The organism is Streptomyces sp. NPDC048434 (assembly GCF_043200375.1).
Taxonomy (GTDB): domain Bacteria; phylum Actinomycetota; class Actinomycetes; order Streptomycetales; family Streptomycetaceae; genus Streptomyces.
The window spans coordinates 1-56,970 of record NZ_JBICXQ010000030.1; the positions used below are offsets into that span (position 1 = coordinate 1).

The following is a 56,970-nucleotide window of genomic DNA, read 5'->3' on the forward strand; positions in this document are numbered from 1 at the left end:
TGCAGGGGGGACCCTGTGGGAGAGTAGGACGCCGCCGAACAATCTTTCAGCTCCGGTCCCTGAACCCTTGTGGTTCAGGGACCGGAGCTTTTTTGTTCTGATTTTCGGGTGGTGGGTGTAACTCGACGTTCATCTCACCTGACCAGGATCCGTTGCATGCGGACAGTGGGAGCGCTCAAGTCGGCCGGTGTCAGTGCTGGTGATGAGGTCGTGGTGCCGGCGTACGGCAACGCCGAGGTGGCCCGGGCCGTGCTGGAGTTGGGCGCGGTGCCGGTGTTCGCCGATGTGGACGGCGACAGTTACTGCCTGGACCCGGCCGCGGTGTCGGATGTGGTGACCAGCCAGACGGCCGCCGTCGTGGCGATCCACCGGTTCGGTCGGCAGGCGAACGCCGGCTGGATCCGTGAAGTGGGTCAGCGGCACGGTCTGTTGGTCCTCGTGGAGGATGAACCCGGGGCGGACCCGGAGGGCGCGGAGCTGCGGCGCGCGCATGCGTCGTACCTGGACGGCAGGCTCAGCGGCGTCTGGACGCCGACGCCGGCGGCGGGGCACACGTACGAGCAGTATGTGGTGCGGGTGCCGGGCAACGGGCGGCCGGACCGGGATGCGTTCGCGCGGGCGCTGCGGGCCAAGGGTGTGGCGTGCAAGGTGCCCGTACTGGCTCCGGTGTACCGGATGCCTGGGCTGCGGCGGGACGTCTTTCTGCCGCAGACCGAGCGGGCCGTGGACGAGACACTGGCGCTGCCCGTGCATGCGGGGATGTCGCGGCGGGAGCTCCACAAGATGGTCGGTGCGTGCAATGCGCTCGGCGGATTGCTGCAGCCGGCCTTTTGAGCGAGTAGCGGTGGACGGTTCGAAGCTGCCGCGGAGTTGGGGTAATATCTATTCCGCTGCCGCGCCCCAATAGCTCAGTCGGTAGAGCGTCTCCATGGTAAGGAGAAGGTCTACGGTTCGATTCCGTATTGGGGCTCCAGAGGACAAAGGCCCCCGCCAATTGGCGGGGGCCTTTGTCGTATGCGGACTCGGTGATGGTGTGTGTCATGTGCGGGGATCGATAGAGGCAAGGCCGTGGGCGCCGGAAATGTCGGTGTGTTCGACGTTCAGGGTGGCGAGTGGGCTCATGACCCAGTGAGCGTGGGTGCGGGGTCTGTAGTACATCGAGGCGTGCGTGGGTGGCTGTGTCGAAGAAGGTGACGGTTGGGCCGGTCCCGGTGACGGGGGCGGGCAGGTCGTCGGGTGAGCCCGCTGTAGGGGGCCATGGGCCGCGTCGTGGGCGGCTGTTGGGGACGACTCCCGTGCAGGGCGGTCAGGGGGCCGTGCACCGCACGGAAGGTGCTGGAGGTGGCGGGGGAGCGGCCGGCGCGTTGTGAGCCGGTTCAGGGCGGCCGCCTCCCCCCAGGGGTCAGCCCGTCGGGAGCTGGGGGACGCGCATGGCGAGGATGGCCATGTCGTCGGAGGCGGGTTCGGCGGCGAAGCGTTCCACGGCGCGCAGCACGCGGGCGGCTACGGCGCCGGCCGTCAGGCCCGTACAGGTCGTCAGCACGTCGGTGAGACCGTCGTCGCCGAGCATGCGGGTGCCCTCGCGGCGTTCGGTGACGCCGTCGGTGACGCACAGCAGGACGTCGCCTGGGTCGAGGGTGACGGTCTGTTCGTAGAGCTCCAGATCGTCCATCACGCCGAGGAGCGGCTGGGGTTCGGCGGCCGGCTCGACCGTGCCGTCCTGGCGCAGGCGGAGCGGAAGGGGATGGCCCGCGCAGACGACCTTGAGGATGGCGCTGCCGTCCTCCTGTGGCCAGAGCTCGCCGTAAAGGAGCGTCAGGAAGCGGCTGCGGGCGCCCTCGTCGAGGATGGCGGCGTTGAGCCGCTCCAGGACGGCGGGGCCGCCGAAGCCCTCACGGGCCAGCAGCCGCAGCGCGTGCCGTGCCAGGCCCGTGACGGCGGCGGCTTCCGGGCCCGTACCGCAGACGTCGCCGATGGCGAAGCCGTATGCGCCGTCGCGGATCGGGAAGAGGTCGTAGAAGTCGCCGCCGACCTCGTTGCCCTCGCCGGCCGCGCGGTAGATGACCTCGACCTCCACGCCGGGGATCTCGGGCAGCTCCGGGGGCAGCAGGCTGCGCTGGAGGGACTGGCTGATGGCCGTGCGCTCGGAGTAGAGGCGGGCGTTGTCCAGGGCGAGAGCGGCCCGGCGGGAGAGGTCCTCGGCGAGTTCGAGGATCTCCTGGCGGAAGTGTTCCTCGGTGGGCTTGCCGAGGGTGAGCATGCCGATGACGCGGTTACGGGCGACGAGGGGGAGCACGACGGTCTCGCCGCCGACGGCGGAGGCGGTGGCGAGGGTGGCGCCGGGGCCCGTGGAGGGCCGGGCGGAGTTGCCCAGGCCCAGGCTGCGCATGGAGGTGCGCAGGGCGGCGTCGTGCGCCGCGTCGCTGGGGGCGGTCCAGACGCGGGCTCCGGGGGTGGGCACCGGCTCGGGCGGGTCGACCTTCATCAGCAGCGTCTTGAGGCCGTCGATGCGGTCCTCATCCTCGTGCAGGACGTAGGACAGCTCGGGCTCGGAGGTCTGGTCGGCGACGGTGTAGACAGCGCACCACGTGGCGAGGGTGGGGACCGTCATCTGGGCCATCAGGGCCAGGGTCTGGTCGCGGTCGAGGGTGCCGGCCAGCAGGTCGGAGGCCTCGACAAGGAAGGAGAGGGAGCCGCGGCGCAGTTTCTCCAGCTCGGTGAGGCGGGCGCGTTCGACGGCGAGGGCGATGCGGTCGGCGGCGAACTGGAGCCGCAGGGCCTCCTCGTTCGTATAGCGGCCGGCGCCCTCCGCGGCGACGCCGAGCGAGCCGGTCAGCCGGCCCTCGACCTTGAGGGGGACGGTGACGACCGAGCGCATGCCCGTGCCGCTGAGGAGGGGTACGGCGCCGGGGACGGCGGTGAGGTCCTCGTGGACGGCGGGCATCCGGGCGGAGCCGTAGCGTCCGGATCCGGCCTCGACGGGGACGCGGGCGAACCGCTGACGGGCGGAGGGCAGGCCCGTGGAGGCGCGGACCTCCAGCTCGGTCTCGTCGTCGGTGGCCAGCAGGAGGTAGGCCGCGTCGCCGTCGAGCATGTCGCGGGCACGTTCGACGGTGCGCTGGAGCAGGCCGTCGAGGTCATCGGGGGCCGGTGAGCCGATGAAGACCTCGAACGGGTCGGAGGGGCGGCCCTCGGGCTGTGAGGCGGCGTCCGGGGCGGGGGTGCGCTGGGGGCTCTGCAGGATCGCGCGCTCGTGGTCGCGCACCAGGAGGCAGACCGTGGAGGCCTCGCCGTCGGCGTCGCGGACGCGCAGGTGGGAGGCGTACACGGGGACGACCCGGCCGTCGGAGCCCCGGATGCCGTAGGAGCCCTCCCAGCGGGAGAGCTGGAGTGCCTCGGCGATGCCGGTGCCGGTTCCGGGGGTGTGCGGCCAGGCGGCGAAGTCGGTGAGGGGCTTGCCGATGACCTGCTCGGGGTCGTAGGCGAAGAGGTCCTGGGCGTCGTCGTTCCAGAAGCTGATGCAGCCGCCGCGGTCGATCTGGATCACTGCGACGCGGACGCGGGTGTCGGTGACCGGGAGGGCGTCCACCGGCAGGGCGGGACCTGCGGAACGGGTGCCTGCCGGTCGCTCGGGGAGGTCGAGCTGGAACCATACGTGTTTTTGTGCGGCGGTGTACTCGACGCCCCAGCGGGAGGCCAGTGCGCCGCACAGCAGCAGTCCGCGGCCGCCCTCGCGGTCCGGGTGGATGACGACCTGGCCGGCGTTCTGGAGCGGAATCTCACGTTCGGGGTAGCGGTCGGCGACGGAAATCCGTACGCCGTCCTCGCTGCGCAGACACAGCACATCGGCGGCGGTGCCGGCGTGCACCACGGCGTTGGTGACCAGCTCGCTGGTCAGCACGACGGCGTCGTCGACGATGTCGACGCAGCCCCAGCCCTGGAGGGTGTCGCGGACGAATGCACGGGCAGTGGCGACCGAACGCCCGACCGGCTCGAATGTTGCGGCGGCCCGCGCGGTGATCACTGGTCTCCTCATGCGTGTGTCGGTGATCTGCTCCCCCATGGTCGCGGCGCCCCTCCGAATAAACCTGTTGTGCTCGCACCACCGCCCGTGCTCGATGGCTGGGGCGGGTGGACAGCCGTATGCCAGGTTACTTACCTTCGCCGGACCCGAGGATGCCGGTCACGTGTGTTTCCGCCCCAATCGTGCACCGGGACGGTGTGCGATGCTGCCGAACTGTTATGGCCTGGTTGGGCCATGGTGAAACACTGGGCAAGTATCAAGAGAAAGCCCGGGTAGAACGGTCGACCCTGCGGGAGGGACACGGTGGAGTCTGGCGCAGCGGCGCGGGGCGTAAGTACGCGCGCGAAAGGCGGACGATCCCGGAACAACGGGACGACCGAGGTGGATACGGCTGCGCTGAATCGGCTGTTGGTCGCACTGGTCGCCATGCGGGACGGGAACTTCCGCAAGCGGCTCACGGTTTCCGGCGATGGCGTCATGTCGGAGATCGCGGCGGTCTTCAACGAGGTTGCGGATCGCAATCTGCATCTCACGGGCGAGCTGGCGCGGGTGCGCCGGGTCGTCGGACGTGAGGGAAAGCTCACGGAACGGCTGGAGGTCGGTGCCGCCGAGGGCTCCTGGGCCGCGGCGATCGACGCCTCGAATGCCCTGGTGGACGACCTCGTGCGGCCCGTCTCCGAAGTGGGACGGGTGCTGTCGGCGGTGTCCGAGGGCGACCTCGAGCAGCGGATGGATCTGCGGTCGCGCAGTTCGGACAGTTCTTCGGAGCACCCCCTGCGGGGTGAATTCCTGAAGGTCGGCCGGACGGTCAACGGGCTGGTGGATCAGCTCTCCGCGTTCACCGACGAGGTCACGAGAGTGGCCAGCGAGGTCGGTACGGAGGGCAAGCTCGGCGGTCAGGCGCGGGTGCGCGGAATGTCGGGTTCGTGGAAGGACCTGACGGAATCCGTCAACACCATGGCGTCCCGGCTGACGGCGCAGGTGCGTGACATCGCTCTCGTCACCACCGCGGTCGCCAAGGGCGATCTGTCCCGGAAGGTGACGGTTCATGTCGCCGGCGAGATGCTGGAGCTCAAGAACACCGTCAACACGATGGTCGACCAGCTCTCCTCCTTCGCCTCCGAGGTGACGCGCGTCGCCCGCGAGGTCGGCACGGAGGGTGAGCTCGGCGGTCAGGCACAGGTCCCCGGCGTCGCCGGCGTGTGGAAGGACCTGACGGATTCGGTCAATCTCATGGCCGGCAACCTCACCGCGCAGGTGCGCGGGATCGCCCAGGTCACCACGGCTGTCGCGAACGGTGACCTGTCGCAGAAGGTCACGGTCAGTGCACGCGGCGAGGTCGCGCAGCTGGCCGACACGATCAACACCATGACCGAAACGCTGCGCACCTTCGCGGACGAAGTGACGCGCGTGGCGAACGAGGTCGGCGCAGAGGGCCAGCTCGGCGGGCAGGCCCAGGTGCCTGGCGCGGCCGGTACGTGGAAGGACCTCACCGACTCGGTGAACACCGCCTTCCGCAACCTCACCGCGCAGGTGCGGGACATCGCGCAGGTGACGACGGCGGTCGCCAACGGTGATCTGTCCCAGACGGTCACCGTCGATGTGGCCGGTGAAATGCTGGAGTTGAAGAACACCGTCAACACGATGGTGGGTCAGCTGTCGTCGTTCGGCGCCGAAGTGACGCGCGTCGCGCGGGAGATCGGCGTCGAGGGCGAGCTGGGCGGCCAGGCCGCGGTGCCTGGGGCGGCGGGTACGTGGAAGGACCTCACGGACTCCGTGAACACCGCCTTCCGCAACCTCACCGGGCAGGTGCGCAACATCGCCCAGGTGACGACCGCGGTGGCCAACGGCGATCTGTCGCAGAAGGTCACCGTCGATGTCTCCGGCGAGATGCTGCAGTTGAAGAACACCGTGAACACCATGGTGGACCAGCTGTCCTCGTTCGCCGACCAGGTCACACGGATGGCCAGGGACGTGGGTACGGAGGGCCGGCTGGGCGGCCAGGCCCGGGTGGACGGGGTCAGCGGCACCTGGAAGGAACTGACCGACTCCGTCAACTTCATGGCGGGGAACCTGACTTCCCAGGTGCGGCAGATCGCGCAGGTGACGACGGCGGTCGCCCGGGGTGACCTGTCCCAGAAGATCGACGTGGATGCGCGCGGCGAGATCCTGGAGCTCAAGAACACCATCAACACGATGGTCGACCAGCTCTCCGCCTTCGCCGAGCAGGTCACCCGGGTCGCCCGGGAGGTCGGCACGGACGGCAGGCTGGGCGGTCAGGCTCAGGTGCCGGGCGTCGCCGGTGTCTGGCGCGATCTGACCGATTCCGTGAATGGCATGGCCGGCAACCTGACGGCTCAGGTCCGCAACATCGCGCAGGTCGCCACGGCGGTCGCGCGCGGTGATCTGTCGCAGAAGATCGACGTGGACGCCCGGGGCGAGATCCTGGAGCTGAAGAACACCCTGAACACCATGGTCGACCAGCTCTCCTCGTTCGCGGAGCAGGTCACCCGGGTCGCCCGCGAGGTGGGCACCGAGGGCATCCTGGGCGGCCAGGCCGAGGTGCAGGGCGTCAGCGGTACGTGGAAGGACCTCACCCAGTCCGTCAACTTCATGGCGAACAACCTGACCTCGCAGGTGCGCAACATCGCCGAGGTGACGACGGCGGTGGCCCGTGGCGACCTGTCCAAGAAGATCACCGTCGATGCCAAGGGCGAGATCCTCGAACTGGTCACCACCGTCAACACGATGGTCGACCAGCTGTCTTCGTTCGCCGAGCAGGTGACGCGGGTGGCCCGTGAGGTGGGCACCGAGGGCCAGTTGGGCGGCCAGGCGCGGGTGCCGGGCGCGACCGGTATCTGGCTGGATCTCAGCGACAACGTGAACCTGATGGCCAACAACCTGACCATCCAGGTGCGCAACATCTCGCAGGTCTCGGCGGCGGTCGCCAACGGCGATCTGACGAAGAAGGTCACGGTCGAGGCGCGCGGCGAGGTCGCGCAGCTCGCCGACACGGTCAACACGATGGTCACGACGCTGTCGTCGTTCGCCGACGAGGTCACCCGGGTGGCCCGTGAGGTGGGCACCGACGGCATCCTGGGCGGCCAGGCCCGCGTCCCCGGCGTCGCCGGTACGTGGAAGGACCTCACCGAGTCCGTGAACTCGATGGCCAACAACCTGACCGGTCAGGTCCGCAACATCGCCATGGTCACCACCGCCATCGCCAAGGGTGATCTGACCAAGAAGATCGACATCGATGCGCGCGGTGAGATCCTCGCGCTGAAGACCACCATCAACACGATGGTCGACCAGCTGTCGTCCTTCGCGGAGCAGGTCACCAGAGTGGCCCGCGAGGTGGGCACGGAAGGCCAGCTGGGCGGTCAGGCGCAGGTGCGGGGCGTGGCCGGCACCTGGCGCGACCTGACCGAGTCGGTGAACGAGATGGCCGGAAACCTGACCCGTCAGGTGCGTGCCATCGCCGCGGTCGCCGCGGCGGTCACCCTCGGCGATCACAACGTCCGGATCGATGTGGACGCGGCCGGCGAGATCCTGGAGCTCCAGGACAACGTCAACACCATGATCTCCACGCTCCGCGAGACCACCCTCGCCAACGAGGAACAGGACTGGCTCAAGGGCAACCTGGCCCGGATCTCCGGTCTGATGCAGGGCAGGCGCGACCTCAAGGACGTCGCCACGCTCATCATGAGCGAGCTCTCGCCCGCGGTCTCCGCCCAGCACGGCGCGTTCTTCCTCGCGGCGCAGCCCGACAGCCGGGAGATCGGTGCGGACGGCGGCGAGGCGGGCGCCTACGAGCTGCGGCTGATGGGCTCGTACGGCTACGCCATGGGCGGGATGCCGACGACCTTCCGGCCGGGCGAGACGCTGATCGGCACGGCCGCGGAGGAGGGGCGCACGATCCTGGTGGAGAACGTCCCGTCCGGCTATCTCAAGATCGCCTCCGGACTGGGCGAGGCGCCGCCGGCGAATGTGATCGTGCTGCCGGTGCTGTTCGAGGACAAGGTGCTCGGCGTGATCGAGCTGGCGTCCTTCCAGCCGTTCACCCAGATCCAGAAGGACTTCCTCAGCCAGATCGCCGAGATGATCGCGACCAGCGTCAACACCATCTCGGTCAACACCAAGACCGAGGTGCTGCTCAAGCAGTCGCAGGAGCTGACCGAGCAGCTCAAGGAGCGGTCGGGCGAGCTGGAGAGCCGGCAGAAGGCGCTGGAGCTGTCCAACTCCGAGCTGGAGGAGAAGGCCGAGCAGCTGCGGGCGCAGAACCGCGACATCGAAGTGAAGAACACCGAGATCGAGGAGGCGCGGCAGGTCCTGGAGGAGCGCGCCGAACAGCTCGCCGTCTCGATGCGCTACAAGTCGGAGTTCCTGGCGAACATGTCGCACGAGTTGCGCACACCGCTCAACTCCCTGCTGATTCTGGCCAAGTTGCTGGCCGACAACGCGGAGGGGAATCTCTCCCCGAAGCAGGTCGAATTCGCCGAAACCATCCATGGTGCCGGTTCCGACCTGCTCCAGCTGATCAACGACATCCTGGACCTGTCCAAGGTCGAGGCCGGAAAGATGGACGTCAGCCCGACGCGGATCGCGCTGGTCCAGCTCGTCGACTATGTGGAGGCGACATTCCGGCCGCTGACCGCGGAGAAGGGACTCGACTTCTCCGTACGGGTCTCGCCGGAGCTGCCGGCGACGCTGCACACCGACGAGCAGCGGCTGCTGCAGGTGCTGCGCAACCTGCTGTCCAACGCGGTGAAGTTCACCGACAGCGGCGCCGTCGAGCTGGTGATCCGGCCGGCCGGTGCGGATGTCCCGGTGGCCATCAGGGAGCAGCTGCTGGAGCACGGTTCGCTGCGCGACCCGGATGCGGACATGATCGCCTTCTCGGTCACCGACACCGGTATCGGTATCGCGTCGAGCAAGATGCGGGTCATCTTCGAGGCGTTCAAGCAGGCGGACGGCACGACCAGCCGCAAATACGGCGGTACGGGTCTGGGCCTGTCCATCAGCCGGGAGATCGCCCGGCTGCTGGGCGGCGAGATCCACGCCGCGAGCGAGCCCAACCGCGGCTCCACGTTCACGCTCTACCTCCCGCACAACCCGGGCGGGCTGCCGCCGCAGGGCTATCCGCAGTTGGTGGCCGGCGGGCTCGCGATGGACGCGGAGGCACGCGAGACGGAGGTCGGGCGCCTGGAGGCCGAGGAGCAGCAGGGCCTCGAGCTGGACGCCGGGGGTAGCCTCAACCGCCGCCGCCGCCGGGCGGTTTCGGGCTCTCCGCGCCGTTTCGAGCTTCCGGGGCGGCCGCCGTCCGTGGCGACACCACAGATGCCTCAGGCGCCGCCGCAGCAGGCTCCGCAGCAGCCTGCCGACGAGCCCTGGATCGGCAACGGCCAGGATCTGGTGGATCCCGCTTTCGAGGGCGGTTTCCACGGCGAGAAGGTGCTGATCGTCGACGACGACATCCGCAATGTCTTCGCGCTCACCAGTGTCCTGGAACAGCACGGCCTGTCGGTGCTGTACGCGGAGAACGGGCGCGAGGGCATCGAGGTGCTGGAGCAGCACGACGACATCGTGCTGGTCCTGATGGACATCATGATGCCGGAGATGGACGGCTATGCGACCACGTCGGCGATCCGCAGGATGCCGCAGTTCGCCGGACTGCCCATCATCGCGCTGACCGCGAAGGCGATGAAGGGCGACCGGGAGAAGAGCATCGACTCCGGGGCCTCCGACTATGTGACCAAGCCGGTGGATACCGATCATCTGTTGTCGGTCATGGAGCAATGGATGCGCGCGGAGTGAGGAAGCGTCCAGTATGGAGGCGTAAGAGGATCACCGCGTGCTGACTCAGTGTCGCCGTGGACGTGTGGAAGCGCAGGATCCGGGGAACCTTCTGGTCCCTGTCTGCGTTTCTGCTACGTGCACAGTGACATCGCGGTGACAGGGTGTGGCGACAGGCGGGGTGCAGCTACCATGACCGGCACAAGGACGGGCGGCGTGACGGAGTCGTCCCCTGGGGCGGCGTCCGGTTCCATGCCGGGGCGAGGAGGACGGGCCATGGTGCAGAAGGCCAAGATCCTCCTGGTCGATGACCGGCCGGAGAATCTGCTGGCGCTGGAGGCGATCCTCTCTGCGCTCGATCAGACACTGGTGCGGGCATCGTCCGGGGAGGAAGCGCTCAAAGCACTGCTCACGGACGATTTCGCGGTGATTCTGCTCGATGTGCAGATGCCGGGGATGGACGGCTTCGAGACGGCCGCGCACATCAAGCGGCGCGAACGTACCCGTGACATCCCGATCATCTTCCTCACGGCCATCAACCACGGCCCGCATCACACCTTCCGCGGTTATGCGGCCGGCGCGGTGGACTACATCTCCAAGCCGTTCGACCCCTGGGTGCTGCGGGCCAAGGTCTCGGTGTTCGTCGAGCTGTACATGAAGAACTGCCAACTGCGGGAGCAGGCCTCCCTGCTGAGGCTGCAGCTGGAGGGCGGGCGGCCGAGCGCCGACGAGGCGCGGGAGTCCGCTGGGCTGCTCGCCGAGCTCTCCGCGCGGCTGGCCGCGGTCGAGGAACAGGCCGAGGCGCTGTCCAAGCAGCTGGACGAGACGGCAGATGCGGCCGCGGTCGCCACGGCGGCTCATCTGGAACGCAAACTGACCGGGCTGCGCCGGGCGCTGGATGCTCTGGAGCCGGGGTCGGGAAGCGCCGCGGGATGACTGACGTCCTTTCATGAGACGGGCGCGCGACACGTTCGGGTGAAGCGCCGTGCGCTCGTGTGATGCCCGCGTTCGCCTGTAATCTCGTCGCCATGGCCTCACGTACGTCCGGCAAGGGAACCCAGAGCACGGCGGGCCCCTCGAAGCAGCGCGCCGGACGGACCGCGGGCGCCGCCAAGAAGACCGCCGCGAAGAAGGCGACCGCGAAGCCGCCGGTCAAGAAGACCGCGGCCGCGAAGAAGGCACCGGCCAAAAAGGCTGCCGGCAAGAAGGCCGTCCCCAAACCGGCGCCGTCACCCACCGGCGGTGTCTACCGCCTCGCCCGCGCCTGCTGGCTGGGGCTCGCGCACGCCATCGGGGCGGTGTTCCGCGGCATGGGGCGCGGCGCGAAGAACCTCGATCCGGCGCACCGCAAGGACGGGCTGGGGCTGCTGCTGCTCGGCATGGCGCTGGTCATCGCGGCCGGTACGTGGTCCAACCTCAGCGGCCCGGTCGGCGATCTCGTCGAGCTGCTGGTGACCGGGGCGTTCGGCCGGCTCGATCTGGTCGTGCCGATACTGCTGGGCGGCATCGCCGTACGCCTCATCCGGCACCCCGAGCAGCCGGAGGCCAACGGCCGGATCGTCATCGGGCTGTCCGCACTGGTCGTCGGTGTCCTGGGGCAGGTCGCCATGGCCTGTGGATCGCCGGGCCGGGACGACGGACTGGCCGCCATACAGGACGCCGGCGGCTATCTCGGATGGGTCGCGTCCAAGCCGCTGATCTTCACCGTCGGACAGACCCTGGCCGTGGCGCTGCTGGCGCTGCTGACCCTCTTCGGGCTGCTGGTGGTCACCGCGACGCCGGTGAACGCCATCCCGCAGCGGCTGCGGGCGCTCGGCGTCCGGCTGGGCGTGGTGCAGCCCGCGGAGTCCGAGGAGTACGTCGACGAGGCCGAGGACTATGCGGAGGACTGGCGCGAGCAGCCCGCCCGCAAGCCGCGTCGCAGCGCCGCCGCGGCGTCGGCCGCGAACGACCCGGAGGCGATAGAGGAAGCGGCTCTGGCCAAACGGCGCCGCCCGCGCCGGGGTTCCGTACAGCCCGCCGTGGACCGGCCGATGGATGCGGTGGATGTCGCCGCCGCGGCCGCCGCGGCGCTGGACGGCGCGGTGCTGCACGGCGTCCAGCCCTCCCCGCTCGTCGCCGGACTCAGCAGCAGCATCTCCGGGGAGCGCCGGGGGCACGACGGCGAGGACACCGCGGGGGAGAGCGGCACGGTGCCGCCGGCCCGCGGTGCGGAGCCGAAGCCGCCCGTTGTTGAGGACACCCCGGCCGTACCGGACTTCACCAAGGCGCCGCCGGAGCGGTCCGGCGAGCTGCCGGCGCGCGCCGAGCAGCTCCAGCTGTCCGGTGACATCACCTACTCGCTGCCCTCGCTGGACCTGCTCTCGCGCGGCGGTCCCGGCAAGACCCGCAGCGCCGCCAACGACGCCATAGTGACCGCACTGACCACGGTCTTCCAGGAGTTCAAGGTCGATGCGGCGGTCACCGGGTTCACCCGCGGCCCGACGGTCACCCGCTACGAGGTCGAGCTCGGCCCGGCCGTCAAGGTCGAGAAGATCACCGCGCTGGCCAAGAACATCGCCTACGCCGTGGCCAGCCCCGACGTCCGGATCATCAGCCCGATCCCCGGCAAGTCCGCGGTCGGCATCGAGATCCCCAATACCGACCGCGAGATGGTCAACCTCGGCGACGTGCTGCGGCTGGCCGATGCCGCGGACGATGAGCATCCGATGCTGGTGGCGCTCGGCAAGGACGTCGAGGGCGGCTACGTCATGGCCAACATGACCAAGATGCCGCACGTCCTGGTGGCCGGCGCCACCGGTTCCGGCAAGTCCTCCTGCATCAACTGTCTGATCACCTCGGTCATGGTGCGGGCCACGCCGGAGGACGTCCGGATGGTGCTGGTCGACCCCAAGCGCGTCGAGCTGACCGCGTACGAAGGCATCCCGCACCTGATCACGCCGATCATCACCAACCCCAAGCGCGCCGCCGAGGCGCTGCAGTGGGTGGTCCGCGAGATGGACCTGCGCTACGACGACCTCGCGGCGTACGGCTTCCGGCACATCGACGACTTCAACGAAGCGGTGCGCAGCGGCAAGGTCAGCTCACCCGCGGGCAGCGAGCGCGAGCTGGCGCCGTACCCGTATCTGCTGGTCATCGTCGACGAGCTGGCGGACCTGATGATGGTCGCGCCACGCGATGTGGAGGACTCGATCGTCCGCATCACCCAGCTCGCCCGCGCGGCAGGCATCCATCTGGTGCTCGCCACCCAGCGCCCGTCCGTCGATGTGGTCACCGGCCTGATCAAGGCCAATGTGCCCTCCCGGCTCGCGTTCGCCACCTCCTCGCTCGCCGACAGCCGGGTCATCCTCGACCAGCCGGGCGCCGAGAAGCTGATCGGCAAGGGCGACGGGCTGTTCCTGCCGATGGGTGCCAACAAGCCGGTCCGTATGCAGGGCGCGTTCGTGACCGAGTCCGAAGTCGCGGCCGTCGTCCAGCACTGCAAGGATCAGATGGCGCCGGTCTTCCGCGAAGACGTCACCGTCGGGACGGCCAGGAAGAAGGAGATCGACGAGGACATCGGCGATGACCTCGACCTGCTGTGCCAGGCCGCTGAGCTGGTAGTTTCCACCCAGTTCGGGTCGACATCGATGCTTCAGCGCAAGCTGCGGGTGGGCTTTGCCAAGGCCGGCCGGCTGATGGACCTGATGGAGTCGCGCAACATTGTCGGGCCGAGCGAGGGGTCCAAAGCACGCGATGTTCTGGTGAAGCCGGATGAATTGGACGGAGTGCTGGCGGTGATCCGGGGGGAGGCTACCGAGTAGCACAGATATCCGGGTCACTCGTACGAGAGAAGAAAGCAACCGTTTCTCCTGCCGATACGTCAAGTTGAGGGAGACGAGGGAACGATGCTTCACCATCCAGCCCCAGGGCACCGCCGACGGCGTTCCGATGGCGTACAAACTCCGCTCTCCCGCTTGCCCGACCCTTTCGCTCCACCCCTAGACTGAACTTCCAGCAGGTGGCTACACGCTCGAAAGGCGCCCCCGTGTCCATCGGCAACTCCCCCGAAGCAGACCGGCCTTCCGTCGGTGCTGCCCTCCAGAAGGCCCGTATCGGAGCGGGACTGACCGTCGAAGAGGTCAGTACGACGACACGGGTGCGTATCCCCATCGTGCACGCGATCGAGCAGGACGACTTCTCCCGCTGTGGCGGCGACGTCTACGCCCGGGGGCATATCCGGGCGCTCGCCCGCGCCGTATCCCTCGATCCCCGACCGCTGATCGACCAATTCGACGCCGAGCACGGCGGGCGGCCCGCGCCGACGCCCGCCGCACCGCTCTTCGAAGCCGAACGGATCCGTTCCGAGCCCCGCCGCCCCAATTGGACCGCGGCGATGGTCGCGGCGATCGTCGCCGTGGTCGGCTTCGCCGGCTTCACCTTCTTCACCAGCGGTGACAAGAGCGACCGCGGCTCGATGGCGGCCGACTCCCACGCGAAGCCCGCGCCGGCGCCCACCCGCCACCCCTCGACGATCAAGCCGCCCATCCACCCCGAGCCCTCCGACAGTGCGGTCGCCGGACTGCCGAAGGACAAGGTCACGATCAAGGTCACCGCCCGCGACGGGCAGAGCTGGGTCTCGGCCAAGGACGCCAGCGGCAAACTGCTGGAGGACAGCCTGCTCAAGAAGGGCGAGTCCAAGACGATCACCAACAAGAAGCGGATCGACCTGGTCCTCGGCAATGCCCGAGTCGTACAGCTGTACGTCAACGGCAAGGAGGTCAAGGAGATCGGCAACAAGGGTCCCGTGGAGCGGCTCAGCTACACGCCGGGGGACCCTCAGGCGGGCTGAACGCCGCCGTGAGGGCATTCGCCGACCGGTCCGGGGCACCCGGAACCGGCGGCGGAGACCTGCGCGCCGAGGTGGTGGCCGGGACAAAGTAGGCTGATGCCTATGCCCGAACGCCGTACCGTCGCCCTAGTCACTCTTGGCTGCGCCCGTAACGAGGTGGACTCGGAGGAGCTCGCAGGCCGCCTGGCAGCGGACGGCTGGGACCTCGTCGAGGAAGCCGCCGATGCCGATGTCGCCGTCGTCAACACCTGTGGCTTCGTCGAGGCCGCAAAGAAGGACTCCGTCGATGCCCTGCTGGAAGCCAACGATCTGAAGGATCATGGCAGAACCCAGGCCGTGGTGGCCGTCGGCTGCATGGCCGAGCGCTACGGCAAGGAACTCGCCGAGGCGCTGCCCGAGGCCGACGGCGTGCTCGGCTTCGACGACTACAGCAATATCTCCGACCGCCTGCAGACCATCCTGAACGGCGGCATCCACGCCGCGCACACCCCGCGCGACCGCCGCAAGCTGCTGCCGATCAGCCCGTCCGAGCGCCAGGGCTCGGCCGATGTCGCACTGCCCGGCCACGCCCAGGACACCCCGCCCGAGGATCTGCCGGAGGGCATCGCGCCCGCCTCCGGGCCGCGCGCGCCGCTGCGCCGCCGGCTCGGCAGCAGCCCCGTGGCCTCTGTGAAGCTGGCCTCCGGCTGCGACCGGCGCTGCTCGTTCTGCGCCATTCCCTCCTTCCGCGGCTCCTTCATCTCGCGGCGGCCCTCCGATGTGCTCGGTGAGACGCGCTGGCTGGCCGGGGAGGGCGTCAAAGAGATCATGCTGGTCTCCGAGAACAACACCTCCTACGGCAAGGACCTCGGCGACATCCGGCTGCTGGAGACGCTGCTGCCGGAGCTGGCGGCCGTCGACGGCATCGAGCGGATCCGGGTCAGCTATCTGCAGCCGGCCGAGATGCGTCCGGGGCTGATCGATGTCCTGACCGGCACCGACAAGGTCGCGCCCTACTTCGATCTGTCCTTCCAGCACTCGGCGCCCGGTGTGCTGCGGGCGATGCGGCGCTTCGGCGGCACCGACAGCTTCCTGGAGCTGCTGGAGACCATCCGCACGAAGGCGCCGCAGGCCGGGGCCCGCTCCAACTTCATCGTGGGCTTCCCCGGGGAGAGCGAGAGCGATCTCGCGGAGCTGGAGCGCTTCATCACCGAGGCCCGGCTGGATGCCATCGGCATCTTCGGCTACTCCGACGAGGACGGCACCGAGGCCGCCTCCTACGAGGACAAGGTCGATCCGGATGTGGTCGCCGAGCGGCTGGCGCGGATGTCGCGGCTGGCCGAGGAGCTGACCGCGCAGCGCGCCGAGGAGCGGGTCGGCGAGACGGTGCGGGTGCTGGTCGACCGGATCGACGACGAGGACGGCATCGTCGGGCGGGCCGCGCACCAGGCGCCGGAGACCGATGGTGTCACCCTGCTGTCGACCGACCAGGAACTGGAGCCCGGTCGTATGGTCGAAGCAAAGGTGGTGGCGAGCGAGGGCGTGGACCTCGTCGCCGAGGTGCTGTCGGTGGAGGGCACGGGGTGTACCGAGGAGGCGGCCAGATGAGCGGAGTCCCGGCTTCCGCAGCTGGCGGCCCGCGCACGGCGCCGGTCATCCAGCAGGCCGGGCTGTGGAACATCGCCAACCTCCTGACGATGCTGCGGCTGGTGCTGGTCCCGGCGTTCGTGCTGCTGCTGATGCACGACAACGGAACGGACCGGGCCTGGCGCGCCTTCGCCTGGGCCGCCTTCGCCGTCGCCATGATCACCGATGTCTTCGACGGGCATCTGGCGCGCACGTACAACCTGGTCACCGACTTCGGCAAGATCGCGGACCCGATCGCGGACAAGGCGATCATGGGCGCGGCGCTGATCTGCCTGTCGGTGCTGGGCGATCTGTCGTGGTGGGTGACCGGCGTGATCCTCTTCCGGGAGCTCGGCATCACGCTGATGCGGTTCTGGGTGATCAAGCACGGAGTCATTCCGGCCAGCCGGGGCGGCAAAATCAAGACATTGGCACAGGGCACCGCGGTGGGCATGTACGTCCTGGTGCTCACCGGCCCCCTGGCGACCTTCCGCTGGTGGGTGATGGCGGTGGCCGTCGCACTGACCGTGGTCACCGGTCTCGACTACATCCGGCAGGCCGTGGTGCTGCGCCGGGCCGGGCTGGCCCGGGAGCGGGCCGAGAGGGCCGAGAGGGACCCGGCCCGGTGAGCGGGCCGGGTTCTGCCGCGGCCGGGGCGCTGGAGCTGCTCGCCGGGCGTCGGCAGAGCCTGGCGGTGGCCGAATCCCTGACCGGCGGACTGGTGGCGGGCGCACTGACCGCCGTCCCCGGGGCCTCGCGGGTCGTCCGTGGCTCGGTCACGGCGTACGCCACCGACCTCAAGCGGGACCTGCTGGGTGTGGACGGCGCTCTGCTGGCCGCGCGCGGGGCCGTGGACGGCGAGGTCGCGCGGCAGATGGCGAGCGGTGTGCGGCGGGTACTGGGTGCCGACTGGGGCATCGCCACCACGGGTGTGGCCGGCCCCGATCCTCAGGACGGATATCCGGTGGGCACCGTTTTCGTGGCGGTCCAAGGACCGGACGGTGCCGGGGAGGTGCGGCGGCTGGATCTGGACGGCGATCGTGACCGGATCCGCCAGGACACCATTCACGCCGTGCTCGCAATGTTGTTGAGCGAACTGACAGAAAATACGCGGGCACAGGATACGGAACAACACGGGGGGAATGGATGTTTGCAGCCCTGAGTGAACACGTACTTGCACCCCGCACGCCTACAGCCCGAGGCGGTACGGTGGGGCGAGAAGGATCCGGATCCGAGGTCCGAGGAGGGAGCCAGCGATGATTCTGCTTCGTCGCCTGCTGGGTGACGTGCTGCGCCGACAGCGTCAGCGCCAGGGCCGAACCCTGCGCGAGGTCTCTTCCTCCGCCCGGGTATCGCTCGGCTATTTGTCCGAGGTGGAGAGGGGGCAGAAGGAGGCTTCCTCCGAGCTGCTCTCGTCGATCTGTGACGCGTTGGATGTGCGCATGTCCGAGCTTATGCGGGAGGTCAGCGATGAGCTGGCGCTCGCCGAGCTGGCAGCGTCCGCGGCCGCGAGCGACCCGGTGCCCGCACCGGTGCGGCCGAAGCTCAATTCGGTGTCCGTCACGTCCCTGGCCGGTGTGCCGGAGGAACGCGTGACCATCAAGTCCCCGGCCGACGTAGTGGATGTCGTCGCGGCCTGACACCCCTGTTCGTACGCATCGGAGCCCCGGTGGGCAGCAGCCCGCCGGGGCTCTGTGCTGCCCGGGTGCGGGCGGGCGTGCGAGGCGGGCCGGTGCGCGGGCAGGCGCTCGGCCGGACGTCCGGGCCGCTCGGAACGGGCGATTCATTTGTACGATGGCTAAATCGGATAAATCGCCTGAAATGGGAGTGTCTGGATGTCTGTCGTCAAGAGCACACTGTCCGACGCGGATCGCAGCGTCGTCGGCACCGCTCTGCAAGGAGCACTCGTCGACCTGGTGGACCTCTCCCTCGTCGCGAAGCAGGTGCACTGGAACGTCGTCGGTCCCCGCTTCCGCTCCGTGCACCTTCAGCTCGACGAGGTGGTCGCCACCGCGCGGCAGCATGCCGACACGGTGGCCGAGCGGGCGTCCGCGCTCGGGGTGTCACCCGACGGGCGGGCCGCCACCGTCGCCAAGACCAGCGGCATCAGCGAGATCACGGACGGCTGGATCAAGGACGTCGATGTGGTGCGGGCGATGGTGGACGGGCTGAGCGCGGTCATCGGCCGGATGCGCGAGCGGATCGCCGCCACCGCGGACCCGGACCCGGTCAGCCAGGACATCTTCATCGGCCTGACCGCCGATCTGGAGAAGCACCACTGGATGTTCCAGGCCGAGTCCCACTGACGAACCGCGGCGCCCGCTGAAGGGCAGGGTCCGGGGCATGACTTCCAGGTCTGCGGTGACCGTTGCGGGGCTCGCGGCGTCGAGGTCCGTTCCGGGGCTCGCGGGGCCGTCTGCACGCCGGAAATGCCCCGGTGCGCTCTCCCGCCGGGCGGCGGGACCCGTCTAGCGTCGGCCGGAGGAGGCAGCCATGGGGTGGCGTGACGTCACGGCCCGCGGGCCGGCCGGCCGGCTCCAGGTCCGCGGCTGGGCCGATCGGCGTCCCCGGGCCGTACCGGGGCGCTGGATATCCGGGGCGGTCGTCGGGGTTCTGTGGTGGTGGGCCGCGGTCCGGCTGGTGGTGTGGCCGCAGTCGGCGGGGGTGGTCGAGGGGGTCGTGGCGCTGGGCGGCTGGGGGCTCAGCCTGCTGCCGGTGCACTGTGTTCCGCGGACGGACCGCACCGGCGGCGGCTGTCGTCGTGCCGTGGTCCGGGCGGTGCGGGGGTTTCGCGGGGTGCGGAGGGCGTGTGGGGCGGTGCTCACCAAGGCATGGCGACGCCGCCGTTCGGGCGGAGGATCTGGCCGGTCATGAAGGACGAGGCGTCCGACGCCAGATGCAGCACGGTGTGAGCGATGTCCTCCGGCTCTCCCACCCTCCCCAGCGGTGACATCCGGACCATCGGTCCCTCTGCCTGCTGCTGCGCCTCCGCGGTGTGGCGCTCGGTCATGGCCGTACGGATCCAGCCCGGGGCGACGGCATTGACGCGGATGCCGTGCCGGCCGACCTCCGTGGCCAGGGTCTTGGTGAGCTGGACTACGGCGGCCTTCGCGGCGCCGTAGCAGAGCAGGCCGGGTGCGCCGGTGTCGATCGCGCCGGAAGCCATGTTCACCAGGGAGCCAGGGGTGGCGGTGGCGATCATGGCGCGGGCCGCCTCCTGGCAGCCGTACAGCACGCCCTTGAAGTTGGTGTTCCACACCCGGTCCAGATCCGCGTCCTCGGTCTCCAGGACGGCGCAGGAGTACATGATCCCGGCGATGTTCGCCATCACATCGAGGCGGCCGGTGGTGCTGCGGGCGGCGTCGACGACGGCGGCGATCTCGTCGCGCCGGGTGACATCGAGGTGGTGGGCGTGCGCCGAGCCGCCCGCCGCGGTGATCGCCGCCGCGGTCGCCTCGACGCCCTGATCGTCGAGGTCCGCGCAGTGCACGGTGGCTCCGGCCTCGGCGAGGAGGGCGGCGGTGGCGCGGCCGATACCGCTCGCCGCTCCGGTGACGATCGCGGTGCGGCCCGTGAGGTCGTACGCCGTGAAGGGCATGGGGCGAGGGTAAGGAGGTTGCTGACGGGGCGTCAATTGGTGCGGCGGAATGCGAGGGGGCTCAGTCCGCGGGCCGGGCGTCCGGCCGGTCGGGCTGGCAGGCGGGGCACCAGTACGTGACGCGTTCCTCGGCGGCGGGGTCCTGGTCGGCGGTGCGGATCCCGGTGCCGCAGCGCAGACAGGGGCGGCCGGCCCGGCCGTAGACCCACAGCCGGCGGTCGGGGCGGGCTCCGCCGCTGCCCTCCAACGGGTGTGGGCGGTAACCCCAGGGGGTGGTGGCACGGGCGGGGCGGTGCTTGTTGGCCTCCAGGAGCTTCTTGGCGAGTGCGGGCATGCGCTCCGGGTGGGGCAGCCGTCCCACGGGGAGCCAGGGGGAGGCGCGCAGCAGAAAGCACAGCTCGGACTTGTAGACATTGCCGATGCCGGCGAGATTGCGCTGGTCGAGCAGGGCCTCGGCGAGGGGCCTCTCCGGGGCGGAGAGCAGCCGGCCGAGGGCCTGTGCCGGGTCCCAGTCGGGGCCGAGGAGATCGGGGCCCAGGTGGCCGACGACCCGGGACTCGTCGGTGGTGCGCAGCAGATCGAGCACGGGGAGGCGGTAGCCGACCGCGGTGTGGTCCGCGGTGCCGAGGATCGCCCTGATCTGGTGGGCGGGGCCGCCGCGCCAGCGCTCGGCCGGGGCGTAGATCTTCCATGCGCCGTCCATCCGCAGATGGGAGTGCAGGGTGAGGCCGCCCTCGAAGCGGGTGAGGAGGTGCTTGCCGCGGGGCACCACGTCCAGCACCTCGCGGCCGGTCAGATCCACCGTCGCGAGCCGGGGTACCCGCAGGTCGCAGCGGGTCAGCGGGCGGCCGGCCAGCGCTTCGCGGAGCCGCTGGGCCACGCGCCAGACGGTGTCACCTTCGGGCATGTCACCATCATGCCGGGCGGGTGCACGCGGGCGGGACCCCTGGCGCCGGGGGGCGGTCGCCGCCTCCCGTCACCCCCGCAGCCGCAGCCCCCTCGGGGTCGGGTGGAAGCCGGCGGACTCCAGGGTGGTGGCGTAGGGGGAGGTGAGCGCGGAGGTGCCGTTGATGCGTTCGGTGGTGATGGTGCCCAGGGCGCCGGCGCGGGCGGCATCCGTGAGCGCCTCGACGGCCAGCTGGAGACGGGCGTCCATGGGCGCCGGAGCCGGGTCGTCGCCGAGCGGCCAGATGAGCAGGGTCTTGCCGCCGCGCTCCATGTAGAGCGTCAGTTCGCCGTCGACGAGGACGACGAGGGAGCCCGCCTTGCGGCCGGGTTTGTGGGTCGAGTCCTCGGGCGGCTCGGGCCAGGACAGGGCGGCGCCGTAGGCATTCGCCGGGTCGGCGGCGGCCAGGACGACGGCGCGCTGCGGGCCGCCGCGCCGGGACTGCGCCGGGCCGCCGTCCGGCAGGGCGTCATCGGCGGTGCGCTCCCGCTGGGTGCTGACCGCGCGCAGCCGGTCCACCGCGCCGTCCATCGCGAACTGGGCGGCGCCCAGCCCCTCCACCACATAGCCGCGGCGGGCCTGGCCGGACTCCTCGAAGGCGGCCAGTACGCGGTATGCGGCGGAGAAGCCGCCCTCGACGCCCTCGGCGGCGACCGCGCCGCGGGTGACGATGCCGTGCCGGTCCAGGAGCGTTCGGGCCAGGGCGTGGGCGCGGTGGGTGGGGTCCGGCTCGGCGGCGGGCAGCAGGGACCAGCGGCCGCCCACGGTCGGTGGGCCGGAGCGGGAGGCGGTGGGGCGGCCGCTGCGGCCCGTGGCCGCCGCGGTCAGCGTGCCGTATCTGCCCCGGGGGACGGTCCGGCGGGCGCGGTGGGCGGTCGAGCCGGCCGTACGGCCCGAGCCGAGGAGGGCGCGCAGCGGGGCCAGGGTGTCATTGGTCAGCCGGCCCGACCAGGCCAGGTCCCACAGGGCGTCGGCCAGTTGGGGGTCGGTGGCATCGGGGTGGGTGGTGGCGCGGACCTGGTCGGCGAGCTGGCGGAAGAAGAGGCCGTATCCGGGGGCGAGGGCGGTCAGCAAGGACTCGTGCAGCGCGGTCAACTCCAGTGGGAGCGGCTGCGGGAGCAGGAGCGGGGCGGAGTCGGCGAGATGGAGGGAGACCCAGCCGTCCTTGCCGGGGAGCGCACCGGCGCCGGCCCACAACACCTCGCCGGTGGTGGTGAGTTCGTCGAGCAGGGCCGGGGTGTAGCCGCCGACCCGGGAGGGCAGCACCAGCTTCTCCAGGGCGGAGGCGGGCACGGGGGCGCCCTGGAGCTGCTCGATGGCGCGCACCAGACCGTCGATACCGCGCAGGCTGTGCGACGAACCGCCGAGCGGTGCCGGCACCCCGCTCGGCGGAGCCGGCCGGGGGGCGCTGATGTGCTGCCACTGGGGGAGGAAGGCGGCGAGCGCGGCGGGCGGCACCGGCTCCAGCTCCTCGCGCAGCGCGGCGAGCGAGCGGCGGCGCAGCCTGCGCAACACCTGGGCGTCGCACCACTCCTGGCCGATGCCCGCGGGGTGGAACTCCCCCTGGACGACCCGGCCGGCCGCGGCGAGGAGATGCAGCGCGCCGTCGGTGACGGCCGTGCCGAGGCCGAAGCGGGCGGCCGCCTGCTCGGAGGTGAACGGGCCGTGGGTACGGGCGTAGCGGGACAGCAGATCGCCCAGCGGGTCCTTGACCGGTTCCGTGAACGACTCCGGGACGCCGACCGGCAGCGCCGTGCCCAGGGCGTCGCGGAGCCGGCCGGCGTCCTCGACGGCGACCCAGTGATCGGTGCCGGCGATGCGCACCGAGAGGGCACGGCGGGCGGCGGCCAGCTCCCTGGGCCAGGCCGGATCCGCGCCGCGCTCGACCAGTTCGGCGTCGGTCAGCGGCCCCAGCAGCCGCAGCACGTCGGCGACGCCCTCGACGTCCTTGACCCGCCGGTCGTCCGTGCGCCACTGCAGCTCCCGCTCCAGCTCCGCCAGCACCTCGGCATCCAGCAGCTCGCGCAGCTCGGCCTGGCCCAGCAGCTCGGCCAGCAGCCGGGAGTCCAGGGAGAGGGCGGCGGCGCGGCGCTCGGCGAGCGGGGAGTCGCCCTCGTACAGGAACTGGGCGACATAGCCGAACAGCAGCGAGCGGGCGAACGGGGACGCCTCGGGGGTGGTGACCTCCACGAGGCGGACCCGGCGGGCCTCGATGTCCCCCATCAGCTCCGTCAGACCCGGTACGTCGAAGACGTCCTGAAGGCATTCGCGGACGGCTTCCAGCACGATCGGGAACGAGCCGAACTCGCTCGCCACCTGGAGGAGCTGGGCGGCGCGCTGACGCTGCTGCCACAGCGGGGTGCGCTTGCCGGGGCTGCGCCGCGGCAGCAGCAGGGCACGGGCGGCGCACTCCCGGAACCGGGAGGCGAACAGCGCGGACCCGCCGACCTGGTCCGTGACGATCTGGTCGACCTCGCCGTGCTCGAAGGCGACATCGGCCGCCCCCACGGGGGACTGCTCGGGGTCGTACTCCGTGCCGCGGGCGCCCAGGCCCGGATCGGCGGCCGGGTCGAAGCCGCCGTCGCCGTCCAGGAGGTCGAGGCCCATCAGATCGGCGTCGGGCAGCCGCAGCACAATGCCGTCGTCGGCATGCATCACCTGGGCGTCCATGCCGTAGCGCTCGGCGAGACGGGCGCCGAGGGCCAGCGCCCACGGGGCGTGGACCTGGGCGCCGAAGGGGGAGTGGATGACCACCCGCCAGTCGCCGAGCTCGTCCCGGAACCGCTCCACGACGATCGTGCGGTCATCGGGGACATGGCCGCAGGCCTGCTTCTGCTCGGCGAGGTAGCTCAGCACATTGGACGCCGCCCAGTCGTCCAGCCCGGCGGCGGACAGCCGGGACCGGGCGTCCTCCGGGCCGAGCGCGCCGAGCTCGCGGAGGAACGCGCCCAGCGCGCGGCCCAGTTCGAGGGGGCGGCCCAGCTGGTCGCCCTTCCAGAAAGGCAGCCGTCCCGGTACGCCGGGGGCGGGGGTGACCAGCACCCGGTCGCGGGTGATGTCCTCGATGCGCCAGGACGTCGTGCCGAGGGTGAAGACATCGCCGACGCGGGACTCGTAGACCATCTCCTCGTCGAGCTCGCCCACCCGGCGGCCACCGCCGCCCTTGCCGGAGTCGCCGCCCGCCAGGAACACCCCGAACAGGCCGCGGTCGGGGATCGTGCCGCCGGAGGTGACGGCCAGCCGCTGGGCGCCGGGGCGGCCCGTGACGGTGTGCGCGACGCGGTCCCACACCAGGCGCGGGCGCAGCTCGGCGAAGGCGTCGGAGGGGTAGCGGCCGGCGAGCATGTCCAGCACGGCCGTGAACGCCGACTCGGGAAGCCCGGCGAACGGGGCGGCCCGCCGGACGACGGCCAGCAGCTCCTCGACGTCCCAGGTGTCCATCGCGGACATGGCGACGAGCTGCTGGGCGAGGACGTCCAGTGGATTGGCCGGCACCCGCAGCGCCTCGATGGCGCCCGAGCGCATCCGCTCGGTGACCACGGCGGCCTGCACCAGATCGCCGCGGTACTTGGGGAAGACGACGCCCGTCGAGACCGCGCCGACCTGATGCCCGGCCCGGCCGACCCGCTGCAGCCCGGAGGCGACCGACGGCGGCGACTCCACCTGGACGACCAGGTCGACCGCGCCCATGTCGATGCCCAGCTCCAGACTGGAGGTGGCGACCACGGCCGGCAGCCGGCCCGCCTTCAAGTCCTCCTCCACCTGGGCGCGTTGCTCCTTCGAGACGGAGCCGTGGTGGGCGCGGGCCAGCAGCGCAGGGGCGCCCTTGGCGGCCCCGGACCCGCCCATCAGCTCCGCGGGGGAGTGGTGCTCGGGCAGCTCCGTGACGGATCCGCCCGGATCGGGTTCGGCGCCCATGGAGCGTTCGTAGGCGATCTCGTTGAGTCGGTTGCACAGCCGCTCCGCCAGCCGGCGGGAGTTGGCGAAGACGATCGTGGAGCGATGAGCCTGGACGAGATCGGCGATCTTCTCCTCGACCTGCGGCCAGATGGACGGCTTCTCGCCGGTGTCGCCCTCCTGGACCGGCGAGCCGCCCAGCTCGCCCATGTCCTCCACCGGGACGACCACCGAGAGGTCGAAGCGCTTCCCCGAAGGCGGCTGGACGATCTCCACCCGGCGCCGCGGCGACAGATAGCGCGCCACCTCCTCCACCGGCCGCACCGTCGCGGACAGCCCGATCCGGCGGGCCGGGCGGTCCAGCAGCTCGTCCAGCCGCTCCAGGGACAACGCCAGATGCGCACCGCGCTTCGTGCCGGCCACGGCGTGGACCTCGTCCACGATCACCGTCTCGACGCCCGCCAGTGCCTCCCGGGCCGAGGACGTCAGCATCAGGAACAGCGACTCGGGGGTCGTGATCAGGATGTCCGGCGGGCGGTTGGCGATCGAGCGGCGCTCGGCGGGCGAGGTGTCCCCGGAGCGGATGGCGACCTTGATGTCCGGCTCCGGCTGCCCGAGACGGACCGACTCCTGCCGGATGCCCGTCAGCGGACTGCGCAGATTGCGCTCGACGTCGACGGCCAGCGCCTTCATCGGAGAGACGTACAGCACCCGGCAGCGCTTCTTCGGCTCGGCGGGCGGGGGAGTGCTCGCCAGCGCGTCCAGGGACGCGAGGAAGGCGGCGAGGGTCTTGCCGGAGCCCGTCGGCGCCACCACCAGGACGTCCGAGCCCGCGCCGATCGCCCGCCAGGCCCCCTCCTGCGCGGCGGTGGGCGCGCTGAACGCCCCGGCGAACCATCCGCGGGTCGCGGGGGAGAAGGAGTCGAGCGCTGCCGTGGCCATGTCCTCCATCGTGCACCGGACCACTGACAACGCGGACGCCGCCCGCTGCGCCGCAGGCCGCGGGCCGGGGATTCCCGGCCGTCCACGCAGTGGACGTGCGGGCCGGCGGCCGTCCGGCGGACGCAGAATGGGGGCATGGTCACGGTCGGTGGACAGAGCGCGGCCGACGGCGTGCCCGGTGCGGGCGCCACGCCGCGGGCCGGCGGTGAGTGGGCGCGCCACTGGCGCTACGCCGGGCTGCCCGGCCTCGATCTGCTGCGCGCCCGTTACGTCCGCCACTCCTTCCCCCGCCATGCGCACGACGGCTATGTCCTCTGCGCGGTCACCTCGGGTGTCGAGGAGGTGGGGCTCCGGCAGGGCACCGTCCGGGCCGGTCACGGCGGCATCATCATGCTCAACCCGGAGGTGGCGCACACCGCGCGGGCGGGTGTGCCCGAGGGCTGGACCTACGCCACGCTCTACCCGTCCTCCGAGGTCGTCGCCGAGATAGCCGGGGAGACCACGGCGCTGCGCGGGACCGCGGGATTCGACGAGACGGTCGCCGAGGACCCGCACCTCGGCCGTCTGATCACCGAGATCCACCGGGCCGCCGAGGCCGGCAACGCCCTCGCGGCCGACAGCCTGCTGCGGATCGTCGTCGCCCGGCTGCTGCGCCGCTACGGAGGCCCGCTCCCGGCGCGTACGCCCCGCAGCGCGGGCGCCCGGACCGCCGCCCGCGCCCGGACCGTCCTGGAGGAGCGGATGGCCGACCCGCCGTCCCTGGAGAAGCTGGCGCAGGAGCTCGGGACCAGCGCGTTTCCGCTGCTGCGGGCCTTCCGCGGCGCCTACGGCATGCCACCGCACACCTGGCTCACCGACGCCCGGGTACGCCGGGCCCGCAGGCTTCTGGAAACGGGCAGCGCACCCGCCGAGGCGGCAGTCGCCGTCGGCTTCACCGACCAGCCGCACCTGAACCGGCACTTCACCCGGATCGTCGGGGTGCCGCCCGGCGCGTACCGCAGGGAGCGCTCGGCCCGGACAGGTCCTTCGGATCCCTCCGGGCCGCACGGCGCAAGAACGTACAAGACCAACGAGGCCGCGGGCTCCTAAGGTCCGGGGTGTGGCAGAACAGACAGAGATACGCACCACGGAGCGGGCCGCCGCGCCGGCGGCACCGCCCGCGAAACCCGACTCCGCCGTCATCAGGGACGCACTCGGCGTCGGCGTCGCCGTCGGCCTCTCCGGATTCGCCTTCGGCGTGACCTCGGCCGGCGCCGGGCTCGGCCTGCTGCAGACCTGTGCACTGAGCCTGCTGGTGTTCACCGGAGCCTCGCAGTTCGCCCTGGTCGGCGCGCTGGCGGCGGGCGGCAACCCGCTCACCGCCGCGGCTGGCGCCTTCTTCCTGGGCGCCCGCAACGCCTTCTACGGGCTGCGGCTGTCCGCCGTCCTCGGCTACCGGGCGCGGGTCAAGCCCTTCGCCGCCCACTGGGTCATCGACGAGACCTCCGCCGTCACGCTGGCCCAGCCCGACCGGCGCAGCGCCCGGCTGGGCTTCACCGTCACGGGGCTGACCCTCTACGTCCTGTGGAACCTCACCACCCTCGTCGGTGCCCTGGGCGCCGGGGCGCTCGGCGACACCGCCGCCTGGGGGCTGGACGCGGCCGGACCCGCGGTCTTCCTGGCGCTGCTCGCGCCGATGCTCAAGGACACCGTCGAGCGGGTCGCGGCAGGCCTCGCCGTGGTGCTGGTCATGGTCACGCTGCCCCTGCTGCCCACCGGCGTGCCCGTACTGGTCGCCGCGCTCGCCGCACCCGCCGTCCTCCTCGTGCAGGGGCGACGGGAGCGGGCGGCGCAGGCGCCGGGGACGGCGCGGCCCGGCACCGGCCGGGCCGCCGCCGCCGGGCCGCCCGCCTCCCAGGACGGGACCGCGGAACTCCGCAACGCCATCGAGGAGGACCGGGCATGACCGTCTGGATTGCGATCGCCGTCACCGCTGTCGGCTGCTACCTGGTCAAGTACCTCGGCCTCTCGGCGCCCGCCGGTGTACTGGAGCGCCCGCTCGTCAAGCGGCTGGCCGCACTGCTGCCGGTCGCCCTGCTGGCCGCGCTCACCGCCCAGCAGACCTTCAGCGACGGCCGGCACCTGATGCTCGACGCCAAGGCCGCGGGGGTGGCCGCCGCGGCCGTCGCGCTCGTGCTGCGGGCGCCGTTCCTGCTGGTCGTCGGCGTCGCCGTGGTCGTCACGGCAGGGGTGAGGGCCCTGGGAGGGTGACACTCAGACGAGGCGGCGCCCGTACGTCCGCAGGGTCAGCAGCGCCTTGAGCGTCACCATCGGGCGGCTCTCCAGCGCCGTCCCGGGCGCCCACACCCGCCAGTTGACCGGCCAGCCGCCGTCCTCCTGCTGGAGCGCGGCGAGATGGTCCAGCGCCCGGTCCATCTCCTCGTCGGTGAACCAGTCGCGGGCGAGCGAGCCGGGCGCGGGGGCGAAGTCGTACGCCAGGTGATGCTCCCCGGGGGCGTACCCCTGCGCCACCGGGACGTCCGCGGCCCGCTCCGGATCCAGCAGCACCAGTTGCCGGTCCCGGACGAGCCGGCCGAGCCGCTGCGCCGCCGCGGTGGCCCGTGGCCGGTCCGGGGCGCCGTCCAGGAAGGCCACCGCCGCCTCGACCTCGTACGGATGGGTCTGCGTCAGTGATTCCACGGCCGCCCAGCAGTAGTCGGTGGCCCGGAACAGCCAGGCGTGCCAGACCTCGTTGCGGTGCAGCACCCCCACCACGGGACCGGTGGCCAGTAGTGCGCTCGGCGGGTCGTCGACCACCGGGATCCAGGGGGCGGCCGGATAGCCGCGCTGTGAGGGGGTCATCGCGGGCAGCGCGCCCTGAGGGGTGGAGATCTTCGTCAGATAGCGGCAGATCCTTTCCACCTGGCGGCCGTCGCAGCGCCCGATCAGATCGAGGACCTTCAGGGCGTGGGCGGTGTGCAGCGGCTGGCTGACCGGGCCGCGAAGATCGGGCTCCAGGGCGTGGCCGAAGCCGTCGTCGTCATTGCGGTACGCGGCGAGCGCGGTCTCGACCGGGTCGGCCCCGCCGCCGAGGAAGTGGTACGCGAAAAGCCGCTGTTCGAGCACCCGCGCCGTCAGCCAGACGAAGCGCTCGGCACGCGCCAGAGGGGTCGAAGGAGGACTTACGTTTTCGGCCATGGGCTGACCGTAGGGCGGAAATCCCCCGGCGGGACCGGCTCGCGCACCGCTGCCCCCCAGGGCGGGATACTGAAGGCATGTGGTTGACGGATCTTGCGGCGGCGCACGCCGAAGTCTCGTCAACGGCGGGCCGCGGTACGCACCGCGCGGGTGGTCCGCTGCGCGCGGGCCGCCGCCCGGCGGTGCGACGTCACAACAGAGAGGCGGGGCCGAGGTGGCGCTAGGCGCTGTCCGCGATGTTGCCGCCTCGGGAGGCCGGGCGGTCCTGGTCCGCCGCGAGCCGGGCGGACGCCGCGTGGAACGCCTCGAGTCCCGCCGCGAGGCGGGCGACATCGGCGGGTTCCATGCGGTCAAGGGTGGCCGTGACCTCCCGGCTGCGTGCCACGCGGTACTGCTCCAGCAGCACCCGGCCGCGCAGGCTCAGCCGCAGCTCGACCTCCCGCCGGCTGGTCGCGCTGGGGCCCCGTTCCGCCAGGCCCATCGCCTCCAGGCGGTCGCAGAGTCTGCTGACCGCCGGTGGCCGCGAGCCGAGCGCTTCGGCCAGGGTGCGCAGATTTGTGCCTTCGTGTTGCTCGATCACCAGGAGTGCGCGCAGCTGGGAGAGCGAGACCTCCGCCGAGTGTGCCGCTTCCTGCCCGCGTCCCCACAGCACCTCGAGCAGCTCCGAAGCGGCAAGCGCCGCCGCGCTCGCGCGCTCGTGGGAATGGGGCCGACCGGTGGAACGGGACACACGAACACTCTGTCACCCTGTGCGTCCCGTTGTCAGACCGACCCTGCCCTCGACCCCGGACGAAGGGTGTCCGCCACACCATGACTCAACGCCTCGAAGTGGAAACAGCGCTGCGTGCCGCGGCACCGCATGCGCTGGTCGACGCCCTGAGGGACGTCCTCGCCACCGCCTACCGGGCCACCTCGGTACGGCTGTTCCTGACGGACTACGGCGGGACCGTGCTCAGGGCGTGCGACTCCTCGGGGGGCGACGAGGTCTCGCTGCCCGTCTCCGGCAGCCCGGAGGGGCGGGCATTGGGGAGCCAGGAGCCCCGCGAGCAGCAGGTGCCGCACGGGGACGCCATCGACCACCATCTTCCGGTAACGGTGCGTGGCGACCGGATCGGCATTCTGACGGTCAGGCTCCCGGGCGACCGCTCCACACCGGAAGTGCTCGACGATCTCCGGTACGTGGCGGACCTGCTCGGCCGCGAGATCCTCGTCGCCGAGCGCGACACGGACGTCTACCAGCGGGCGCGCCGGATCAGTCGCCTCACCCTGGCCGCGGAGATGCAGTGGCAGCTGCTGCCCGCGCGGGCGTACGCCGACGAGAGGCTCGCCCTCGGGGCCCAACTGGAGCCCGCCTACGCCGTGCACGGTGACAACTTCGACTGGGCCCTGGACGCCGACGCGCTGACGCTCACCGTCACCAACGGCATGGGGGAGGGCATCGAGGCCTCGCTCCTCACCCACCTTGCCGTCAACGCCCTGCGCAACGCCCGCCGGGCCGGCGTCGGCCTCGCGGACCAGGCGGCACTGGCCGACCGGGCCGTCTACGACCACTACCGGGGCGCGGCCCATGTGTCGACGCTGCTGCTGCGCATCGAACTCGCGACGGGGCGGACGGAAGTCATCGACGCGGGGTCGCCGCAGATGTGGCGGATGCGAGGGAAGCCGGTCGAGCGCCTCCCTCTCGATGCCCAGCTGCCCCTGGGCATGTTCGAGGAGTCCCATTACGTGCCACAGGAGTTCACGGTCGCGCCGGGGGATCGGCTGATCTTCGTGAGCGACGGGGTGTACGAGACGCTCTCGCCACTGGGGGAGAGGTATGCCGAGCGGGCGCTCGCCCGGGCGATCCACGCCACGAGTCTGCTGCCGGCGGCCATGGCGCCGCGTGCCCTCCTGCGTGATGTGGCCGAATACCGTGATGCGGAGTCCCTGGATGACTCCTTGGTGCTCTGTCTTGACTGGTTCGGCGACGGTCGATGATGCAGGCAGATCATTGTGGGCCTCTCCGCCGGGGCAACGGCCGACGGCGGTGGACCGGCCTTCCGCCGGTCGTGCCTGGATACGCGGCGACCGGTGCGACGCGGGGAGGCGACCGTACGGATTCGGATGCCGGGCCGGGCGCGGCCGCCGGTGGGTGAAGAGCGGGCCCGCGGGTACCAGCCCTTGATCGTGCTCGCTAACATTTGCCGGGCGACAACTGTTAACGGTGTGCGGGCCGGCCCGTCCGCAACCGCAGGGCGAACCGGCCCGAGGCAGTCACCCGGGCCCGCCGGACCGAAAGGACGATGAGTTGGGATCCGCAGAGGTTGCCGCACGCGAGCGCGTCACGAGCGTGCTGCGCGAAGAGGCCGATGAGATCTCGGACCGTTGGGTGCAGTTGCAGCTGGCGCAGCCGACGCTGGACGGGGACGTGAGCGAGGCCGAGCTGGGTGAGGAAGCCGATGCCCTGGTCAGCGCCCTGCTCTCCGGCCTGGACCGCGGCTTGCCGGTGGAACACGTGGTCAGTTCCCACGAGGAGATACACCGAGCCGTTTCCGAAATCTCCCTGCGACGTGCCCGCAGGGGGGTCTCGCCCACCGCGACGTCGCTGGCGGTGATGTCACTGAAAGAGGCCCTGCTGAAGGCCGTCCAGCGGCACACCCGCGACGGGGAGGACCTCTTCCACAGTGCGGTGCTGATCAACCGCCTGCTGGACAGCGCCGGCGCCCTCTCCTTCGAGATCTTCGTGGAGGGCCGGGAAGAAATCATCCGCCGGCAGAGCCAGCAGCTGCTGGAGGTCTCCACCCCGGTCGTCCGGCTGTGGCGTCAGGTGCTGGCCGTCCCTCTGATCGGCACCCTCGACACCGCACGCACCCAGGTGGTGATGGAAAATCTGCTCCAGGCCATCCAGGAGCACGAGGCGCTGGTCGCCATCGTCGACATCACCGGTGTGCCCACCGTCGACACCGCCGTCGCCCAGCATCTGATGCACACGGTCAATGCGGTACGTCTCATGGGCGCGGACTGCATCATCAGCGGAATCCGGCCGCCGATCGCCCAGACGATCGCCCAGCTCGGCATCGATCTGTCGACCATCATGACCCGGGCCACCCTTGCGGACGCCCTGGGAGAGGCCGTGAAGCTCACCGACGCGGCGCCGTCCAACTCCGCCCCCCTGGCACAGCGGTGAACGTCCCCGCATCGGCCGGCGTGCCGATCCTGCGACTGGGCGACGTCCTGGTCACCGGGCTCCTCAACGAACTCGACGACAAAACAGCCGTGGCTTTCACCGATGAGCTCACCGCGCGCATCACCAGCGACCGCGCACGGGGGGTGCTCATCGACATTTCCCGGCTGGAAATCGTCGATTCCTTCGTGGCCCGTACTTTGATGGAGCTGACCACCATGGCGCGGCTGCTGGGTGCCCGGGTGATCGTTGCCGGGATGCGGCCGCCGGTCGCCATCACCCTGGTCGAGCTGGGACTGCAGCTGACCGGGGTGGAAACGGCGCTCAACGCCGAGCAAGGCATGGCCGCGCTGGGCTGGCATCAGAGCCGGCAGCCTTCCGAAGGGGTCCTGCGTGAGTTCCGCACGGAGTAGTGACCACGCGGTGGGCCTGGCTACGGCCGCTCGACACGTCGCCGACGCGGAGTGCCACACGTCGGTGCACCAGGTGCGGACCGAGGAAGACCTGCTGACCGTCCGGCACGCCGTGCGGGCGGCCACCCTGCGGGTCGGCTTCAGCATCGTCGACCAGACGCGGGTGGTCACCGCCGCCAGTGAGCTGGCACGTAACGCCTATATCCACGGCGGAGGGGGCACCGTGACCATCGACTGCCTCATGTCGCGTGGAACCGCGGGGCTCCGTCTGACGATCACCGACGACGGTCCCGGCATCGCGGATGTCGGCGCCGCGCTGACCGACGGCTTCACCACCGGCACGGGGCTCGGCCACGGCCTGGGCGGCGCCCGGCGGCTGATGGACGACTTCGAACTTCACTCGGCTCCGGGGCAGGGCACCACCGTCGTCGCCGCGCGTTGGGCGAGTCGTTGACGCTCCCCCAGCCGACGGCACATATCGCCGTGGACCACTACAGCGCCGTGCATCTGGCCGCCGAAACAGCCCGGTCGGTCGCCGGGCAGTGCCGGCTGCCGGGCGCGCTGCCGGACCGGGCCGCGGTCATCGCCTCGGAATTGGCCAGCAATCTGGCCAATCACGCGGCCGGCGGGGCGCTGTTCATCCAGCCCCTGCCCCTGGGCGGCGGCATGGAGATCGTTGCCGCGGACCACGGGCCCGGCATCGGCGAACTGCAGCAGTGCCTCGCTGACGGCTACACCACCAACAACACTCTCGGCGCCGGTCTGGGAGCCGTGAAACGGATAGCCACCACCCTCACCATCCGCACACAGCCCGGGGCCGGAACCCTCGTCTGCGCCCGTCTCACCACGCCCGACGAGACGGCGTCGGCCGACCAGGAGGCAGGCGCCCTCTGCGTGGCGGCGGACCGTGAACAGACCAGCGGCGACGCGTGCGCCATCGTCGATCACGGCCCCGCGCGCACCGCACTCGTCGTGGACGGCCTCGGCCACGGGCCGCACGCCGCCGAGGCCGCCCAAGTGGCTCTGCGGTCCTTCCATCGCGGGCCGGACAGCCCACTGCCCGAGCTCCTCACCGGCCTCCACCGGGCACTTCGCCGCACCCGCGGCGCGGCCGTCGGCCTGCTGCGCCTGCACCCCGGACGGGCGGAGTACTGCGGTGTCGGCAACGTACGCGTCCTGCTGCTGACCCCGCTCGACCTGCGCCACCGCCTGAGTGGCCAGCCGGGGATTGCCGGACTGAACATGACGCCACCGCATGTGCGGGCCTTCCCCGTACCGCCCGGTGGCACGGTACTGCTGCATTCCGACGGCATCGACCACCGCTGGGCCCAGGCGCCCTCGCCCTTTGTGCACCGCCTGCCGCCGTCACTGCTCGTCGCGTCCCTCGTCCACAACCACCGCCTCCCACGCGACGATGCGACCGTGCTCGCCGCCCGTCCGAGCCAGAGACTTTCGTGACCCCCCACACCTTCCACGACCTGCCGTCCCTCCGCCGCGCCGTACGGCGGATCTGCGCGGCGCACCGGCTTCCCTCCCGGACCGGAGGGCGCCTGGTGCGCTCCGTGGCCGAGGCGGCCGGCGCCGCCCTGGGTGCCGACGGCCCCGTCCGCCTCGACGCCGCCGAGCAGACCGATCCGGGCGGCACCACGCTGCTGGCCGTCACCCTGTACGCCGGACAGCCGCCGGCGCCGCTGAGCACGGCCCGCCTCCCGCTGCCGGGTCGGGCCACGCCCGACGGCGGTCTCGCCTGGCTCCTGCCCCTCGGCGAGGGACCGGAGCCCGAACCTCCGGCTTCCCCGCCCGCCACCCGCGGCGGCGCACCCGTCCAGGACCGGACGGAGGCGGAGACCGCCGAGGCGCACGCGACACAGATCGCGGCGCTCGAAGGCGATCTCGCCGCCGCGCTCTCCCGGGTGGAGACCCTCACCACGGAACTGCACCGCCTCAAGGACGAACTCGCCGAGACCAACAGCGGCGTGCTCGCCCTCTACGTCCAGCTGGACGAGCGCGACGAACAACTACGACGGGCCCACGGCCAGATCCTGCGTGAGCTGGAGGACGCACTACGTCCCTCGCCGATCACCGTCGAAGGCCTGGAGTTCGCCGTCCACTACGAGCCGGCCGACACCGATGCGCCCACGGGGGGCGACTTCTACGACTGGCTCTGCCTCCCCGACGGCACCGTGCACATCACCGTCGTCGATGCGCTGGGACACGGTGTGCGCAGCACCCGCAGCGCCCTCAACGTCACCCATGCCGTGCGCACCCTGGCGCTCGAAGGCCACCCGCTCGAATCCATCGTGGCCCGCACCCACGACATCCTCGCCCCGTTCGATCCGGAGATCATGGCGACGGTGCTGCTCGCCCGTATCAACCCCGAAACCGGCGAACTCCGCCTGGCCAACGGCAGCCATCCGCCGGCCCTGCTGCTGCGTGCCGACGGGACCTCCGACTACCTGGAGATCCGCGGCCGGGGTATCGGGTTCCCGCTGCCGGGGAGCGAGTCGGTGCTGGAGGACACGCTGCACGAGGGCGATCTCCTGGTGCTCTACACCGACGGTCTGACCGAGAGCCGACGAGACCCCATCGAAGGCGAGGCGCGACTCGTCAAGAGCGCCCGGGCCCATGCCGGCCGGCCGGTTGACGAAATCCCCGGCGCCGTCGCAGACGACATGCACACCGTCATCCTGCACTCCGACGACACCCTTGCCCTCGCCGTCCGCCGAGCCCGGCGGGACGCCCCGCGGGCGGGGGCGGACGCGACCGGGTGACCGGCCGCCGGTCCCCGTCCGGCCCCGCCCACGGGGCGCCGGGCGCAGGCGGCCTCCGGGGTCGTGGCGCGTCCGGACGGTACCGGCCACGAGGGCACACCAACTGTCCCGTTCCGCCGGGGTTCCGTTGGGTAGACGCCTCACGAGCATCTGATGGCTCCTGCACACCAGCCGAACGAGGAGTACCACTGACCGGGGTGAAAAAAGCCTGTGCACCAACCGCTTGCGACTGACGACCCCTCATCCCAGCCGGCCCAGGGCGTCTGCCGTCCGGGGACGGCGGCGGACGCCCGCGACTTCGCCAGGAGCTTCGCCGACCTGCTCCATCCGGCGCCGACCGCACGCACCACCCAGAACCTGCTCCTGCTGGTGTCCGAACTGGTCACCAACGCGCTGCGTCACGCGGGCGCCGTCACGGCACTGCGTCTCACCGCGGACCACGAGAGCATCCGGGTCCTCGTCGAGGACCCCAGCCCTACTTGGCCGGAGGGCCGCAGCCCCGATCTGACCGGCCGCGAGGGTGGGTTCGGCTGGCCCATGGTGTGCGCTCTGGCCCGCGAGGTCACCCTCCGGCCCCGCCCCGGCGGCGGCAAGATCGTGCAAGCCGCCCTCTCGCGCTGAAGGCGGCCCCGGCACAGGGTCGTTGACGTGCGAGGGGTTGTGTGATGTCGGGAGGAGCGGGCAGGCCACACGGGAGCGTGCGCTTGCGGAGGGATCTCGGAGGGTTCCCCGGCCCGGCCCGGCCCGCAGGGTGCACCGCACCTGTCGTCGGACAGTGGGAACGGGATGCGTCCATGCAACGCCACAGCGCCGAATCGTCGACGGAGACACTGCGCGAGGCCGCCGAACAACTGGCCACCGCCGGTGAGGCGATCACCGCCCTGATGAGGGAAGCGGCCGCCCCGGTGGAACCGCGGCTTCCCCCGCACGGCCTGAAAGTGCTGTCCGTCGTCTCGGTCCGTCCCGGGCGGAACCTGACCACGATCGCCGCCGCCGTGGGCCTGGGCCTGCCGCGCGCCAGTCGGGTGTGCGCCGCACTGGAGTCCGTCGGTCTGCTGCTCCGCCACCCGACGGCGACCGACCGGCGCGCGATAGGGCTGCAACTGAGCCCGGAAGGCAGTGCGTTCCTGGAGCGCTTCCGGGCGATCCGGGTGGACCGCATGGCCGCGGTACTGCGCCGGATGCCGGCGGATGAACGAGGTGCGCTGGTCGCGGCGCTGGGAGAGCTGGCCGTCGCCGTCGCCGCCGTCGGTACCGAACGGAGCTGACGCTCAGGCGTCGAGAGCCGTGTCGACGGACCCGTACAGAGGCAGCACCGTGTCGAGTCCGGTGAGCGCGAAGAGCCGCTCCAGAACGGCGGAGGGGGCTGCGAGCCGCAACGCGGGGCCCAGTGCGTCATGCGCCTGGATCAGGACATTGACCGTGATGGAATCCGCGAACGTCACGGCCGACAGGTCGATGACGACCGGGCCGGTGCCGTCCCGCCCCACCTCCTGCAATGTCTCGTCGAGCGGCGCGATGTTGTCCAGGTCGAGTGGTCCCGTGACGGCGAGAATCAGAGCCCCCCGATCCTGTCGCGTGTCGATACGTATGGGCCGGCCTCCGTTGGGCTGGGACAGCACGATGAACCTCGCTGTAGGGGCTGACGCTTCGTGAGGGGACGTGTCCTTGGGGGTACGGCAACCCCAAGGATAGAAGCGATAGTTGCTTTTTTGCAACATTCGCCGTAGGGCAACAATCTGTTCTCGTCACCGATCAAGAGGGCCGCGCCTGGCGTGGCGTGGGAACGAAAAGCGGCGGGTCATGGCCGGGGCCGCGGCGGCGGGCACGCCGCGACGGGGGCGGCGGCGCATCCAGGAACCGCCACTGCCCCAGTGTCCTCACCGGGGCCGCAGTCGATCGTCCGGAACGGACCCGCTGAGGAGCGGCCCGCCTGGGTACGCGGGCCGGAGCGGCACCGCAAAGACGCAGTGGGAGCCCGCGAGGGCTCGCCGCCTCCTTGCCGTCCCACACATGGGAAAGGTGCATCATGCTCTTTCTGGTCGTAGCGCTGTTCCTCTTCGGTGTACTGATGGGGACCGCAGGGCACGTCCCCGTACCCGTCACCGTCGTCGCCTCTCTCGCCATCGCGGCCTGGCTGCTGGTCTTCTTCGCCAGAGAACGCCGTAGGGCGGCGAAGGGAGGCGGCCGATGACCTCCGCCCGGATCCCCGTCAGGACCGGACCGCATCCCCAGGCCGACCGCATGGCCATCGCCGCGTTCGTCTGCGGTCTGCTGGGCGTCCTGGTGTTCAACATCGTCCTCGGCCCGTGTGCGCTGCTCTTCGGCGCCGCGGCCCTCTACCGGGGAACCATCCGCCGCCTCCGCGCATACCTGGGCCTGGCGTTCGGGGCCCTCGACATCGTGCTGCTCGTGGTGCTGTCCTCCCACAGCGGGACCATCAGCTGGCACCTCTAGGGCACGTCTCCGGCTCACCGCGGGCCGCGGCCCCGTACCTGTGGCCCGCGGCCGACGGGACACCGTGCGGCGGCCGCGGGCCCCCGCGTTCGCTCATGCCACGCCAAGTCCCGTATTCCTCAGGGGAATCGCACCCACGGCAGATACCGCGGAAAAGGCTGTGCGGAGACCTCTCGGCTCAGGGACCTTGCCGCGGAAAGTCACCCGGATGCCCACGGAATCGGCTAAGAAACGCGTCAGTTCAGGAGGTTGGTGGGAATTCCGCGGGGCACACGATGCCTCGGAGGTCGATAACTATGGTTCCCCTGCTTCTCGTACTTCTTCTCGCACTGATTCTCTTCGGTGCCGGGTTCGCATTGAAGGCCCTGTGGGTCGTGGCGGTCATCGTGCTCGCCGTGTGGCTGCTGGGATTCGTCCTGCGCTCCGCCGGTGCCGGTGGCAAGCGTGGCCGGTGGTATCGCTGGTGAATTTATGGCAGGCAATCCTCATCTTGCGGGTGGGGGCCGGAACTCGGTGTCCGGTCCCCACCCGTGTGTGAGTGCGCCTCTCCCGGAGGCGTGGAAAGATCAGTCCGAATTATTCGGGGCGCTCGAAAAAGGTCCTTCTCTTTGGCGTCGGCACTTCGGGAATTCGGCGACCATTCCTCGTGGCTCCGCCCACCGGCCGCCCCAGTCGTGTCCGAGATATCCGCACTCCGGACAAGTCGATTCCCTCTGCTTGCCGGCCCGGTCGCCCCGCTTGCCGGCCCGGTCGCCCCGCTTGGCGACCCGGTCTCCCTGCTCGGCGACCCGGACCTGCCGCCCCGGGCCTTACTCTGCGTACCTCCCCATGCGTCCTGCGCGAGGTGGGCACAGCAGCTCGCGCCGCCATGGATGCTTGATCCCACGGGGAAGGCGCACCCCCCGGCCCCGGACGGTCATGCGGGGGCGTGCGGGCAGGAAACATACAGGTCAGAGCGGGTACGGAGCGGAACTCATGCGGTTGACGATCTTCTGGCAGCGGATGGCGGACCACTTCGGTGCGGCGTATGCCGAGTCCTTCGCGCGCGATCATGTAATGGCGGACCTCGGCGGCCGGACCGTGCATGAAGCGCTGGACGCGGGGTGGAGCGCCAAAGAGGTGTGGCGAGTGGTCTGCTCGGTGATGGACGTACCGCCCGAAAAGCGCTGAGCGGGACCGGGAGCAGGGCTCTGACCTGGGAGGAAACGGGCCCGGCGGCCGGGCGCCGCGGGCGGATGCACGGGCCAGGACCCGGGATGTCGCAGCCGTGCGCGACACTTGGCTCCGTGCCCGAGTCAGATGAGATCACCAGCAACGACGTCCCACGCCCCGAGGACGGGCCCGAGGACCGGTCCGATGCGCGGATGCCGCGCTGGCTGCCGCGCGCCATGGTGCTCGCGCTCGCTCTGGTGGCCTGTTTCCAGCTCGCCACCTGGGGATTCCACCAGCTGATCACCCTGCTGCTGAATGTGCTGATCGCGTTCTTCCTCGCGCTGGCCGTCGAACCGGCCGTCGACTGGATGGCGGCCCGGGGCATGCGGCGCGGGCTGGCCACGGGCCTGGTCTTCGTGAGCATCCTCGTTGCCGCGGCCGGATTCTTCGCCCTCCTGGGCTCCATGCTCGCCGGCCAGATAGCCAACATGGTGAAGGAGTTCCCGCAGTATCTGGACTCCGTCATCAGCTGGATCAACAGCACCCTGCACACGCACCTCTCGCGGGTCGAGGTGCAGAACAACCTGCTCAAGTCCGACTGGCTGCAGAAGTACGTCCAGGACAGCGCCAACAACGTCCTGGCCGTCTCCGCGACGGTGCTGGGAAGCCTGTTCAACCTTCTGACGGTGGCACTGTTCTCGTTCTACTTCGCCGCCGACGGTCCCCGGCTGCGCCGTGCCCTGTGCTCCGTACTCCCGCCGCACCGCCAGACGGAGGTGCTGCGCGCCTGGGAGATCGCCGTCGCCAAGACCGGCGGCTATCTCTACTCCCGCGGTCTGATGGCGCTGATCTCCGGCGTCGCGCACTATGTCCTGCTGCAGATCCTGGAAGTGCCCTACGCCCCGGCACTGGGCATGTGGGTGGGTCTGGTCTCCCAGTTCATCCCGACCATAGGCACCTACCTCGCGGGCGCACTGCCCATCCTGATCGCGTTCACCGTCGACCCCTGGTACGCCCTGTGGGTCTTCGGCTTCGTCGTGATCTACCAGCAGTTCGAGAACTACCTCCTGCAGCCGCGGATCACCGCCAAGACCGTGGACATCCATCCCGCCGTCGCCTTCGGCTCGGTCGTCGCCGGTACGGCCCTGTTGGGCGCGGTGGGCGCGCTGATCGCGATCCCGGCGACGGCAACGCTGCAGGCGTTCCTCGGCGCGTACGTCAAGCGGTACGAGGTCACAGACGACCCGCGGGTCCTCGGCAGACGCCGGCGCGGTGCCAGGATGCTGGCCCGCGTCCGGCGGACCCTGCACGACGCGCAGCCGTCGGCCCCGCTGGAGGACCGGAAGGCGGCCGGCGGCGTCCAGGAGGACGGCGAGAACGTCCGCTGACCCCGCGGGGCCGGGAGGGCCGGGGGCCGCTGCGCGCAGCCGGGGGTGAAGGACCGGCCCGGCAAGCCCGTCCGCGACACGAGAGCGGTACCGCTTGACACCAAAATCGAACATCCATTCTGATGGGGGATCCGGCCTGTGTCCTCGGGCATTGCGCTGAGTTATCCACAGGTCGGAGCCGGGTCCGGGCGCATTGTCAGTGGCAGGCGTTAGCGTCATGGACGTGAAGCGATCGACTCAAGCAAATCGGGTGGAACCCATGGCAGGCACCGACCGCGAGAAGGCGCTGGACGCCGCACTCGCACAGATTGAACGGCAATTCGGCAAGGGCGCCGTGATGCGCATGGGGGAGCGGCCGAACGAACCCATCGAGGTCATCCCCACCGGCTCCACCGCGCTTGACGTCGCGCTCGGCGTCGGCGGCATCCCCCGCGGCCGCGTTGTCGAGGTCTACGGCCCGGAGTCCTCCGGTAAGACGACCCTGACCCTGCACGCCGTCGCGAACGCCCAGAAGGCCGGCGGCTCCGTCGCGTTCATCGACGCCGAGCACGCCCTCGACCCCGAGTACGCCAAGAAGCTCGGTGTGGACACCGACGCCCTGATCCTGTCCCAGCCGGACAACGGCGAGCAGGCCCTGGAGATCACGGACATGCTGGTCCGCTCCGGCGCGCTCGACCTCATCGTGATCGACTCCGTCGCCGCCCTGGTGCCGCGGGCCGAGATCGAGGGCGAGATGGGCGACTCCCACGTCGGCCTCCAGGCCCGGCTGATGAGCCAGGCCCTGCGCAAGATCACCAGCGCGCTCAACCAGTCCAAGACCACCGCCATCTTCATCAACCAGCTCCGCGAGAAGATCGGCGTGATGTTCGGCTCGCCGGAGACCACGACTGGTGGCCGCGCGCTGAAGTTCTACGCCTCGGTGCGGCTCGACATCCGCCGTATCGAGACCCTCAAGGACGGCACGGACGCCGTCGGCAACCGCACCCGCGTCAAGGTCGTCAAGAACAAGGTCGCGCCGCCCTTCAAGCAGGCCGAGTTCGACATCCTCTATGGCCAGGGCATCAGCCGCGAGGGCGGCCTGATCGACATGGGTGTGGAGCACGGCTTCATCCGCAAGTCCGGCGCTTGGTACACCTACGAAGGCGACCAGCTCGGTCAGGGCAAGGAGAACTCCCGCAACTTCCTCAAGGACAACCCCGACCTCGCCAACGAGATCGAGAAGAAGATCAAGGAAAAGCTCGGCATCGGCGTGAAGCCGCAGGACCCGGCGGTGGAGCCCGGCGCGGACGCCGCGGTGGCGGCGGGCGAACCGACCGTCGCAGCTCCGGCACCGGCGGCCAAGGGCGCCAAGGGTTCCAAGGCCGCCGCGGCCAAGAGCTAGCCCGCCATGACGCGGCGAACGGAATGGCCGGGCAGCGAGGACGACACCAGCAGCGCTGTCGGCGACGCCGAGACCCGTCACGGCCGCAGGGGCCGTCATGGCCGGGAGGACAGCGGCGGTCCCGACTCGTCGAGGGCCGAGTCGGGACCACCGCGTACACCCGAGGAGCAGGCACGGGCCATCTGCCTGCGCCTGCTCACCGGGAACCCGCGTACCCGCAAGCAACTCGGGGACGCCCTGCGCCAACGGGGCATCCCCGAGGAGTCCGCGGAGGAGGTGCTCTCCCGCTTCGAGGACGTCGGACTGATCGACGACGCGGCCTTCGCCGACGCCTGGGTGGAGTCCCGCCACCACGGGCGCGGCCTGGCCCGCCGAGCCCTGGCCCGTGAACTGCGCACCAAGGGTGTGGACTTCGCCCTCATCGAGGTGGCCGTCGGCCGCCTCGACTCCGAACAGGAGGAGTCCACCGCCCGCGAGTTGGTCGACCGCAAACTGCGCTCCACCCGAGGCCTGGACCGCGAAAAGCGCCTTCGCCGTCTGGCCGGAATGCTGGCCCGCAAGGGGTACCCGGAAGGTCTCGCCCTCCGGGTCGTCAAACAGGCCCTGGAGGAGGAAGGCGAGGATCCGGAACTTCTGGATCAGCACTATCTGCCGGACGCGTGAGGAAGCCGGCACCACGGGGGACAGATCAGGGCACTACGAGGGACAGATCAGGGCACCACAGGGGCAGGACCGGGCGCCGCGGAGGCGGAGCCGGGCATGAAGGGCAGACGGCGCGCCGCGGGGGTGGATCCGGTCGTCGCGCGATCAGGGTGGCGTGCCATGGGATGGGTCCAGGTATTACGCGCTCGGGGCCGCGTGCTGCCATGGGGGCGGGTCCAGGTATTTCGCGCTCAGGACCGCGTGCCAACGGGCGGGCCCGGGCTCACGGGGGCAGGTGATGGGCGCCCCCGGGGTCGAAGTCGGGCATCACGGGGGTACGGCGGGGCGTCATGGCTGCGAGATGTGGCTCCCGGCGTTGGTGTCGATGCCGATGCCGATGCCGATGCCGGTGCCGGTGCCGGTGCCGGTGCCGGTGCCGGTGCCGGTGCCGGTGCTGAGCCACGGCTGGAATGTGGGGTGGGTGGGGGAGGGGGAGGGGGGAGACGGCGAAGCCGCCGCCCCGTCTCAGCCCCCGGCAACGCTTCAGCCCCCGGCACCCCCTCAGCCCACCGGCAACCCCGCCCCCCGCCAAGCTTGGAACCCGCCCTCCAGATCGGTTGCCCGGTGCAGGCCCAGCTCGCGCAGGGAGAGTGCCGCGAGGCTCGATGCGTAGCCCTCGTTGCAGACGACCACGACCGGCAGGCCGTGATGGGTCGCTTCCGGGGCGCGGTGCTCGCCCGTCGGGTCGAGCCGCCACTCCAGCTCGTTGCGCTCCACGATCAGCGCGCCGGGGATGATGCCGTCGCGCTCCCTCAGCTCGGCGTAGCGGATGTCCACCAGCAGTCCGCCGGCCTCCTGGACGGCGGCGGCTTCCCGGGGACCCACCCGGTCCCCCAGCGCGCGCCGGGCCCGGGCCAGCAGTTCGTCGACCGCGCTCATGTCCACTCCTCCGGCTGCTCGACCGCTTCGAGCCGCAGCACCGGTCCGGTGCGGCTGTAGCGGCGCATCAACGGCAGCGGCGGGTAGTAGGCGTGCACCGACACCGCATGGGTGTCCCCGGAGAGGTTGAGCACCTGATGGACATGGTGCGGCCCGAACGCCCGGCCGCGGCCGTCGCTGAGCTTGCGCTCGCGGTCCACGCCGTCGGCGAGTTCCAGGGTTTTCCAGCCCTCGGTGGGGAGCTGGGCGGTGAGCGACTGTTCCGTCAGCTCACCCGCGGCCGTCGCGAAGGCGCCGTGTGAGCCGCCGTGGTCGTGCCAGCCGGTGCCGGTGCCGGGCGGCCAGCCGATCAGCCATGCCTCGCTGCCGCCCGGCCCGTCCAGCCGGATCCAGGTACGGCCTTCGGGGTCGAGCGGGAGCGAGGCGATGAGCGCCCGGTCCGCGGCGGTGCGGTGGGCGAAGTCGAGAAGTTCGGAGGCGCTGGGTCCACCGTCATGGCCGGTGGCACGCGGGCGCGCAGGGGTACGTACGTCGGGCACGGAAACCGTCCTGGGTGATCGCGAAGAGGCGCGGCTGCCGGAGGGGCAGGCGGCCGCGCGGGGAAGGAAATGCGGATCAACAGGACGGACGACACATACAGCCCGCATAGCGGAGCAGGTCGAGATGGACCCTCCGCCAGAATCGCGAGCTGTGATCAGTCACCCTCGGAGTGAAGCATGGACGTTCGCACAGGGTCAACAGCGGAAGACCCACGACTCCCGGGTCCGTCCTCCCCGGCTCCGCCGTCCCGGGATGCGGAATCCCCGCTCCCCTCGGACGGCCGGGCCCGGCCGTCCCCCGTCTCCTGCCCGTACGCCCTGCCGCGTACCGCGTCCGCGCAGGCAGCCATCTCGGCCGGGCGGACACCGGACAGCGTGGCGACCAGATGGCCGTCCGGCCGTACGAGCAGCACGGTGTGGGCGGCCGCGCCCGGATAGGCCTCGGTGACCAGAATCTCGGCGGCCATCGGCAGCGCGTCGACCGCGTCGGTCAGCCGGGGCATCAGCCCCGCCGACTGCCAGTGCCGCCGGTCCCAGACGCCGGTGCCGGGTGCCACCAGCACCACCAGCAGGCCGTGCCCGAGCCGGTCGCGCAGCTGGACCACCGAGCCGTCGGAGGCGGTGACCTGCACATCCGTGACGGCCGCGCCGGGGAGCGTCTCGACGAGGGGGCCGCCGGTGGCGGGCGGCGCGAGCGGGGTGCGGGCGTACACCGGCGGCGCGCCGAGCGGGCCGCGGCCCAGATGGCCATCGGTCAGCAGGGTGCTGCGGCCGCGCACCGCACCAGGAAGTACGGTCCGCCAGCGGGCCGAGCGGCCGTCCCGCAGCAGCGGCAGTGCCTGGTCCGCGGCGCGCAGCCGGGCCGCGACCGCGCCCCGGCGTTCGGCCTGGTAGCTGTCGAGCAGCACCTCGGAGGCGCCGTGGTGCCAGGCCAGGCCCAGCTTCCAGGCGAGGTTCTCGGCGTCCCGCAGCCCTTCGTCCAGGCCCTGGGTGCCGACTGCGCCCAGCAGATGGGCGGCGTCCCCGGCGAGGAAGGCGCGGCCCTGCCGCCAGCACCGGGCCAGCCGGTGGTGGACGGTGTGCACGCCGGTGTCGAGGAGTTCGTACGGCGGTACCAGCCGCCCGTGGCCGCGTCCCCGTGCGGGCGTCCCGCCGCCGTCCGTGCCGCCCTCGCCGGCCGGGTCCGCCGGGGATTCGGTGGTCCAGCCGGCCAGCGAGTCGCGGATCCGGGCGACCAGGGCGTCCGGTGTGACCAGTTCGCGCCCCGGCGGCAGCAGCCAGTCCAGCCGCCAGACGCCCTCGGGGAGCGGACGGGCGGAGACCTCGCTGCCCGGTCCGCCGCCGTGCCGGGGCGGCGAGCGGTGCAGCAGCGCCTCGCCGGGCCACGGGAGCTCGCAGCGCAGCGCGGCCACCGCATGCCGTTCCACGGCCGTACGGCCCGGGAAGCGGATGTCCAGCAGCTTGCGGACCGTCGAGCGCGGGCCGTCGCAGCCGATGAGGTAACTCCCGCGCCACCACGTCCCGTTGGGCCCGCGGGTATGGGCGCTGACGCCGTGCTCGTCCTGTTCGAGGTCGGCGAGCCGGCTGCCGGTGACGATCTCGGCGAGCTTCTCGTGGGCGAGTGCGGCGCGCAGTGCGCGGGTGAGTGCATGCTGCGGGAGATGGACCGGGGACACGGCGGCGGGTGCGGCCGCGCCGTCCGGGGTCCGCGGGGCGAAGGCGACGCGTTCCAGCAGGCGCCGGCGGCGCATCGTGCGCCAGGCCGTCCAGCGGGTGCCGGCGCTCTCCAGGGTGTCGGCACAGCCGAGCCGCCCGACGAAGGCGGCGGTGTCCTGGCGGAGCACGGCGGTGCGGGCGGGCCGGGTCTCCTCCTGGCCGGTGGTCTCGTCGAGGATGACGCAGGGCACGCCGAGGCGGGTGAGGGCGAGCGAGAGGGAGAGGCCGACCGGGCCGGCCCCGACGACGATCACCGGGTCCACGGCGCAGCTCCCCGGGGCCGCCGGTACGTACGGGACATGCGGGAACTGGCAGTTGGAGCCCGGTGCGTGATCACACAGCGTATGCAACCCACTGCGGCCGCTCGCGTCAAGTGACGGAGGCGGTGGCGAGGGTGCCACCGCCTCCGGACGGTCTCATATCGGCCGGGGAAACGGCTGTCGTGCCGTCAGGGCCGCGGGGGCGCACGGCCAGGCGCTCAGTCCTGCTTGGCCGCCGGCTTGTCCGGGACCGCGTCGGCGACCTCCATCGCGTCGCCTGCTGCCACCGGCTCACCGGCCGCGGCCACCTCGATACCGGTCCTGGCCCGGCGGCCCCGCCGCTCGATCCAGTTGGCGAGGGCGGACAGCGCCAGGCACATCGCGACATAGATGCTGCCGGTCACGATGATGAACGGCACATAGGTGTCATTGCCGTTCACGAGGATGTTGGTGCTCATCTGGCGGGCGGTGAAGAGCAGTTCCTCGAAGGTGATGATGTAGCCGAGGGAGGTGTCCTTCAGGGTCACCACGAGCTGGCTGATGATCGTCGGCAGCATCGCCCGGACGGCCTGCGGGAGCAGCACCGCCGTCATGACCTGGGTCTTGCTCATGCCGAGTGCGTAGGCGGCCTCGCGCTGCCCCGGGGGGACGGAGTTGACGCCGGCCCGCAGCACCTCGGCCTGGACCGAGCCGTTGTAGACCGTCAGGCCGATGACCAGCGCCCAGAACTGCGGCCCGTTTTCGCTGAGGCCGAGGCTCTCGCGGTTGGTGAGGAGGGTCACCCACAGCGCGTAGATGGTGATCAGCAGCGGGACGGCGCGGAAGAGCTCGATGAACCCGGTCGACAGCCAGCGGACCGGCTTGTGGTCCGACAGCCGCGCCACCGCGAGCAGCACGCCCAGGATCAGCGACAGGACCGCCGCGACCGCGAAGACCTCAAGTGTCGTCAGGATGCCGTCGCGGATGTTGGTCCGCACTCCGGCGTTGTTGAAGATGTTCCACACCTCGGGTTCGAGCTGACCCTTGGTGTTGAGCCGGGTCACGGCGAACACGAGGATTCCCAGCACCGCGAGCGCACCGACGACGCTGTAGATGCGGTTGCGAGCCTTCGCCTTCGGCCCGGGTACGTCGTAGAGAACGCTGGCGCCGCTCATGCCCTTACCTCATTAGTTTCCGCCCCGCCTGTGCGCGGCACCCACGTCGTCCTGTCCGGCCTCCCGCGTCCGTTCACCGCACGACCTCCATCCGGCGCTCCAGCACCCGGAAGACACCGCTGATGGCGAAGGTGATGATGAGATAGGCGAGCGCCGTCCACAGGAAGATCCAGGCGATCGAGTACCCCTTGTCGTTGAGCAGCTTGGAGACGTTGAACAACTCGCCGAAGCCGAAGGCCCCGGCGATGGCGGAGTTCTTCGTCAGCGCGATGAAGATGCTGCTGAGCGGCGCCAGTACGGTGCGGGTGGCCTGCGGGAGCACTATCTGGCGCAGCGTCTGGGAGAACGTCATGCCGATGCTGCGCGCGGCCTCGGCCTGCCCCAGCGGCACGGTGTTGATGCCGGACCGCACCGCCTCGCAGACGAAGGAGGAGGTGTAGAAGCCGAGCGCCAGGGTGGCCAGGATGTAGGGGCTGGCGCCGCGGAAGAGCACCTGCGGGACGACGAAGAACGCGACCAGGAAGAGCAGCGTCAGCGGGGTGTTGCGCAGCACCATGACCCAGGCCGTGCCGAAGGCGCGCAGCGGCGGAACCGGAGACACCCGGAAACCGGCTATGACAACGCCGAGGACCAGTGCGAGCAGCGCGCTGGACGCGGTGATCGCCAGGGTTCCGAGGAACCCGTCCCGGAACTCGGGCAGATAATCGAGGAGTACGTTCATGGGGTCTCCGCGGTAGCGGTCGGGTCGGCGGCGGGAAGAGGATCAAAGGGGCGGGCGCGCAAGACACCGCGCCCCGCACACCCGCCGCGGCGGGCGTACGGGGCGGCGCAGTCCGATGGGCGCGCGGGTGCCTCAGTACCGCGGAAGCGGGGTCTCCGGGGCGACGTAGGACGAACCCGACTTGCCGAGCGTGCCCTTGTAGGCCTTCTCGTAGTCGCCGTTCTTGATGTGCTTCTCCAGCGCCGTGGTGATGGCGTTGCGCAGGGCCTTGTCGTCCTTGAGCATGCCGACGCCGTAGGGCTCCTTGGTGAACGGCTTGCCGACGACCCGGAGCTGGGAGGGACGCTGGGCGGCGTAGCCCTTGAGGATGGCGTCGTCGGTGGTGACCGCGTCCACCTGGCCGTCGACGAGGTTCTTCACGCAGTCCGAGTACTTCGACTGCTCGCTGGTCTTCGCGCCGTACTTCGGCTTCTTGATCTCCTGCAGCGGAGTCGAGCCGACGATCGAGCAGACCTTCTTGCCCTTGAGGGTCTCCGGGCCGGTGATGGCCTTGTCGTCCTTGCGCACCAGGAGGTCCGCGCCGGCGGTGTAGTACGGGCCCGCGAAGCCGACCTGCTTCTTGCGCTCGTCGTTGATCGTGTAGGTACCGACGTAGTAGTCGACCTGGCCGTGGGAGATGGTGGTCTCGCGGACGTTGGAGTCGATCGTCTTGAACTCGATCTGCTTCGCGGAGAAGCCCAGGTCGGCGGCGACCATCTTGGCGATCTCGATGTCGAAGCCGGAGTACTTGCCGGCGGTGTCCTTGAAGCCCAGGAACGGCTGGTCGGCCTTCACACCGATGACGATCTTCTTGGCCTTCTGCGCCTTCTTCAGCACCGACGAGTTGATCTTCGGCGCGGAGGCGACCTTGTAGTCGCCGCTGAAGACCTCGCCGCCGGCCGGCTTGTCGCCCGCAGAACCCGACTCGCCGCCGCACGCAGTCGCCGTGGCCGCCAGCGCGAGCACCACCGCACCGGCCGCAGCCGTCTTACGAATCCTCATGGTGAACATCCTTTGGTTCAGCAAATGTTGGCAATGATGGTGGCCCAACTGCGGCCTCAGTGATGGAGGATCTTCGACAGGAAGTCCTTGGCGCGGTCGCTGCGCGGGTTGTTGAAGAACTGGTTCGGCTCGGCCTCTTCGACGATGCGGCCGTCCGCCATGAAGACGACCCGGTTCGCCGCGGAGCGCGCGAACCCCATCTCATGGGTGACCACGATCATCGTCATGCCGTCCCGGGCGAGCTGCTGCATCACGTCCAGCACCTCGTTGATCATTTCCGGGTCCAGGGCGGACGTCGGCTCGTCGAACAGCATCACCTTCGGGTCCATCGCCAGCGCACGGGCGATCGCCACCCGCTGCTGCTGACCGCCGGAGAGCTGTGCGGGGTACTTGTCCGCCTGGGTGCCGACGCCGACCCGGTCGAGCAGGGCGCGGGCCTTCTTCGTGGCGGCGGCCTTGTCCGTCTTGCGGACCTTGGTCTGCCCCAGCATCACGTTCTCGAGCACCGTCTTGTGCGCGAAGAGGTTGAAGGACTGGAAGACCATGCCCACGTCGGCGCGCAGCCGGGCCAGCTCCCGTCCCTCCCGCGGCAACGGCTTGCCGTCGATCGTGATGCTGCCGGTGTCTATCGTCTCCAGGCGGTTGATCGTGCGGCAGAGCGTCGACTTGCCGGAGCCCGAGGGCCCGATCACGACGACGACCTCGCCGCGGTGGATCGTCAGGTCGATGTCCTGGAGCACGTGCAGCGCGCCGAAGTGCTTGTTGACGTTGTCCAGCACGACCAGCTGATCCCCGGCCGGCGCGGGACCCTCGGCGTTCTTGGTCACCGATACTTCGCTCATCGGCGTGTAGCTCCGTCCTCCTCGGTTGGGAGGACCCTAGTAACGCCCTGAGACCAGCGTCATCAGTTCTGAGGGGAACTTGAGGATAACGATCCGGCCGCAAACGGACACTCTGCGTCAAGCGGGGAATTCGGAGGGCGACGGCGGGTCATGTGCCGCGGGCGTACCGGCTGCGTAACGGATGGCGGCCAGGAGGTGACCTCCTCTTGACGCGCATGCCTCCCATCACCGTAGATGCCCTGTGGCCTGTACACACGCACCCGGAGAGGAGGCCCGATGAGACTGCTGCTCGTCGAGGACGACGATCATGTCGCCGCGGCCCTGTCCGCGGTGCTCGCCAAGCACGGCCTGTCCGTGGTGCATGCGCGCAACGGCGAGGAGGCGCTCAAGGCCCTGCTGCCCGACCATGCGGAACCGTTCGCGGTGGTGCTGCTCGACCTCGGGCTGCCCGACCAGGACGGCTTCGAGGTGTGCGGCCGGATCCGCAAGATCTGCGCCATCCCCGTCATCATGGTCACCGCGCGGTCCGATGTGCGCTCCCGCATCCACGGCCTCAACCTCGGCGCCGACGACTACGTCGTCAAGCCGTACGACACCGGTGAGCTGCTGGCCCGTATCCATGCGGTGAGCCGGCGCAGCGCGCCCGGCGGCGCCGACCAGCCCGCCGACGAGGGCGCCGCCGACGAGGCGCTGCACCTGGGCACGGTCACGGTCGAACTCCCCACCCGCCAGGTGTCCGTGGACGGCACCGCGGTCCCGCTCACCCGCAAGGAGTTCGACCTGCTCGCGCTGCTCGCCCAGCGCCCCGGTGTGGTCTTCCGCCGGGAACAGATCATCAGCGAGGTGTGGCGCACGAGTTGGGAGGGCACCGGCCGGACCCTGGAGGTCCATATCGCCTCACTCCGCGCCAAACTGCGGATGCCCGCCCTGATCGAGACGGTGCGCGGCGTCGGCTACCGCCTGGTCGTCCCGGGCGCCGGGCCGCGGCTGCCCGCCTCCCCGGCCTCCTGAAGGCCGCCGGGACCACGTGCGCACCCGACTCCTCCCGCTCCTCATCGTCCTCATGGCCGGAGTGCTGCTCGCGCTGGGCGTCCCGCTGGGCGTCATCACCGCCGGTGTGGAGCAGCAGCGGGTGGTCGTCGACCGGATCGACGATGCCGCCCGCTTCGCCTCCCTCGCCCAGTTCGTCACCGCCCGCCCCGCCGCGGACGCCCACAGCAAGACCCCCGAGGAGGACGAGCGGCGCGCCACCCTGCGTACCGAGCTCGCGCGCTACTACGGCCTGTACGGGATCCGTGCCGGCGTCTTCTACCGCGATCACACCCGGATGGCCGCCGCCCCGGCCGGTATGCCGGTGCCCCATGACGGCGAGGGCGCCCAGGCCTTCCGGGAGGCGCTGGCCGGCCGTCGCAGCCACGACCCGCACCAGATCTGGCCCTGGGACGACACCGGCCGCGTCCCGGTCGCCTCACCGGTGATCCGCGACGGCGATGTGGTCGCCGTCGTCATGACCGATTCACCCACCGGACAGATGCGCTCCCGCGTCCTGCGCGGCTGGCTGCTGATCGCGGCCGGGGAGTGCGCGGCCATGCTCGTCGCCGTCGCCGCGGCCTTCCGCCTCACCGGCTGGGTGCTGCGGCCGGTACGGGTCCTGGACGCGGCCAGCCACGACATCGCCACCGGCCGGATGAACGCCCGTGTGGCGGCCACCGCGGGCCCGCCCGAACTGCGCCGGCTGGCCCGCTCGTTCAACGAGATGGCCGACAACGTCGAGGACGTGCTGGAGCAGCAGCGCGCCTTTGTCGCCGACGCCTCCCACCAGCTGCGCAACCCGCTGTCCGCGCTGCTGCTGCGCATCGAGCTGCTGGCCCTCGAACTCCCCGACGGCAACGAGGAGATCGCCTCGGTCCGCACGGAGGGCAAGCGGCTGGCCCGCGTCCTGGACGATCTGCTCGACCTCGCGCTCGCCGAACACACCGCCGCCGACCTCCAGCTCACCGACGTCGCGGCGCTGGCCGCCGAACGCGTCGGCTCCTGGCGCCCGTTGGCCGACGACAAGGGCGTCCTCCTCACGTACGAGGGGCAGCCCGCCGTCACCGGCTGGGCCGACCCGGTGGCGCTGTCCAGCGCGCTGGACGCCGTCGTCGACAACGCCCTGAAGTTCACCCCGCAGGGCCGGCCGGTCACCGTCGGTGTCGCGCCGGACGGTGAGCGCGTCCATGTCACCGTCGCCGACCGTGGCCCCGGCCTGACCGATGACGAACTCGCCCGGGTCGGTGACCGCTTCTGGCGCAGCAGCCGCCACCAGAACGTCTCCGGCTCCGGGCTCGGGCTGTCGATCACCCGCGCCCTGCTCACCGCGGGCGGCGCCACCATCGCCTACGCGCCGCATCCGCCGCACGGGCTGCAGGTCACCGTCACCGTGCCGCGCACCGGACCGTGAAGGTGGCGGCCCACACGGGACGCGGGGCATCCCGGGTACCTGTGCTACCGTTGGCGGCGTTGCAGTTGTGGTACCCATGATGAACTTTGTGCGCGCCCGGAGGCTGGAAGCCCCGGGCGTTCCTTGTTTTCCGGACCTGTTCCGGTGTGGGGCAATCATCTCGGCGACAAGGAGGCCGTGCAGTGCGGTCTCCGGTTTGCCCCATGAAGGAGAAAAACATGGCTTCCGGCACCGTCAAGTGGTTCAACTCGGAAAAGGGCTTCGGCTTCATCGAGCAGGACGGCGGCGGCCCCGACGTCTTCGCCCACTACTCGAACATCGCTGCCCAGGGCTTCCGTGAGCTCCTCGAGGGCCAGAAGGTCACCTTCGACGTGACCCAGGGCCCGAAGGGCCCGCAGGCGGAGAACATCGTCGCCGCCTGACGCTCTCGCGTCCCGTGAGCGGGGCCCGCACCGGCCGGTCCGGTGCGGGCCCCGTTCCGTTCGCGGACGCGGGTCCGGCGGGCCCTCGGGGCATGGCCGGGCCGCAGGGCCCGGAGTGCGCCTCAGAGGTTCCGTACGGGCCTTCCGGACAGAGCTTCCGGGACCGGGGCCGGGATCGGGGCCGGGATCACGGCTTCCGGGTCACGGCTTCTGGGACAGGTAATAGCGCCGGGCGCCCTCGTGGAGCTCCAGCGGGTCGGTGAACACCGCCGTCCGCAGATCCACCTTCTGTGCGGCATGCACCTGGCGCCCGATCCAGTCCCGGCTGTCGATGACCGTACGGGTGATGCCCTGGGCCATCACCGCATCCTCGCGGTCCGTCGTGACCAGCAGATTCGCCACCGCGATCGTCTTCACCGCCTGCCCTTCCTGGGCCATGGGGTAGGCGTCGGCGGGCATCACCGCCGCCCGGTAGTAGCGGGTGCGCTCGCCCTGCCGGTGCAGCGCCGGGCTCAGATCCCCGAGCTGCACCAGCCGTACCGGGAACCGGTACGCCAGACGCTGCACGGCCGTCGTCGGCAGCCCGCCGGACCAGAAGAAGGCATCCAGCTTGTGCTGCTCCAGCAGCTTCGGCATCTGGTCGATGCCGACCCGCACCGGCTCGATGTCCTTGTTGAAGTCCAGCCCGGCCGCCTCCAGCAGCCGCCGGGTGATCAGCTGTACACCGGAGCCGTCGGCCCCCACGCCCACCCGCAGCCGCCGCAGATCCTTCGTCGAACGCACCGCGGACTTCTTGGGCACCACCAACTGCATGTAGTCGTCGTACAGCCGCGCACAGGCCCGCAGCCGGTCCGCGCCCGGCTCGCCCCTGACCTGGTACGCGGCGACCGCGTCCGCCGTCGCGATGGTGAACTCCGCGCGCCCGGCGACCAGTTGGCGCAAATTGTCGATGGAGCCCTCGCTGCGGGCCAGCCGCAGATCGACGTCCGGCAGGTCGTGGGCCAGATCCTGCTTGAGCAGCTCCCCGTAGCGTGCGTACACCCCGGTCGGCACGCCCGTCGCCAGCGTCACCTGCCCCTGGGGCGCGGGCTCGCTGCCCATCGCCAGCAGCCACCACAGCCCCAGCCCGAGGGCGACCAGTGCCGCGGCCGCCGACCGGAGGGCCCGGCGGCCGGTGCGGGAGAGTGCTGTGACCATGGGCGGGATCCTGCCAGTACCGCGGCGGGAAAGGGAGGGGCGGGCCCTCGTTACGGGGTGTGCAGGAGCCGAGCGGGGCGTCACCGGGATCCGCCCGCCCTATGCAGACGGCGCCTCGCGTAGCACGATCGACTGAGGAGGGCCCACCCCCTCCTGATCTCTCGACGTAGCGGGGACCTGGCACGTCTCCCACCGCGCGCCGACCGGCGCGCACTCCACGCGATCCCCTCCACCATGAGCGCACCGGCGCCGGTGTTTCGACACCGCGGCCCCATGACGCGCCGGTGCGGGAAGCGACACCCCATGAAACCGATCGCCGAACTGCGGCCGGACATCCATGCCCGGCCCGACGCACTCCGCTCACCCCCGCTCGGCGCCGACCTCGGCCTGCTCCTCCTCCGTCTGACCGTGGGACTGATCCTGGCCGGTCACGGCGCCCAGAAACTCTTCGGCCTCTTCGGCGGCCACGGCCTCGCCGCCACCGGCAAGGGCTTCGCGGCCCTCGGCTACCGCCCCGGCGAGTTCTTCGCCGGCCTTGCCGGAGTCTCGGAATTCCTCGGCGGCCTCGGCCTCGCGGCCGGGCTGCTCACGCCCCTCGCGGCCGCCGCCCTCATCGGAGTGATGATCAACGCCATGGCCACCTCGGCGTCCGGGGGGCTCTGGGCGATGACCGGCGGCATCGAATATCCCCTGACCATCGCCGTCGTCGCGCTGACCGTCGCGGCAACCGGCCCCGGCCGCTTCGCTCTCGACCGCCCCTTCCGCTGGGGCAACGGCGGTCTGCGCAGCGCGGCCTTCGCTCTGGGGGCGGGCGGCATCGGCGCCGCCATCGTGCTGGCCCTGTGAGGCGGGACGCCCCCATCGTCGGGCATCCGCAGCCGGATCCGGCCTGAGGACTCCAGGGTCGGGAGGTACTTCCGGTACCGCCTACCCTTGTCGCATGACCAGCAGCGACCGGAGCCAGGCAGTGGGCGTGAACAAGAGTTACGAGATCCGCACCTACGGGTGCCAGATGAACGTCCACGACTCCGAGCGGCTGTCGGGCCTGCTGGAAGAGGCCGGATACGTCCCCGCGCCCAAGGACGGCGACGGCGCCGACGTCGTGGTCTTCAACACCTGCGCGGTGCGGGAGAACGCCGACAACCGGCTCTACGGCAACCTCGGTCAGCTCGCTCCGAAGAAGGCCGCGCGGCCCGGTATGCAGATCGCCGTGGGCGGCTGCCTCGCCCAGAAGGACCGCGACACCATCGTCAAGCGGGCCCCCTGGGTCGACGTGGTCTTCGGGACCCACAACATCGGCAAGCTGCCGGTGCTGCTGGAGCGCGCCCGCATCCAGGAAGAGGCGCAGGTCGAGATCGCCGAGTCGCTGGAGGCGTTCCCCTCGACCCTGCCCACCCGGCGCGAGAGCGCGTATGCGGCCTGGGTCTCGATCTCCGTGGGCTGCAACAACACCTGTACGTTCTGTATCGTCCCGGCGCTGCGCGGCAAGGAGAAGGACCGCCGTCCCGGCGACATCCTCGCCGAGATCGAGGCGCTGGTCGGCGAGGGCGTCAGCGAGATCACCCTGCTCGGCCAGAACGTCAACGCCTACGGCTCCGACATCGGCGACCGCGAGGCCTTCAGCAAGCTGCTGCGCGCCTGCGGGACGATCGAGGGCCTGGAGCGGGTCCGCTTCACCTCCCCGCACCCCCGCGACTTCACCGACGACGTCATCGCCGCCATGGCCGAGACGCCCAACGTCATGCCCCAGCTCCACATGCCGCTGCAGTCCGGCTCGGACACCGTCCTCAAGGCGATGCGCCGCTCGTACCGCCAGGAGCGCTTCCTCGGCATCATCGAGAAGGTGCGCGCCGCGATGCCGGACGCCGCGATCTCCACGGACATCATCGTCGGCTTCCCGGGCGAGACCGAGGAGGACTTCGAGCAGACCCTGCACACGGTCCGCGAGTCCCGCTTCGCCCAGGCCTTCACCTTCCAGTACTCCAAGCGCCCCGGTACCCCGGCGGCCGACATGGAGGGCCAGATCACCAAGGCCGTGGTCCAGGAGCGCTATGAGCGCCTGGTCGCCCTCCAGGAGGAGATCTCCTGGGAGGAGAACAAGAAGCAGATCGGCCGGACTCTGGAGGTCCTGGTCGCCGAGGGCGAGGGCCGCAAGGACGGGGCGACCCACCGCCTCTCCGGCCGGGCCCCCGACCACCGTCTGGTGCACTTCACCCGCCCCGACGAGCCGGTCCGCCCCGGCGACATGGTGACCGTCGAGGTCACCTACGCCGCTCCGCACCACCTCCTGGCGGAGGGCCCGGCCAAGGCCGTCCGCCGCACCCGGGCCGGTGACGCCTGGGAGAAGCGCAACGCCGCCCCGGAGGAGAAGCCCAAGGGCGTGCTGCTGGGCCTGCCCACCATCGGCGCCCCGGCACCGAGCCCGGCGCCCGCCGCCGGCTGCGGCTGCGACTGACCGGCCGCGCGCCCGGCACCTCGCAGGGCGCCACGACCGGCCTCGCACCAGGGGCGTTACGCTGCGTGGCATGCTCGTAGCCGCCGCTCTCTGCCCCTGCCCGCCGCTTCTCGTCCCGGAGGTGGCCGCCGGGGCGGCGGCCGAACTGGAGGCGCTGCGCGCCGCCTGCCTGGACGCGATCGGTGTGCTCGCCGCGGCCCGCCCCGACCGGCTGATCGTCCTCGGCCCGGCCGACGAGGCCGGCCGGGGCCCGCACCCGCAGGGCGCCGCCGGTTCCTTCCGCGGCTTCGGGGTGGACCTCGAGGTGCGGCTGGGCGCCGCGAAGAGCGCGCCCGAGCGGGAACTCCCGCCGTCGCTGTCGGTCGGCGCCTGGCTGCTGTCGCGTACGGACTGGGCCGACGCCCCCGTGGAGGCGCTGGGGGTGGCGGAGTCCCTGCCCCGCGACCGCGCTCTGCCGATGGGCCGGCAGATCGCGGAATCCGCGCCCCGGGTGGCGCTGCTGGTGATGGGTGACGGCAGCGCGTGCCGGACGGTGAAGGCGCCCGGCTACTTCGACGAGCGGGCCGAGGACTTCGACGCCGCCGTGGCCCGCGCCCTGGGCACCGCCGACATCGCTGCGCTGACCGCGCTGGACGAGGAGCCGGCCGCCGCCCTCCAGGCGTCCGGACGGGCCTGCTGGCAGGTCCTGGCGGGTGCGGCGGAGGACGCGGGTCTGAGCGGACGGCTGCTCCGCGAGGAGGCCCCGTACGGCGTGGGCTACTTCGTGGCGGCCTGGTCGTAGCGCGCCACCGGGTACGGCGACGGCCGCGAGGCGCTCCGCCCCGCGGCCGTCGCGCCGGGTACCGCGTGTACGGCTGACTACTGCCGTGCGCTCTCGCTGTCCGCGGCGGCCTCCGCCGACTGCTGCCGGGGGATCCCGGCGCTCTCGCCGGCCTTCTCCGCCGGCGGCTCGTCGGCCGCCGCGTCTCCTGAGGCTTCCGGAGCTGCCGCCTCGGTTGCTGCCTGAACCGGGGTTGCGGCGTCGTCCGCGGCCTCCTGGGCCTCGCCGGCGTCTGCGGCCT

Annotated in this window: 51 protein-coding genes and 1 tRNA gene (1 of these 52 only partly in view); 35 read left to right on the forward strand and 17 right to left on the reverse strand. The window is 71.1% G+C overall.

The window, feature by feature from the left end:
- The first annotated feature begins 156 nt into the window (after positions 1–156).
- Positions 157–834 (forward strand): DegT/DnrJ/EryC1/StrS family aminotransferase, encoded by a 678-nt coding sequence (locus tag ACGFWI_RS30395; RefSeq protein WP_393909255.1) that lies wholly within the window; start codon positions 157–159, stop codon positions 832–834.
- Positions 835–897: 63 nt separating this feature from the next.
- Positions 898–973 (forward strand) — tRNA-Thr (locus tag ACGFWI_RS30400).
- A 429-nt stretch (positions 974–1,402) separates the two neighbouring features.
- Here the strand turns inward: ACGFWI_RS30400 and ACGFWI_RS30405 are convergent.
- Complete coding sequence (locus ACGFWI_RS30405) at positions 1,403–4,024, reverse strand: SpoIIE family protein phosphatase (protein ID WP_393909348.1); 2,622 nt, start codon at positions 4,022–4,024, stop codon at positions 1,403–1,405.
- 303 nt (positions 4,025–4,327) lie between these two features.
- On the opposite strand from ACGFWI_RS30405, the gene ACGFWI_RS30410 reads away from it, so the two are divergent.
- The 9 genes from ACGFWI_RS30410 (at position 4,328) to ACGFWI_RS30450 (ending at position 18,559) form a co-directional block, all read left to right on the forward strand.
- Positions 4,328–9,838: a HAMP domain-containing protein gene (locus ACGFWI_RS30410; RefSeq protein WP_393909256.1), complete on the forward strand. Its 5,511-nt coding sequence runs from the start codon at positions 4,328–4,330 to the stop codon at positions 9,836–9,838.
- Between the two features lie 255 nt (positions 9,839–10,093).
- Entirely contained in the window at positions 10,094–10,753 is a 660-nt protein-coding gene (locus ACGFWI_RS30415) for a two-component system response regulator (RefSeq protein WP_018092947.1), read from the forward strand.
- A 92-nt stretch (positions 10,754–10,845) separates the two neighbouring features.
- Complete coding sequence (locus ACGFWI_RS30420) at positions 10,846–13,620, forward strand: DNA translocase FtsK (protein ID WP_393909257.1); 2,775 nt, start codon at positions 10,846–10,848, stop codon at positions 13,618–13,620.
- Positions 13,621–13,844: 224 nt separating this feature from the next.
- Positions 13,845–14,648, forward strand: coding sequence for a helix-turn-helix domain-containing protein (locus ACGFWI_RS30425; RefSeq protein ID WP_393909258.1), 804 nt, complete (start codon positions 13,845–13,847; stop codon positions 14,646–14,648).
- 102 nt (positions 14,649–14,750) lie between these two features.
- Positions 14,751–16,235: a 30S ribosomal protein S12 methylthiotransferase RimO gene (gene rimO / locus ACGFWI_RS30430; protein ID WP_393909259.1), complete on the forward strand. Its 1,485-nt coding sequence runs from the start codon at positions 14,751–14,753 to the stop codon at positions 16,233–16,235.
- On the forward strand, positions 16,232–16,882 hold the full coding sequence (gene pgsA, locus ACGFWI_RS30435) for a CDP-diacylglycerol--glycerol-3-phosphate 3-phosphatidyltransferase (RefSeq protein WP_393909260.1): 651 nt from the start codon (positions 16,232–16,234) through the stop codon (positions 16,880–16,882). Before rimO ends, pgsA begins: the two co-directional genes overlap by 4 nt.
- Positions 16,879–17,415: a CinA family protein gene (locus ACGFWI_RS30440; protein ID WP_393909261.1), complete on the forward strand. Its 537-nt coding sequence runs from the start codon at positions 16,879–16,881 to the stop codon at positions 17,413–17,415. The genes pgsA and ACGFWI_RS30440 overlap by 4 nt, the downstream gene beginning before the upstream one ends.
- A 94-nt stretch (positions 17,416–17,509) precedes the next feature.
- Positions 17,510–17,893 carry a helix-turn-helix domain-containing protein gene (locus ACGFWI_RS30445; protein WP_086720541.1) on the forward strand — a complete coding sequence of 128 codons (384 nt, stop codon included), beginning with the start codon at positions 17,510–17,512 and terminating at the stop codon, positions 17,891–17,893.
- 195 nt (positions 17,894–18,088) lie between these two features.
- Positions 18,089–18,559 carry a Dps family protein gene (locus ACGFWI_RS30450; RefSeq protein WP_393909262.1) on the forward strand — a complete coding sequence of 157 codons (471 nt, stop codon included), beginning with the start codon at positions 18,089–18,091 and terminating at the stop codon, positions 18,557–18,559.
- Positions 18,560–19,074: 515 nt separating this feature from the next.
- Here ACGFWI_RS30450 and ACGFWI_RS30455 read toward each other — a convergent pair.
- The 3 genes from ACGFWI_RS30455 to ACGFWI_RS30465 form a co-directional block, all read right to left on the reverse strand.
- Positions 19,075–19,851, reverse strand: coding sequence for an SDR family NAD(P)-dependent oxidoreductase (locus tag ACGFWI_RS30455; RefSeq protein ID WP_393909263.1), 777 nt, complete (start codon positions 19,849–19,851; stop codon positions 19,075–19,077).
- A gap of 61 nt (positions 19,852–19,912) precedes the next feature.
- On the reverse strand, positions 19,913–20,758 hold the full coding sequence (locus ACGFWI_RS30460) for an Fpg/Nei family DNA glycosylase (RefSeq protein ID WP_393909264.1): 846 nt from the start codon (positions 20,756–20,758) through the stop codon (positions 19,913–19,915).
- Positions 20,759–20,827: 69 nt separating this feature from the next.
- Positions 20,828–25,636: a DEAD/DEAH box helicase gene (locus ACGFWI_RS30465; RefSeq protein WP_393909265.1), complete on the reverse strand. Its 4,809-nt coding sequence runs from the start codon at positions 25,634–25,636 to the stop codon at positions 20,828–20,830.
- 135 nt (positions 25,637–25,771) lie between these two features.
- On the opposite strand from ACGFWI_RS30465, the gene ACGFWI_RS30470 reads away from it, so the two are divergent.
- The 3 genes from ACGFWI_RS30470 to ACGFWI_RS30480 are packed head-to-tail and all read left to right on the forward strand — an operon-like array spanning position 25,772 to position 27,886.
- Positions 25,772–26,725, forward strand: a complete 954-nt coding sequence (locus tag ACGFWI_RS30470) for an AraC family transcriptional regulator (RefSeq protein WP_393909266.1) — start codon at positions 25,772–25,774, stop codon at positions 26,723–26,725.
- 10 nt (positions 26,726–26,735) lie between these two features.
- Positions 26,736–27,581 carry an AzlC family ABC transporter permease gene (locus tag ACGFWI_RS30475; RefSeq protein ID WP_393909267.1) on the forward strand — a complete coding sequence of 282 codons (846 nt, stop codon included), beginning with the start codon at positions 26,736–26,738 and terminating at the stop codon, positions 27,579–27,581.
- On the forward strand, positions 27,578–27,886 hold the full coding sequence (locus ACGFWI_RS30480; RefSeq protein ID WP_393909268.1) for an AzlD domain-containing protein: 309 nt from the start codon (positions 27,578–27,580) through the stop codon (positions 27,884–27,886). Before ACGFWI_RS30475 ends, ACGFWI_RS30480 begins: the two co-directional genes overlap by 4 nt.
- Positions 27,887–27,889: 3 nt before the next feature.
- Here ACGFWI_RS30480 and ACGFWI_RS30485 read toward each other — a convergent pair whose 3' ends face one another.
- Both ACGFWI_RS30485 and ACGFWI_RS30490 read right to left on the reverse strand, forming a co-directional pair.
- A complete protein-coding gene (locus ACGFWI_RS30485) occupies positions 27,890–28,813 on the reverse strand; it encodes a hypothetical protein (protein ID WP_393909269.1) in 924 nt (307 codons plus the stop codon).
- 220 nt (positions 28,814–29,033) lie between these two features.
- Positions 29,034–29,543 carry a MarR family winged helix-turn-helix transcriptional regulator gene (locus tag ACGFWI_RS30490; protein ID WP_393909270.1) on the reverse strand — a complete coding sequence of 170 codons (510 nt, stop codon included), beginning with the start codon at positions 29,541–29,543 and terminating at the stop codon, positions 29,034–29,036.
- Positions 29,544–29,623: 80 nt separating this feature from the next.
- Between ACGFWI_RS30490 and ACGFWI_RS30495 the strand changes: the two genes are divergently transcribed.
- The 8 genes from ACGFWI_RS30495 (at position 29,624) to ACGFWI_RS30530 (ending at position 36,428) form a co-directional block, all read left to right on the forward strand.
- A complete protein-coding gene (locus ACGFWI_RS30495; protein WP_393909271.1) occupies positions 29,624–30,790 on the forward strand; it encodes a PP2C family protein-serine/threonine phosphatase in 1,167 nt (388 codons plus the stop codon).
- Positions 30,791–31,100: 310 nt separating this feature from the next.
- Positions 31,101–31,979, forward strand: coding sequence for an STAS domain-containing protein (locus ACGFWI_RS30500; RefSeq protein ID WP_393909272.1), 879 nt, complete (start codon positions 31,101–31,103; stop codon positions 31,977–31,979).
- Entirely contained in the window at positions 31,976–32,389 is a 414-nt protein-coding gene (locus ACGFWI_RS30505; protein WP_393909273.1) for an STAS domain-containing protein, read from the forward strand. Before ACGFWI_RS30500 ends, ACGFWI_RS30505 begins: the two co-directional genes overlap by 4 nt.
- 16 nt (positions 32,390–32,405) lie before the next feature.
- Complete coding sequence (locus ACGFWI_RS30510) at positions 32,406–32,843, forward strand: ATP-binding protein (RefSeq protein WP_393909349.1); 438 nt, start codon at positions 32,406–32,408, stop codon at positions 32,841–32,843.
- Positions 32,840–33,847: a SpoIIE family protein phosphatase gene (locus ACGFWI_RS30515; RefSeq protein WP_393909274.1), complete on the forward strand. Its 1,008-nt coding sequence runs from the start codon at positions 32,840–32,842 to the stop codon at positions 33,845–33,847. Before ACGFWI_RS30510 ends, ACGFWI_RS30515 begins: the two co-directional genes overlap by 4 nt.
- Complete coding sequence (locus ACGFWI_RS30520; protein ID WP_393909275.1) at positions 33,844–35,160, forward strand: PP2C family protein-serine/threonine phosphatase; 1,317 nt, start codon at positions 33,844–33,846, stop codon at positions 35,158–35,160. The genes ACGFWI_RS30515 and ACGFWI_RS30520 overlap by 4 nt, the downstream gene beginning before the upstream one ends.
- A gap of 210 nt (positions 35,161–35,370) precedes the next feature.
- Positions 35,371–35,781 carry an ATP-binding protein gene (locus ACGFWI_RS30525; RefSeq protein WP_393909276.1) on the forward strand — a complete coding sequence of 137 codons (411 nt, stop codon included), beginning with the start codon at positions 35,371–35,373 and terminating at the stop codon, positions 35,779–35,781.
- A gap of 173 nt (positions 35,782–35,954) precedes the next feature.
- Positions 35,955–36,428 (forward strand): MarR family winged helix-turn-helix transcriptional regulator, encoded by a 474-nt coding sequence (locus tag ACGFWI_RS30530; RefSeq protein WP_393909277.1) that lies wholly within the window; start codon positions 35,955–35,957, stop codon positions 36,426–36,428.
- 3 nt (positions 36,429–36,431) lie between these two features.
- On the opposite strand, the gene ACGFWI_RS30535 is transcribed toward ACGFWI_RS30530, so the two are convergent.
- A complete protein-coding gene (locus ACGFWI_RS30535) occupies positions 36,432–36,782 on the reverse strand; it encodes an STAS domain-containing protein (RefSeq protein WP_393909278.1) in 351 nt (116 codons plus the stop codon).
- Between the two features lie 407 nt (positions 36,783–37,189).
- Between ACGFWI_RS30535 and ACGFWI_RS30540 the strand changes: the two genes are divergently transcribed.
- From ACGFWI_RS30540 to recX, 7 genes are all read left to right on the forward strand, one after another.
- Entirely contained in the window at positions 37,190–37,354 is a 165-nt protein-coding gene (locus ACGFWI_RS30540) for a hypothetical protein (RefSeq protein ID WP_393909279.1), read from the forward strand.
- A complete protein-coding gene (locus tag ACGFWI_RS30545; protein ID WP_393909280.1) occupies positions 37,351–37,617 on the forward strand; it encodes a DUF4190 domain-containing protein in 267 nt (88 codons plus the stop codon). The genes ACGFWI_RS30540 and ACGFWI_RS30545 overlap by 4 nt, the downstream gene beginning before the upstream one ends.
- 296 nt (positions 37,618–37,913) lie before the next feature.
- Positions 37,914–38,084 carry a hypothetical protein gene (locus tag ACGFWI_RS30550; protein WP_030081505.1) on the forward strand — a complete coding sequence of 57 codons (171 nt, stop codon included), beginning with the start codon at positions 37,914–37,916 and terminating at the stop codon, positions 38,082–38,084.
- Between the two features lie 508 nt (positions 38,085–38,592).
- Positions 38,593–38,787 carry a DUF3046 domain-containing protein gene (locus tag ACGFWI_RS30555; RefSeq protein WP_393909281.1) on the forward strand — a complete coding sequence of 65 codons (195 nt, stop codon included), beginning with the start codon at positions 38,593–38,595 and terminating at the stop codon, positions 38,785–38,787.
- 194 nt (positions 38,788–38,981) lie between these two features.
- On the forward strand, positions 38,982–40,157 hold the full coding sequence (locus ACGFWI_RS30560; protein ID WP_393909350.1) for an AI-2E family transporter: 1,176 nt from the start codon (positions 38,982–38,984) through the stop codon (positions 40,155–40,157).
- 259 nt (positions 40,158–40,416) lie between these two features.
- Complete coding sequence (recA, locus tag ACGFWI_RS30565) at positions 40,417–41,538, forward strand: recombinase RecA (protein ID WP_393909282.1); 1,122 nt, start codon at positions 40,417–40,419, stop codon at positions 41,536–41,538.
- A gap of 6 nt (positions 41,539–41,544) precedes the next feature.
- On the forward strand, positions 41,545–42,201 hold the full coding sequence (gene recX / locus ACGFWI_RS30570; RefSeq protein WP_393909283.1) for a recombination regulator RecX: 657 nt from the start codon (positions 41,545–41,547) through the stop codon (positions 42,199–42,201).
- A gap of 540 nt (positions 42,202–42,741) precedes the next feature.
- Here recX and ACGFWI_RS30575 read toward each other — a convergent pair.
- The 8 genes from ACGFWI_RS30575 to ACGFWI_RS30610 all read right to left on the reverse strand — a co-directional run bounded on the left by ACGFWI_RS30575 (position 42,742) and on the right by ACGFWI_RS30610 (position 49,392).
- Positions 42,742–43,119 (reverse strand): rhodanese-like domain-containing protein, encoded by a 378-nt coding sequence (locus ACGFWI_RS30575; protein ID WP_393909284.1) that lies wholly within the window; start codon positions 43,117–43,119, stop codon positions 42,742–42,744.
- Positions 43,116–43,658 (reverse strand): cysteine dioxygenase, encoded by a 543-nt coding sequence (locus tag ACGFWI_RS30580; protein WP_393909285.1) that lies wholly within the window; start codon positions 43,656–43,658, stop codon positions 43,116–43,118. The genes ACGFWI_RS30575 and ACGFWI_RS30580 overlap by 4 nt, the downstream gene beginning before the upstream one ends.
- Positions 43,659–43,734: 76 nt before the next feature.
- Entirely contained in the window at positions 43,735–43,872 is a 138-nt protein-coding gene (locus ACGFWI_RS30585; protein ID WP_393909286.1) for a putative leader peptide, read from the reverse strand.
- Complete coding sequence (locus ACGFWI_RS30590) at positions 43,814–45,637, reverse strand: FAD-dependent monooxygenase (RefSeq protein ID WP_393909287.1); 1,824 nt, start codon at positions 45,635–45,637, stop codon at positions 43,814–43,816. Before ACGFWI_RS30590 ends, ACGFWI_RS30585 begins: the two co-directional genes overlap by 59 nt.
- A 215-nt stretch (positions 45,638–45,852) precedes the next feature.
- Entirely contained in the window at positions 45,853–46,788 is a 936-nt protein-coding gene (locus ACGFWI_RS30595) for an amino acid ABC transporter permease (protein WP_393909288.1), read from the reverse strand.
- Positions 46,789–46,861: 73 nt separating this feature from the next.
- Positions 46,862–47,509 (reverse strand): amino acid ABC transporter permease, encoded by a 648-nt coding sequence (locus ACGFWI_RS30600; RefSeq protein ID WP_393909289.1) that lies wholly within the window; start codon positions 47,507–47,509, stop codon positions 46,862–46,864.
- A gap of 132 nt (positions 47,510–47,641) precedes the next feature.
- A complete protein-coding gene (locus ACGFWI_RS30605) occupies positions 47,642–48,550 on the reverse strand; it encodes a glutamate ABC transporter substrate-binding protein (RefSeq protein ID WP_393909290.1) in 909 nt (302 codons plus the stop codon).
- A 56-nt stretch (positions 48,551–48,606) separates the two neighbouring features.
- Positions 48,607–49,392, reverse strand: a complete 786-nt coding sequence (locus ACGFWI_RS30610; RefSeq protein ID WP_393909291.1) for an amino acid ABC transporter ATP-binding protein — start codon at positions 49,390–49,392, stop codon at positions 48,607–48,609.
- Between the two features lie 276 nt (positions 49,393–49,668).
- Here ACGFWI_RS30610 and ACGFWI_RS30615 point away from each other — a divergent pair, with 276 nt between their 5' ends.
- From ACGFWI_RS30615 to ACGFWI_RS30625, 3 genes are all read left to right on the forward strand, one after another.
- A complete protein-coding gene (locus tag ACGFWI_RS30615) occupies positions 49,669–50,403 on the forward strand; it encodes a response regulator transcription factor (RefSeq protein ID WP_393909292.1) in 735 nt (244 codons plus the stop codon).
- Positions 50,404–50,419: 16 nt separating this feature from the next.
- Positions 50,420–51,835, forward strand: a complete 1,416-nt coding sequence (locus tag ACGFWI_RS30620; protein ID WP_393909293.1) for an ATP-binding protein — start codon at positions 50,420–50,422, stop codon at positions 51,833–51,835.
- A gap of 218 nt (positions 51,836–52,053) precedes the next feature.
- A complete protein-coding gene (locus ACGFWI_RS30625) occupies positions 52,054–52,257 on the forward strand; it encodes a cold-shock protein (RefSeq protein WP_006602702.1) in 204 nt (67 codons plus the stop codon).
- Positions 52,258–52,458: 201 nt separating this feature from the next.
- Here the strand turns inward: ACGFWI_RS30625 and ACGFWI_RS30630 are convergent, their stop codons facing one another.
- Positions 52,459–53,454, reverse strand: coding sequence for a TAXI family TRAP transporter solute-binding subunit (locus tag ACGFWI_RS30630; protein WP_393909294.1), 996 nt, complete (start codon positions 53,452–53,454; stop codon positions 52,459–52,461).
- A gap of 303 nt (positions 53,455–53,757) precedes the next feature.
- Here ACGFWI_RS30630 and ACGFWI_RS30635 point away from each other — a divergent pair, with 303 nt between their 5' ends.
- The 3 genes from ACGFWI_RS30635 to ACGFWI_RS30645 all read left to right on the forward strand — a co-directional run bounded on the left by ACGFWI_RS30635 (position 53,758) and on the right by ACGFWI_RS30645 (position 56,690).
- On the forward strand, positions 53,758–54,300 hold the full coding sequence (locus tag ACGFWI_RS30635) for a DoxX family protein (RefSeq protein ID WP_393909295.1): 543 nt from the start codon (positions 53,758–53,760) through the stop codon (positions 54,298–54,300).
- 94 nt (positions 54,301–54,394) lie between these two features.
- On the forward strand, positions 54,395–55,909 hold the full coding sequence (gene miaB / locus ACGFWI_RS30640; protein WP_393909296.1) for a tRNA (N6-isopentenyl adenosine(37)-C2)-methylthiotransferase MiaB: 1,515 nt from the start codon (positions 54,395–54,397) through the stop codon (positions 55,907–55,909).
- 70 nt (positions 55,910–55,979) lie between these two features.
- Complete coding sequence (locus ACGFWI_RS30645) at positions 55,980–56,690, forward strand: class III extradiol dioxygenase subunit B-like domain-containing protein (RefSeq protein WP_393909297.1); 711 nt, start codon at positions 55,980–55,982, stop codon at positions 56,688–56,690.
- A 77-nt stretch (positions 56,691–56,767) separates the two neighbouring features.
- Here ACGFWI_RS30645 and ACGFWI_RS30650 read toward each other — a convergent pair whose 3' ends face one another.
- Positions 56,768–56,970, reverse strand: the 3' portion of a protein-coding gene (locus ACGFWI_RS30650; protein WP_393909298.1) for a hypothetical protein. It continues 142 nt past the right edge of the window; the window shows 203 of its 345 coding nt (coding positions 143–345); its start codon lies off the right edge, out of view; it ends in the stop codon at positions 56,768–56,770.

Bases quoted from the DNA above. Each gene is read 5' to 3' on its own strand.
- ACGFWI_RS30395 (WP_393909255.1), top strand. From the start codon at position 157: ATGCGGACAGTGGGAGCGCTCAAGTCGGCCGGTGTCAGTGCTGGTGAT.
- ACGFWI_RS30415 (WP_018092947.1), top strand. From the start codon at position 10,094: ATGGTGCAGAAGGCCAAGATCCTCCTGGTCGATGACCGGCCGGAGAAT.
- ACGFWI_RS30420 (WP_393909257.1), top strand. From the start codon at position 10,846: ATGGCCTCACGTACGTCCGGCAAGGGAACCCAGAGCACGGCGGGCCCC.
- rimO (WP_393909259.1), top strand. From the start codon at position 14,751: ATGCCCGAACGCCGTACCGTCGCCCTAGTCACTCTTGGCTGCGCCCGT.
- pgsA (WP_393909260.1), top strand. From the start codon at position 16,232: ATGAGCGGAGTCCCGGCTTCCGCAGCTGGCGGCCCGCGCACGGCGCCG.
- ACGFWI_RS30445 (WP_086720541.1), top strand. From the start codon at position 17,510: ATGATTCTGCTTCGTCGCCTGCTGGGTGACGTGCTGCGCCGACAGCGT.
- ACGFWI_RS30450 (WP_393909262.1), top strand. From the start codon at position 18,089: ATGTCTGTCGTCAAGAGCACACTGTCCGACGCGGATCGCAGCGTCGTC.
- ACGFWI_RS30455 (WP_393909263.1), bottom strand. From the start codon at position 19,851: ATGCCCTTCACGGCGTACGACCTCACGGGCCGCACCGCGATCGTCACC.
- ACGFWI_RS30460 (WP_393909264.1), bottom strand. From the start codon at position 20,758: ATGCCCGAAGGTGACACCGTCTGGCGCGTGGCCCAGCGGCTCCGCGAA.
- ACGFWI_RS30465 (WP_393909265.1), bottom strand. From the start codon at position 25,636: ATGGCCACGGCAGCGCTCGACTCCTTCTCCCCCGCGACCCGCGGATGG.
- ACGFWI_RS30470 (WP_393909266.1), top strand. From the start codon at position 25,772: ATGGTCACGGTCGGTGGACAGAGCGCGGCCGACGGCGTGCCCGGTGCG.
- ACGFWI_RS30480 (WP_393909268.1), top strand. From the start codon at position 27,578: ATGACCGTCTGGATTGCGATCGCCGTCACCGCTGTCGGCTGCTACCTG.
- ACGFWI_RS30485 (WP_393909269.1), bottom strand. From the start codon at position 28,813: ATGGCCGAAAACGTAAGTCCTCCTTCGACCCCTCTGGCGCGTGCCGAG.
- ACGFWI_RS30495 (WP_393909271.1), top strand. From the start codon at position 29,624: ATGACTCAACGCCTCGAAGTGGAAACAGCGCTGCGTGCCGCGGCACCG.
- ACGFWI_RS30530 (WP_393909277.1), top strand. From the start codon at position 35,955: ATGCAACGCCACAGCGCCGAATCGTCGACGGAGACACTGCGCGAGGCC.
- ACGFWI_RS30540 (WP_393909279.1), top strand. From the start codon at position 37,190: ATGCTCTTTCTGGTCGTAGCGCTGTTCCTCTTCGGTGTACTGATGGGG.
- ACGFWI_RS30545 (WP_393909280.1), top strand. From the start codon at position 37,351: ATGACCTCCGCCCGGATCCCCGTCAGGACCGGACCGCATCCCCAGGCC.
- ACGFWI_RS30550 (WP_030081505.1), top strand. From the start codon at position 37,914: ATGGTTCCCCTGCTTCTCGTACTTCTTCTCGCACTGATTCTCTTCGGT.
- ACGFWI_RS30555 (WP_393909281.1), top strand. From the start codon at position 38,593: ATGCGGTTGACGATCTTCTGGCAGCGGATGGCGGACCACTTCGGTGCG.
- ACGFWI_RS30560 (WP_393909350.1), top strand. From the start codon at position 38,982: ATGCCGCGCTGGCTGCCGCGCGCCATGGTGCTCGCGCTCGCTCTGGTG.
- recA (WP_393909282.1), top strand. From the start codon at position 40,417: ATGGCAGGCACCGACCGCGAGAAGGCGCTGGACGCCGCACTCGCACAG.
- recX (WP_393909283.1), top strand. From the start codon at position 41,545: ATGACGCGGCGAACGGAATGGCCGGGCAGCGAGGACGACACCAGCAGC.
- ACGFWI_RS30575 (WP_393909284.1), bottom strand. From the start codon at position 43,119: ATGAGCGCGGTCGACGAACTGCTGGCCCGGGCCCGGCGCGCGCTGGGG.
- ACGFWI_RS30595 (WP_393909288.1), bottom strand. From the start codon at position 46,788: ATGAGCGGCGCCAGCGTTCTCTACGACGTACCCGGGCCGAAGGCGAAG.
- ACGFWI_RS30600 (WP_393909289.1), bottom strand. From the start codon at position 47,509: ATGAACGTACTCCTCGATTATCTGCCCGAGTTCCGGGACGGGTTCCTC.
- ACGFWI_RS30605 (WP_393909290.1), bottom strand. From the start codon at position 48,550: ATGAGGATTCGTAAGACGGCTGCGGCCGGTGCGGTGGTGCTCGCGCTG.
- ACGFWI_RS30610 (WP_393909291.1), bottom strand. From the start codon at position 49,392: ATGAGCGAAGTATCGGTGACCAAGAACGCCGAGGGTCCCGCGCCGGCC.
- ACGFWI_RS30615 (WP_393909292.1), top strand. From the start codon at position 49,669: ATGAGACTGCTGCTCGTCGAGGACGACGATCATGTCGCCGCGGCCCTG.
- ACGFWI_RS30625 (WP_006602702.1), top strand. From the start codon at position 52,054: ATGGCTTCCGGCACCGTCAAGTGGTTCAACTCGGAAAAGGGCTTCGGC.
- ACGFWI_RS30630 (WP_393909294.1), bottom strand. From the start codon at position 53,454: ATGGTCACAGCACTCTCCCGCACCGGCCGCCGGGCCCTCCGGTCGGCG.
- ACGFWI_RS30635 (WP_393909295.1), top strand. From the start codon at position 53,758: ATGAAACCGATCGCCGAACTGCGGCCGGACATCCATGCCCGGCCCGAC.
- miaB (WP_393909296.1), top strand. From the start codon at position 54,395: ATGACCAGCAGCGACCGGAGCCAGGCAGTGGGCGTGAACAAGAGTTAC.
- ACGFWI_RS30645 (WP_393909297.1), top strand. From the start codon at position 55,980: ATGCTCGTAGCCGCCGCTCTCTGCCCCTGCCCGCCGCTTCTCGTCCCG.